General features: G+C 68.6%; 54 protein-coding genes (1 of these 54 running past the window's edge). 32 read left to right on the top strand and 22 right to left on the bottom strand.

The window, feature by feature from the left end; all coding sequences use genetic code 11:
- The 11 genes from atpA to ACZ5BU_RS35820 all read left to right on the top strand — a co-directional run.
- On the top strand, positions 1 to 1,524 hold the 3' portion of the coding sequence (gene atpA, locus ACZ5BU_RS35870; RefSeq protein ID WP_465705352.1) for a F0F1 ATP synthase subunit alpha. 114 nt of this gene lie to the left of the window's left edge; 1,524 of the gene's 1,638 nt are visible here — the last part of the coding sequence; the start codon falls outside the window, past its left edge; its stop codon occupies positions 1,522 to 1,524.
- 5 nt (positions 1,525 to 1,529) lie between these two features.
- Positions 1,530 to 2,441 carry a F0F1 ATP synthase subunit gamma gene (locus tag ACZ5BU_RS35865; protein ID WP_465705349.1) on the top strand — a complete coding sequence of 304 codons (912 nt, stop codon included), beginning with the start codon at positions 1,530 to 1,532 and terminating at the stop codon, positions 2,439 to 2,441.
- Positions 2,442 to 2,446: 5 nt separating this feature from the next.
- On the top strand, positions 2,447 to 3,901 hold the full coding sequence (gene atpD, locus ACZ5BU_RS35860) for a F0F1 ATP synthase subunit beta (protein WP_465705347.1): 1,455 nt from the start codon (positions 2,447 to 2,449) through the stop codon (positions 3,899 to 3,901).
- 1 nt (position 3,902) lies between these two features.
- Positions 3,903 to 4,307 carry a F0F1 ATP synthase subunit epsilon gene (locus ACZ5BU_RS35855; protein ID WP_465705345.1) on the top strand — a complete coding sequence of 135 codons (405 nt, stop codon included), beginning with the start codon at positions 3,903 to 3,905 and terminating at the stop codon, positions 4,305 to 4,307.
- Between the two features lie 110 nt (positions 4,308 to 4,417).
- Positions 4,418 to 4,849 (top strand): DUF2550 domain-containing protein, encoded by a 432-nt coding sequence (locus ACZ5BU_RS35850; RefSeq protein ID WP_141852773.1) that lies wholly within the window; start codon positions 4,418 to 4,420, stop codon positions 4,847 to 4,849.
- Positions 4,850 to 4,929: 80 nt separating this feature from the next.
- The gene (locus ACZ5BU_RS35845) at positions 4,930 to 5,952 is read left to right on the top strand and encodes a LacI family DNA-binding transcriptional regulator (RefSeq protein ID WP_465705343.1); all 1,023 of its coding nucleotides are present in this window, start codon (positions 4,930 to 4,932) and stop codon (positions 5,950 to 5,952) included.
- Between the two features lie 5 nt (positions 5,953 to 5,957).
- Positions 5,958 to 7,511 carry an FAD-dependent oxidoreductase gene (locus ACZ5BU_RS35840; RefSeq protein WP_465705341.1) on the top strand — a complete coding sequence of 518 codons (1,554 nt, stop codon included), beginning with the start codon at positions 5,958 to 5,960 and terminating at the stop codon, positions 7,509 to 7,511.
- A gap of 159 nt (positions 7,512 to 7,670) precedes the next feature.
- On the top strand, positions 7,671 to 8,654 hold the full coding sequence (locus ACZ5BU_RS35835) for an ABC transporter permease (RefSeq protein WP_465705339.1): 984 nt from the start codon (positions 7,671 to 7,673) through the stop codon (positions 8,652 to 8,654).
- Entirely contained in the window at positions 8,651 to 9,550 is a 900-nt protein-coding gene (locus ACZ5BU_RS35830; RefSeq protein WP_465705337.1) for a carbohydrate ABC transporter permease, read from the top strand. Before ACZ5BU_RS35835 ends, ACZ5BU_RS35830 begins: the two co-directional genes overlap by 4 nt.
- Positions 9,551 to 9,618: 68 nt before the next feature.
- Entirely contained in the window at positions 9,619 to 11,154 is a 1,536-nt protein-coding gene (locus ACZ5BU_RS35825) for a type 2 periplasmic-binding domain-containing protein (protein WP_465705335.1), read from the top strand.
- A gap of 220 nt (positions 11,155 to 11,374) precedes the next feature.
- Complete coding sequence (locus ACZ5BU_RS35820; protein WP_465705333.1) at positions 11,375 to 13,876, top strand: DEAD/DEAH box helicase; 2,502 nt, start codon at positions 11,375 to 11,377, stop codon at positions 13,874 to 13,876.
- Here ACZ5BU_RS35820 and fabV read toward each other — a convergent pair.
- A complete protein-coding gene (fabV, locus tag ACZ5BU_RS35815; RefSeq protein ID WP_465705331.1) occupies positions 13,863 to 15,038 on the bottom strand; it encodes an enoyl-[acyl-carrier-protein] reductase FabV in 1,176 nt (391 codons plus the stop codon). The genes ACZ5BU_RS35820 and fabV overlap by 14 nt on opposite strands.
- Before the next feature lie 70 nt (positions 15,039 to 15,108).
- Positions 15,109 to 16,395 carry a UDP-N-acetylglucosamine 1-carboxyvinyltransferase gene (gene murA / locus ACZ5BU_RS35810; protein WP_465705329.1) on the bottom strand — a complete coding sequence of 429 codons (1,287 nt, stop codon included), beginning with the start codon at positions 16,393 to 16,395 and terminating at the stop codon, positions 15,109 to 15,111.
- A 49-nt stretch (positions 16,396 to 16,444) separates the two neighbouring features.
- Between murA and ACZ5BU_RS35805 the strand changes: the two genes are divergently transcribed.
- A complete protein-coding gene (locus ACZ5BU_RS35805; RefSeq protein ID WP_387667065.1) occupies positions 16,445 to 17,026 on the top strand; it encodes a cob(I)yrinic acid a,c-diamide adenosyltransferase in 582 nt (193 codons plus the stop codon).
- Here ACZ5BU_RS35805 and sppA read toward each other — a convergent pair.
- Both sppA and ACZ5BU_RS35795 read right to left on the bottom strand, forming a co-directional pair.
- On the bottom strand, positions 17,023 to 18,675 hold the full coding sequence (gene sppA / locus ACZ5BU_RS35800) for a signal peptide peptidase SppA (RefSeq protein ID WP_465705327.1): 1,653 nt from the start codon (positions 18,673 to 18,675) through the stop codon (positions 17,023 to 17,025). The two genes, ACZ5BU_RS35805 and sppA, sit on opposite strands and share 4 nt — an antisense overlap.
- 32 nt (positions 18,676 to 18,707) lie before the next feature.
- Positions 18,708 to 19,040 (bottom strand): hypothetical protein, encoded by a 333-nt coding sequence (locus tag ACZ5BU_RS35795; RefSeq protein ID WP_465705325.1) that lies wholly within the window; start codon positions 19,038 to 19,040, stop codon positions 18,708 to 18,710.
- A gap of 139 nt (positions 19,041 to 19,179) precedes the next feature.
- Between ACZ5BU_RS35795 and ACZ5BU_RS35790 the strand changes: the two genes are divergently transcribed.
- From ACZ5BU_RS35790 to ACZ5BU_RS35770, 5 genes are read left to right on the top strand one after another with little or no spacing between them, the layout of a single operon-like run.
- A complete protein-coding gene (locus ACZ5BU_RS35790; RefSeq protein ID WP_465705323.1) occupies positions 19,180 to 19,488 on the top strand; it encodes an STAS domain-containing protein in 309 nt (102 codons plus the stop codon).
- Between the two features lie 18 nt (positions 19,489 to 19,506).
- Positions 19,507 to 21,531 carry a methylmalonyl-CoA mutase family protein gene (locus ACZ5BU_RS35785; protein ID WP_465705321.1) on the top strand — a complete coding sequence of 675 codons (2,025 nt, stop codon included), beginning with the start codon at positions 19,507 to 19,509 and terminating at the stop codon, positions 21,529 to 21,531.
- A gap of 20 nt (positions 21,532 to 21,551) precedes the next feature.
- Positions 21,552 to 22,364: an aldo/keto reductase gene (locus ACZ5BU_RS35780; RefSeq protein ID WP_465705319.1), complete on the top strand. Its 813-nt coding sequence runs from the start codon at positions 21,552 to 21,554 to the stop codon at positions 22,362 to 22,364.
- Positions 22,365 to 22,368: 4 nt separating this feature from the next.
- Complete coding sequence (locus ACZ5BU_RS35775) at positions 22,369 to 23,343, top strand: Dyp-type peroxidase (RefSeq protein ID WP_465705317.1); 975 nt, start codon at positions 22,369 to 22,371, stop codon at positions 23,341 to 23,343.
- Positions 23,340 to 24,143 (top strand): family 1 encapsulin nanocompartment shell protein, encoded by an 804-nt coding sequence (locus tag ACZ5BU_RS35770; RefSeq protein ID WP_465705315.1) that lies wholly within the window; start codon positions 23,340 to 23,342, stop codon positions 24,141 to 24,143. The genes ACZ5BU_RS35775 and ACZ5BU_RS35770 overlap by 4 nt, the downstream gene beginning before the upstream one ends.
- A gap of 12 nt (positions 24,144 to 24,155) precedes the next feature.
- Here ACZ5BU_RS35770 and ACZ5BU_RS35765 read toward each other — a convergent pair whose 3' ends face one another.
- Positions 24,156 to 24,644, bottom strand: a complete 489-nt coding sequence (locus tag ACZ5BU_RS35765) for a pyridoxamine 5'-phosphate oxidase family protein (RefSeq protein ID WP_465705313.1) — start codon at positions 24,642 to 24,644, stop codon at positions 24,156 to 24,158.
- Positions 24,645 to 24,730: 86 nt separating this feature from the next.
- Between ACZ5BU_RS35765 and ACZ5BU_RS35760 the strand changes: the two genes are divergently transcribed.
- Complete coding sequence (locus ACZ5BU_RS35760) at positions 24,731 to 26,596, top strand: hypothetical protein (RefSeq protein WP_465705311.1); 1,866 nt, start codon at positions 24,731 to 24,733, stop codon at positions 26,594 to 26,596.
- Here the strand turns inward: ACZ5BU_RS35760 and ACZ5BU_RS35755 are convergent, their stop codons facing one another.
- A complete protein-coding gene (locus ACZ5BU_RS35755) occupies positions 26,597 to 27,295 on the bottom strand; it encodes an SDR family NAD(P)-dependent oxidoreductase (RefSeq protein WP_465705309.1) in 699 nt (232 codons plus the stop codon).
- A gap of 143 nt (positions 27,296 to 27,438) precedes the next feature.
- Between ACZ5BU_RS35755 and ACZ5BU_RS35750 the strand changes: the two genes are divergently transcribed.
- On the top strand, positions 27,439 to 28,434 hold the full coding sequence (locus tag ACZ5BU_RS35750) for a sigma-70 family RNA polymerase sigma factor (protein ID WP_465705308.1): 996 nt from the start codon (positions 27,439 to 27,441) through the stop codon (positions 28,432 to 28,434).
- On the opposite strand, the gene ACZ5BU_RS35745 is transcribed toward ACZ5BU_RS35750, so the two are convergent.
- Positions 28,417 to 29,121 (bottom strand): isocitrate lyase/PEP mutase family protein, encoded by a 705-nt coding sequence (locus ACZ5BU_RS35745; RefSeq protein ID WP_465705306.1) that lies wholly within the window; start codon positions 29,119 to 29,121, stop codon positions 28,417 to 28,419. The genes ACZ5BU_RS35750 and ACZ5BU_RS35745 overlap by 18 nt on opposite strands.
- Positions 29,118 to 29,579 carry a carboxymuconolactone decarboxylase family protein gene (locus tag ACZ5BU_RS35740; RefSeq protein WP_465705305.1) on the bottom strand — a complete coding sequence of 154 codons (462 nt, stop codon included), beginning with the start codon at positions 29,577 to 29,579 and terminating at the stop codon, positions 29,118 to 29,120. Before ACZ5BU_RS35740 ends, ACZ5BU_RS35745 begins: the two co-directional genes overlap by 4 nt.
- 46 nt (positions 29,580 to 29,625) lie before the next feature.
- Between ACZ5BU_RS35740 and pdxR the strand changes: the two genes are divergently transcribed.
- Complete coding sequence (gene pdxR, locus ACZ5BU_RS35735; protein ID WP_465705303.1) at positions 29,626 to 31,008, top strand: MocR-like pyridoxine biosynthesis transcription factor PdxR; 1,383 nt, start codon at positions 29,626 to 29,628, stop codon at positions 31,006 to 31,008.
- Here pdxR and mmuM read toward each other — a convergent pair.
- The 8 genes from mmuM to ACZ5BU_RS35695 all read right to left on the bottom strand — a co-directional run bounded on the left by mmuM (position 31,005) and on the right by ACZ5BU_RS35695 (position 38,904).
- Positions 31,005 to 31,964 (bottom strand): homocysteine S-methyltransferase, encoded by a 960-nt coding sequence (mmuM, locus tag ACZ5BU_RS35730; protein WP_465705301.1) that lies wholly within the window; start codon positions 31,962 to 31,964, stop codon positions 31,005 to 31,007. The genes pdxR and mmuM overlap by 4 nt on opposite strands.
- Positions 31,948 to 32,874 (bottom strand): FAD-dependent oxidoreductase, encoded by a 927-nt coding sequence (locus tag ACZ5BU_RS35725; RefSeq protein ID WP_465705299.1) that lies wholly within the window; start codon positions 32,872 to 32,874, stop codon positions 31,948 to 31,950. The genes mmuM and ACZ5BU_RS35725 overlap by 17 nt, the downstream gene beginning before the upstream one ends.
- 263 nt (positions 32,875 to 33,137) lie before the next feature.
- Positions 33,138 to 33,962 carry a M55 family metallopeptidase gene (locus ACZ5BU_RS35720; RefSeq protein WP_465705297.1) on the bottom strand — a complete coding sequence of 275 codons (825 nt, stop codon included), beginning with the start codon at positions 33,960 to 33,962 and terminating at the stop codon, positions 33,138 to 33,140.
- Positions 33,963 to 35,282 (bottom strand): enolase C-terminal domain-like protein, encoded by a 1,320-nt coding sequence (locus ACZ5BU_RS35715; RefSeq protein WP_465705296.1) that lies wholly within the window; start codon positions 35,280 to 35,282, stop codon positions 33,963 to 33,965.
- Entirely contained in the window at positions 35,279 to 36,193 is a 915-nt protein-coding gene (gene kdgD / locus ACZ5BU_RS35710) for a 5-dehydro-4-deoxyglucarate dehydratase (RefSeq protein ID WP_465705294.1), read from the bottom strand. The genes ACZ5BU_RS35715 and kdgD overlap by 4 nt, the downstream gene beginning before the upstream one ends.
- Positions 36,194 to 36,245: 52 nt before the next feature.
- On the bottom strand, positions 36,246 to 37,124 hold the full coding sequence (locus tag ACZ5BU_RS35705; RefSeq protein WP_465705292.1) for a LysR substrate-binding domain-containing protein: 879 nt from the start codon (positions 37,122 to 37,124) through the stop codon (positions 36,246 to 36,248).
- Positions 37,124 to 37,804, bottom strand: a complete 681-nt coding sequence (locus ACZ5BU_RS35700; protein ID WP_465705290.1) for a FadR/GntR family transcriptional regulator — start codon at positions 37,802 to 37,804, stop codon at positions 37,124 to 37,126. The genes ACZ5BU_RS35705 and ACZ5BU_RS35700 overlap by 1 nt, the downstream gene beginning before the upstream one ends.
- Positions 37,789 to 38,904 (bottom strand): L-talarate/galactarate dehydratase, encoded by a 1,116-nt coding sequence (locus ACZ5BU_RS35695; protein ID WP_465705288.1) that lies wholly within the window; start codon positions 38,902 to 38,904, stop codon positions 37,789 to 37,791. The genes ACZ5BU_RS35700 and ACZ5BU_RS35695 overlap by 16 nt, the downstream gene beginning before the upstream one ends.
- A gap of 163 nt (positions 38,905 to 39,067) precedes the next feature.
- Between ACZ5BU_RS35695 and glsA the strand changes: the two genes are divergently transcribed.
- A complete protein-coding gene (glsA, locus tag ACZ5BU_RS35690; protein ID WP_465705286.1) occupies positions 39,068 to 40,507 on the top strand; it encodes a glutaminase A in 1,440 nt (479 codons plus the stop codon).
- Between the two features lie 98 nt (positions 40,508 to 40,605).
- Here glsA and glmS read toward each other — a convergent pair whose 3' ends face one another.
- From glmS to nucS, 3 genes are all read right to left on the bottom strand, one after another.
- The gene (glmS, locus tag ACZ5BU_RS35685) at positions 40,606 to 42,426 is read right to left on the bottom strand and encodes a glutamine--fructose-6-phosphate transaminase (isomerizing) (RefSeq protein WP_465705284.1); all 1,821 of its coding nucleotides are present in this window, start codon (positions 42,424 to 42,426) and stop codon (positions 40,606 to 40,608) included.
- 39 nt (positions 42,427 to 42,465) lie between these two features.
- Entirely contained in the window at positions 42,466 to 42,747 is a 282-nt protein-coding gene (locus tag ACZ5BU_RS35680; RefSeq protein ID WP_465705282.1) for a hypothetical protein, read from the bottom strand.
- Between the two features lie 78 nt (positions 42,748 to 42,825).
- Positions 42,826 to 43,485: an endonuclease NucS gene (gene nucS / locus ACZ5BU_RS35675; protein ID WP_465705280.1), complete on the bottom strand. Its 660-nt coding sequence runs from the start codon at positions 43,483 to 43,485 to the stop codon at positions 42,826 to 42,828.
- A 78-nt stretch (positions 43,486 to 43,563) separates the two neighbouring features.
- On the opposite strand from nucS, the gene ACZ5BU_RS35670 reads away from it, so the two are divergent.
- The 6 genes from ACZ5BU_RS35670 to ACZ5BU_RS35645 all read left to right on the top strand — a co-directional run bounded on the left by ACZ5BU_RS35670 (position 43,564) and on the right by ACZ5BU_RS35645 (position 48,406).
- A complete protein-coding gene (locus ACZ5BU_RS35670; RefSeq protein WP_465705279.1) occupies positions 43,564 to 43,887 on the top strand; it encodes a hypothetical protein in 324 nt (107 codons plus the stop codon).
- Positions 43,884 to 44,777, top strand: a complete 894-nt coding sequence (locus ACZ5BU_RS35665; RefSeq protein ID WP_465705277.1) for a class I SAM-dependent methyltransferase — start codon at positions 43,884 to 43,886, stop codon at positions 44,775 to 44,777. Before ACZ5BU_RS35670 ends, ACZ5BU_RS35665 begins: the two co-directional genes overlap by 4 nt.
- On the top strand, positions 44,777 to 45,211 hold the full coding sequence (locus ACZ5BU_RS35660; RefSeq protein ID WP_465705567.1) for an NUDIX hydrolase: 435 nt from the start codon (positions 44,777 to 44,779) through the stop codon (positions 45,209 to 45,211). The genes ACZ5BU_RS35665 and ACZ5BU_RS35660 overlap by 1 nt, the downstream gene beginning before the upstream one ends.
- 64 nt (positions 45,212 to 45,275) lie before the next feature.
- Positions 45,276 to 47,054 carry a 3-hydroxyacyl-CoA dehydrogenase family protein gene (locus tag ACZ5BU_RS35655; RefSeq protein WP_465705275.1) on the top strand — a complete coding sequence of 593 codons (1,779 nt, stop codon included), beginning with the start codon at positions 45,276 to 45,278 and terminating at the stop codon, positions 47,052 to 47,054.
- Between the two features lie 27 nt (positions 47,055 to 47,081).
- Positions 47,082 to 47,387, top strand: a complete 306-nt coding sequence (locus ACZ5BU_RS35650) for a hypothetical protein (RefSeq protein ID WP_465705273.1) — start codon at positions 47,082 to 47,084, stop codon at positions 47,385 to 47,387.
- Positions 47,384 to 48,406, top strand: coding sequence for a zeta toxin family protein (locus ACZ5BU_RS35645; RefSeq protein WP_465705271.1), 1,023 nt, complete (start codon positions 47,384 to 47,386; stop codon positions 48,404 to 48,406). The genes ACZ5BU_RS35650 and ACZ5BU_RS35645 overlap by 4 nt, the downstream gene beginning before the upstream one ends.
- On the opposite strand, the gene ACZ5BU_RS35640 is transcribed toward ACZ5BU_RS35645, so the two are convergent.
- Entirely contained in the window at positions 48,403 to 49,185 is a 783-nt protein-coding gene (locus ACZ5BU_RS35640; RefSeq protein WP_465705269.1) for a phytanoyl-CoA dioxygenase family protein, read from the bottom strand. The two genes, ACZ5BU_RS35645 and ACZ5BU_RS35640, sit on opposite strands and share 4 nt — an antisense overlap.
- Before the next feature lie 50 nt (positions 49,186 to 49,235).
- Here ACZ5BU_RS35640 and ACZ5BU_RS35635 point away from each other — a divergent pair, with 50 nt between their 5' ends.
- The 4 genes from ACZ5BU_RS35635 (at position 49,236) to ACZ5BU_RS35620 (ending at position 52,492) form a co-directional block, all read left to right on the top strand.
- Positions 49,236 to 50,033, top strand: coding sequence for a helix-turn-helix domain-containing protein (locus ACZ5BU_RS35635; protein WP_465705268.1), 798 nt, complete (start codon positions 49,236 to 49,238; stop codon positions 50,031 to 50,033).
- Between the two features lie 10 nt (positions 50,034 to 50,043).
- A complete protein-coding gene (locus ACZ5BU_RS35630) occupies positions 50,044 to 50,904 on the top strand; it encodes an ABC transporter substrate-binding protein (RefSeq protein WP_465705266.1) in 861 nt (286 codons plus the stop codon).
- 116 nt (positions 50,905 to 51,020) lie between these two features.
- Positions 51,021 to 51,752, top strand: a complete 732-nt coding sequence (locus tag ACZ5BU_RS35625) for an amino acid ABC transporter permease (protein WP_465705264.1) — start codon at positions 51,021 to 51,023, stop codon at positions 51,750 to 51,752.
- Positions 51,749 to 52,492: an amino acid ABC transporter ATP-binding protein gene (locus ACZ5BU_RS35620; protein WP_465705262.1), complete on the top strand. Its 744-nt coding sequence runs from the start codon at positions 51,749 to 51,751 to the stop codon at positions 52,490 to 52,492. Before ACZ5BU_RS35625 ends, ACZ5BU_RS35620 begins: the two co-directional genes overlap by 4 nt.
- On the opposite strand, the gene ACZ5BU_RS35615 is transcribed toward ACZ5BU_RS35620, so the two are convergent.
- Positions 52,470 to 53,117 carry a response regulator gene (locus ACZ5BU_RS35615; protein WP_465705260.1) on the bottom strand — a complete coding sequence of 216 codons (648 nt, stop codon included), beginning with the start codon at positions 53,115 to 53,117 and terminating at the stop codon, positions 52,470 to 52,472. The genes ACZ5BU_RS35620 and ACZ5BU_RS35615 overlap by 23 nt on opposite strands.
- A complete protein-coding gene (locus ACZ5BU_RS35610; protein WP_465705258.1) occupies positions 53,069 to 54,367 on the bottom strand; it encodes a sensor histidine kinase in 1,299 nt (432 codons plus the stop codon). The genes ACZ5BU_RS35615 and ACZ5BU_RS35610 overlap by 49 nt, the downstream gene beginning before the upstream one ends.
- A 190-nt stretch (positions 54,368 to 54,557) precedes the next feature.
- Here ACZ5BU_RS35610 and ACZ5BU_RS35605 point away from each other — a divergent pair, with 190 nt between their 5' ends.
- Positions 54,558 to 55,577 (top strand): fatty acid desaturase family protein, encoded by a 1,020-nt coding sequence (locus tag ACZ5BU_RS35605; RefSeq protein WP_465705257.1) that lies wholly within the window; start codon positions 54,558 to 54,560, stop codon positions 55,575 to 55,577.
- Positions 55,578 to 55,743: the final 166 nt, after the last annotated feature.

The raw sequence follows: 55,743 nt of genomic DNA, 5'->3' as shown, positions 1-55,743 counted from the left end.
GGTGACGGTATCGCGCACGTCGAGGGCCTGCCCTCGGCGATGACCAACGAACTGCTCGAGTTCGAGGACGGCACCCGGGGTATCGCGCTGAACCTCGACGTCCGTGACATCGGTGTCGTCGTCCTCGGTGAGTTCGACGGGATCGAGGAGGGCCAGCAGGTCCGCCGGACCGGCGAGATCCTGTCGGTGCCGGTCGGCGAGGGCTACCTCGGCCGCGTCGTGGACCCGCTGGGCAAGCCGATCGACGGCCTCGGCGAGATCCAGGGCATCGAGGGCCAGCGCGCGCTCGAGATCCAGGCGGCCGGTGTGATGGACCGCCAGGAGGTCCGCGAGCCGCTGCAGACCGGGATCAAGGCGATCGACGGCATGATCCCGATCGGCCGCGGCCAGCGCGAGCTGATCATCGGTGACCGCAAGACCGGCAAGACGGCGATCGCGGTCGACACGATCATCAACCAGAAGGCGAACTGGGAGTCCGGCGACCCGAAGAAGCAGGTCCGCTGCATCTACGTCGCGATCGGTCAGAAGGGCTCGACGATCGCCGCCGTCCGCGGCGCGCTCGAAGAGGCCGGCGCGATGGAGTACACCACCATCGTCGCCTCCCCGGCGTCCGACCCGGCCGGCTTCAAGTACGTCGCGCCGTACACCGGCTCCTCGATCGGCCAGCACTGGATGTACCAGGGCAAGCACGTGCTGATCGTCTTCGACGACCTGACCAAGCAGGCCGAGGCGTACCGCGCGATGTCGCTGCTGCTGCGCCGCCCACCGGGCCGCGAGGCCTACCCGGGTGACGTCTTCTACCTGCACAGCCGGCTGCTCGAGCGTTGCGCGAAGCTGTCCGACGAGCTCGGCGGCGGCTCGATGACCGGTCTGCCGGTGATCGAGACCAAGGCGAACGACGTCTCGGCGTTCATCCCGACCAACGTCATCTCGATCACCGACGGTCAGATCTTCCTGCAGTCCGACCTGTTCAACGCGAACATCCGGCCGGCCATCGACGTCGGTATCTCGGTGTCCCGGGTCGGCGGTGCCGCACAGGTCAAGGGCATGAAGAACGTGTCCGGCACGCTGAAGATCGACCTGGCGCAGTTCCGCGCGATGGAGGCCTTCGCGATGTTCGCGTCCGACCTGGACGCCACCTCGCGCCGGCAGCTGGACCGTGGTCAGCGGCTCGTGCAGCTGCTCCGCCAGCCGCAGTACTCGCCGTACCCGGTCGAGGACCAGATCGTCTCGATCTGGGCCGGTACCAACGGGCACTTCGACGACGTGCCGGTGACCGACGTGCTGCGCTTCGAGCGGGACTTCCTGGACTACCTGCGCCGGGAGAGCAAGGTGCTCGACGCGATCCGTGAGTCCGGGCTGTTCGGCGACGACGAGGCGCAGGCCGTGACCGACGCGCTGAAGTCCTTCAAGCCGACCTTCCAAACCTCCGAGGGCAACCTGCTCGGGACCGAGGCCGAGGTCGAGGCGATGGACGAGGCGGACGTCGACCAGGAGCAGATCGTCAAGCAGAAGCGGGGCTGATCGACGTGCCAGCCAACCTGCGGGAGCTACGCGATCGGAAGGCCTCGGTCACGACGATCAAGAAGCTCACCCGCGCGATGGAGCTGATCGCGGCGTCCCGGATCGTCAAGGCGCAGCAGCGCGCCCAGGCGGCCGGTCCGTACGCGCGTGAGCTCACCCGTGCCGTGTCGGCGGTGGCGACGTTCTCGAACGTCGACCACCCGCTGACCACCGAGAAGGAGAACCCGCGCCGCGCCGCGGTGCTGCTGATCACCTCGGACCGCGGTCAGGCCGGGGCGTACTCGTCCAACGTGATCCGTGAGGGCGAGCGGCTCAACCAGTTGCTGCGTGCGGACGAGAAGCAGGTCGTCCCGTTCCTCAGCGGCCGCAAGGGCATCGCGTACTACACCTTCCGCCAGCGCGAGGTCGCGCAGTCGTGGTCCGGTGACTCCGACAACCCGAGCTTCGCCCGGGCCCGGGAGATCGCCGACGCGCTGATCGAGGCCTTCCTGACCCCGACCGAGGAAGGCGGCGTGGACGAGATCCACATCGTCTTCACCCGGTTCGTGTCGATGCTCACCCAGCGCGCCGACGTCATCCGGCTGCTGCCGCTGGAGGTCGTCGAGGGCGAGGAAGCGCCGGCGCCGGACGAGGTACTGCCGCTGTACGAGTTCGAGCCCTCCGCGGAGGAGGTCCTCGACGGGCTGCTGCCGAAGTACGTCGCCAGCCGGATCCACTGGTGCATGCTGCAGGCGGCTGCCTCCGAGCTGGCCAACCGGCAACGCGCGATGAAGTCCGCGACCGACAACGCGCAGGACCTGATCGAGAAGCTGACGCGAGACCTGAACCAGGCCCGCCAGGCGCAAATTACCCAGGAAATCAGCGAGATCGTCGGTGGCGCCAGCGCGCTGGCCGACGCGAACGCCGGGAGCGAGTGAGAGAGATGACTGCCACGGTTACCGAGAAGAACAACGAGGCCGGCGCTGCTGCCGTCGGTCACGTCGCCCGGGTGATCGGCCCGGTCGTCGACGTCGAGTTCCCTGCGGACGCGATGCCCGACATGTACAACGCGCTCGAGGTGGACATCACCCTGGGCGACGTGACCCAGACGATCACCCTCGAGGTCGCGCTGCACGTCGGCGACAACATCGTCCGGGCGATCTCGATGAAGCCGACCGACGGCCTGGTCCGTGGCGCCGAGGTGCGCGACACGGGTGCGGCGATCTCCGTCCCGGTCGGTGACGTCACCAAGGGCCGGGTCTGGTCCGTGACCGGCAAGTGCCTGAACCAGGACGAGTCCGAGTTCGAGATCACCGAGCGCTGGCCGATCCACCGCAAGGCGCCGGCCTTCGACCAGCTCGAGTCCAAGACCGAGATGCTGGAAACCGGCATCAAGGTGCTCGACCTGCTCACGCCGTACGTGCAGGGCGGCAAGATCGGTCTGTTCGGCGGTGCGGGCGTCGGCAAGACCGTTCTGATCCAGGAGATGATCTACCGGATCGCCCACAACTTCGGTGGTACGTCGGTGTTCGCCGGCGTCGGCGAGCGCACCCGTGAGGGCAACGACCTCATCAACGAGATGGAAGAGGCCGGCGTCTTCAAGGACACCGCGCTGGTGTTCGGCCAGATGGACGAGCCGCCGGGCACCCGGCTGCGGGTGGCGCTGTCGGCGCTGACGATGGCGGAGTACTTCCGCGACGTCAAGCAGCAGGACGTACTGCTGTTCATCGACAACATCTTCCGGTTCACGCAGGCCGGTTCCGAGGTCTCCACGCTGCTCGGCCGGATGCCGAGCGCCGTCGGTTACCAGCCGAACCTGGCCGACGAGATGGGCGTGCTGCAGGAGCGGATCACGTCGACCCGTGGTCACTCGATCACCTCGATGCAGGCGATCTACGTACCCGCCGACGACTACACCGACCCGGCGCCGGCCACCACGTTCGCGCACCTGGACGCGACCACCGAGCTCTCCCGTGACATCGCGTCGCGTGGTCTGTACCCGGCCGTCGACCCGCTGACCTCGACGTCGCGGATCCTCGACCCGCAGTACATCGGCCAGGAGCACTACGACGTGGCTGTCCGGGTGAAGCAGATCCTGCAGAAGAACAAGGAACTGCAGGACATCATCGCGATCCTCGGTGTGGACGAGCTCTCCGAAGAGGACAAGATCACCGTCGCGCGGGCGCGCCGGATCGAGCAGTTCCTCTCGCAGAACACCTACATGGCGGAGAAGTTCACCAACGTCCCGGGTTCCACGGTGCCGCTGAAGGACACCATCGAGTCTTTCAAGAAGATCACCGAGGGCGAGTGCGACCACATCGCCGAGCAGGCGTTCTTCAATGTCGGTTCGCTCGAGGACGTCGAGCGCAAGTGGGCCGAGCTGCAGAAGGAAAACTGAGATGGCCGACGATTCTGCCAAGCACCTCGAGGTCGCGCTGGTCGCGGCCGAGCGGACCGTGTGGCAGGGCCAGGCCAAGATCGTGATCGCCCGGACCACGGACGGTGACGTCGGCATCCTGCCCGGCCACGCACCGCTGCTGGGCCTGCTGCAAGGCGGCACCGTCCAGGTGCGGACCGTCGACGACGAGTACTTCGTCGCGGCCGCGCCGGACGGCTTCATCTCGGTGGCCAACGACCGGGTATCGATCCTGGCCGAGAACGCCGAGATGGGTCACGACATCGACCTCGAAGAGGCCCGCCGGGAGCTCGAGCAGGCGCTGGCCGCCGGTCTCGACACCGACGACGCCACCGACGAGGTCCGGCTCGCCGAGGCCAGGGTCCGGGCCGCCGAGCAGACGTCCTGACCCGACCTGCCATAATCGGCACAATCGAATATCGTCACTGACAGTACGGTTCTCCGGGGTGCCCGGGGCAAGTACCCGAACGTAGGCACCGGAAATGGGGTCGGCAAGGTATGAGGACAGTCCTCGATGTCGTCGGGGTCTGTCTGCTTGCCGCCGTGCTGTTCATCGTGCTCGTCGCGTTCCGCCGTCGCTGGTTGTCCAGGGACGGCGGAACTTTTGATTGCAGCCTGCAGCTCGCCGAGAAGGAACACGGCCGCGGCTGGGCCCTCGGCCTGGCCCGCTACGTCGGCGACGACCTGCAGTGGTTCCGGGTCTTCAGCCTCGCCTGGTGGCCCAAGCTGACCGTGAACCGCCGCCAGCTCGAGGGCGTCACCACCCGCCGCCCGATGGGCAACGAGCCCCTGGTCACGTACGCCGGCCACGTCATCGTGGACGCGAAGCTCACCGACCGTACCGTCCACTTCGCGATGACCGAAGAAGCCCTCACCGGCGTCCTCGCCTGGATGGAATCGGCGCCTCCGAGCACCCAGACCTACCTCTGACCCGCGCCCGGTCTTGACCTCCGCGGCACAGTGTTCGTACCTTTGTAGCCGCCTGCTCATACGTATGAACAGGAGAGATCATGAAGGCGCCAAGACAATCCGACGTCGCTCGGCTTGCGGGTGTGTCCCAGTCCGCGGTGTCCCGGGTGGTGAGCGGGGACGTGGATCGGATTCCTGTGGAGACGCGGGAGCGGATCATGGCCGCGGTGCAGGAGCTCGGGTACGTCCCGAACGCGGCCGCGCGGAACCTGCGGAACAAGCGCAACCGGCTGCTCGGCGTCCATACCTTCGAGGCCGTGTTCCCGCACGCCCGCGAGGACTTCTACTTCGAGTTCCTGCTCGGGATCGAGGAGCGTGCCGAGGAGCTCGGGTACGACCTGGTCCTGTTCACCTCGACCGGGACCAGCGACGGTCGCCGGCGGATCTACCGGGACGGGACGAACCGGCTCAACCTCGCCGACGGCACCGTCCTGCTCGGTGCCGCGACCGATCGGGAGGAGCTGGCCCGGCTGTGGCACGACGGGTACCTGTTCGTCCACATCGGCCGCCGGGAGGTACCCGGCGCGGAGATCCCGTGCATCGTCCCGGACTACGTGACCGCCGTCGATCGGCTGGTGTCGTCGCTCGCCGACCGCGGTCACCGGCACTTCGCGTACCTGCGGGAAGGCATCGAGCAGGAGGCGTACTTCGACCGCCGCGCGGGCTACCGCGCCGCGGTCGAGCGGCTCGGACTGCAGGATCGGTCACCCGGTTTCCGCGGCGAGCCGGGGCTGTCCGAGGAGTGGCTGGACGAACTGGCGGCCGGGCCGGAGACCGCGGTAGTTGCCGAGGGCATCCGATTGGCCGAGGAGCTGCGGACGGGGTTGGCCGCTCGCGGGCGGAGCATCCCGGCGGACGTCTCGGTCGTGGTGCTGGAGGGCTCGGGGGACGAGCCCGGGCACCGCTGGGACTGCCTGGTGGTCCCGCGCAAGAAGATCGGCCGGATCGCGATCGACGCGCTGGTCGCGCGGGTCGAGGATCCGGAGGCCGAACCGGTCAGCCAACTGGTGGCCTGTGACCTGGTGGCCGGCGAAACCGTCGCCATGCCTCGTACTAAGGAGTGAAGCGGGTGGAACTCGAGACTGAAGTCCTGGTCGTCGGTGGCGGACTCGGTGGGGTCGCCGTCGCGTTGACCGCAGTACGCCTCGGCCGCACCGTTGTACTGACCGAGCAGACCGACTGGCTGGGCGGGCAGCTGACCAGCCAGCTCGTACCGCCGGACGAGCATCCGTGGATCGAGCAGTACGCCGCCACCGGATACGCCGAACTCCGCCGCCGGATCCGCGAGTACTACCGGCGCAACTACCCGCTGACGCCCGAGGCCGCCGCGGATCCGCTGCTCGATCCGGGACTTGGCGTCGTCAGCCGGTTCTGCCACGAGCCGCGCGTCGCGGCCGCCGTACTGGAGGAGATGCTCGCGCCGTGGCGGGCATCCGGGCGGTTGACCGTGTTGATGGAGCACGAGCCGGTCGCGGTGTCCACGAACGGCGACGAGATCGAGGCGGTGACGCTCCGCGGCGCTTCGGCCGAGCTCACCGTGTCGGCTACGTACGTCGTCGATGCAACCGAGCTCGGCGACCTGCTGGAGCTGGGCGGGATCGAGCACGTGATCGGCGCCGAGGGCCGCGACCAGACCGGCGAACTGCACGCGCCGGAGGTCGCGAATCCCCTTGATCAGCAGGCGTTCTCGTGGTGCTTCGCGCTCGAACACCGGCCGGGGGAGGACCACACGATCGACCGTCCGGCCGGCTACGAGTACTGGCGGGGCACGGTTGCGCCGTTCTGGCCGGGATCGCAGTTGTCCTGGACGGATGTCGTACCGGTGACGCTGGAGCAGCGGGAGTGGAAGCTGCTCGAGGCCAACCCGTCGAAGCGGGCGCCGTTCTCGCTCTGGCGGTACCGGCAGATCCTTGCCAGCAGCAACTTTGTCGACAAGGCGATCCCGGACGTCACGGTGGTGAACTGGCCGCAGCTCGACTACTGGGAACAGCCTCTCGTCGGCGGCCCCGACCCACAGAAGGCCTTGGCGGCGAGCCGTGACCTCTCGTTGTCGTTCCTGTACTGGATGCAGACCGAGGGCGGGTACCCCGGGCTGCGGCTGCGCCCGGACGTCACCGGTACGGCGGACGGCCTCGCGAAGACGCCGTACATCCGGGAGGCGCGCCGGATCCAGGCCGAGTTCACCGTGCTGGAGCAGCACGTCGGCGTCGAAGCGCGGCCCGACGGCGCCGGCAGCGAGGTGTTCGCGGACACCGTCGGGCTCGGGCGGTACCGGATCGACCTGCACCCGAGTACGGCCGGCCGCAGCTACGTCGACATCGAGGCGTACCCGTTCCAGATCCCGCTCGGCGCGCTGATCCCGGTCCGCGTCGACAACCTGCTCCCGGCGAACAAGAACATCGGGACCACGCACATCACCAACGGCTGCTACCGCCTCCACCCGGTCGAATGGAGTATCGGCGAGGCGGTCGGCGCGCTGGTCGGGTTCTGCCTGGCCGAAGGCCTGTCACCACGCAAGGTCCGCAACGATCCCACCCACCTGGCCGACTACCAGCGGCTGCTGGCCGACAACCTGAAGATCCCGCTCGCCTGGCCGGAAGAGATCCGCACGTACCGCGACTGACCGGATTCTGCCCGACACACCGGGTGAAGCTGCGCGAGTCCTCAAGACGCGACACAGTCGGACACGGGAGCACGGAAAACGTTCTCCCGTCCGTCCGTGGGGGGACGACCCTGGGAGTGTCGCGTGGCTCAAACAGACCGAATCCCCAGCCGACAGACGATGGCCGGAAAGCCGACCGGCTCCGGACCGCCGGGCGCCGTCACGGGGAATGTGGAAACCACGGCGGCCAAACCGTTGTCGTGGTGGGCGCGGGCCCGGCGGGACAAGGTCCTGCTGCTGATGGCGTTGCCCGGGCTCGTGCTGCTGCTGGCGTTCCACTACCTGCCGCTGCTCGGGAACCTGATCGCGTTCCAGGAGTACCTGCCGTTCGTACCGCTCGGGCGCAGCGCCTGGGTCGGGCTGGACAACTTCGCGGTGATCTTCAACGGCGACGCGGAGTTCCTGAACGCACTCAAGAACACGCTGCTGATCACGATCGTCCAGGTGATCTTCGTGTTCCCGGCGCCGATCGCGCTGGCGCTGCTGCTGAACAGCCTGCTGTCCGAGCGGATCAAACGCGTCGTGCAGTCGGTGCTGTACCTGCCGCACTTCCTGTCCTGGGTGATCGTGATCGCGATCTTCCAGCAGATCCTCGGCGGCAGCGGGCTGATCAACAACTTCCTCCGCTCGCACGGGATGGGCACGATCGACTTCCTCGGCAACCCCGACGGGTTCATCGCGCTGCTCACCAGCCAGGTGATCTGGAAGGACACCGGCTGGGGGACGATCCTGTTCCTGGCCGCGCTGACCCAGATCGATCCCGGGCTGTACGAGGCGGCGCGGGTCGACGGCGCGTCCCGCTGGCGGCAACTGTGGCACGTGACGGTGCCCGGGATCCGCGGGCTGATCATCCTGCTGCTGATCCTGCGCCTCGGTGACTCGCTGAGCGTCGGGTTCGAGCAGATCATCCTGCAGCAGAACCTGGTCGGACGGCCCGCGAGCGAAGTACTCGACACGTACGTCTACAACAACGGTGTACTGGCCGGCCAGTGGGGCGTTTCCGCCGCGGTCGGGTTGGTCAAGGGTCTGGTCGGCGTCGCCCTGGTGATCGGCGCCAACAAGATCGCCCACATCTTCGGTGAGGCGGGGGTGTACCAGAAATGAGTGTCGTGGAGCAGAAAGGAATCGAGGACGGTCCCGCGATGTCGTCACGGGTCGTCAAAGGCGTCGTACTGGTGATCTGCTGCGCGGTCGTCGTCGTACCGTTCCTCGGCGTGATCTCGACGAGTATCGCCAGCCAGCACCACGTGACGAACTCCGGCGGGTTCGTGCTGTGGCCGGACGGGCTGAACTGGGACGCGTACAAGGCGATCTTCAGCGGCGGCGTCGTCCAGCGCGCGCTCGGGGTCAGCGTACTGATCGCGGTCGGCGGCACGCTGGTCAGCCTGGCCGGGTCGACCATGCTCGCGTACGCCCTCAGCCGGCGCGGCTCGTTCGGGCAGCGGCCGATCCTGCTGATCGTGTTGTTCAGCCTGCTGTTCAGCCCGGGGCTGATCCCGAACTACCTGGTGGTGAAGGAGTTCGGGCTGCTCGACTCGCTGCTCGCACTGATCCTGCCGACCGCGATCAGCGGTTTCAACGTGATCGTGCTGCGCTCGTTCTTCATGGGCATCCCGGACTCGGTCCTCGACTCCGCGCGCGTCGACGGCGCCGGCGACTTCCGGATCTTCTGGTCGATCGTGCTGCCGCTGTCCAAGGCGGTGCTCGCGGTGGTCGGGCTGTTCTACGCGGTCGGGTACTGGAACGCGTTCTTCAACGCGATGCTCTACATCAACGACACCGCGAAATGGCCGCTGCAGCTGGTACTTCGTACGTACGTCATCAACAACACCGAGCTGAGCAGCGGAGACCTCGGTGGCGCGGCGGCCGACCAGCTACCGCCGCAGGAGTCGATCCAGATGGCGATCCTGGTGGTGTCGCTGGTACCGATCCTGATCGTGTACCCGTTCCTGCAGCGGCACTTCGCCAAGGGCATGATGACCGGGGCGGTGAAGGGATGACTCTTCGTCGAAGGACCTTTCTCGCCGGATCGATGGCTGCTGTCGGTGGGCTGACCGGGTGCTCCACGGTGACTCGGTCGACCGATATCGCGGCCCTGAACAAGCCGGTCGCGTTGCCGACGTACAAGCGGTTCGACGGGCCGAAGCCGGACCTGCCGCGGAGCCATCCGTTGATGCCGGACTGCTTCTACCGGTTCCCCGAGCATCCGGCGAAGGTGACCGACGGAGCGCCGGGGGACGGGCAGGTCGTGACGGGGACGACGCTCACGTCGAACCCGATCCCGCCGACCGCGGACCGGAACCCGTACTGGCAGGAGCTGAACCGGCGGCTCGGGGCGCCGCTCGAGCTGAACATCACCGCGGCCGCGGACTACCCGAACAAGTTCGCCACGTCGGTCGCCGGCGACACGTTGGGGGACCTGTTCAACGTGGACGGCGGGTTCGCGTACCTGCCGCAGTTCCTGGAGGCACGGGCGCAGGACCTGACCGAGTACCTGTCCGGGGACGCGATCCTCGAGTACCCGTTCCTGGCGAACGCGCCGCAGGCGTCATGGCGCGGCTGCGTGTTCTCCGGCGGCATCCGTGCCGTACCGATCCAGCGCGGGATCATGTCGTCGAACACCCTGCTTGCTCGGCAGGATCTGTTGGACAAGCTCGGCGTGGAGCTCGGGTCGCCGACCGTCGACGAGCTGCAGAAGGTGGCGAAAGCGGTCACCGACGGGAAGAAGAACCGCTGGGGGTTCGCCGTACCGCCGACCGCGGCGGTCAGCGCGATGCTTGGTCTGCCCAACGGTTGGGAAGTGCGCGACGGGAAGCTCGTGCACAGCCGGGAACTGCCGGAGCACAAGGAGATGCTGGCGATCACCCGGCAGATGGTGAAGGACGGCACGATCCACCCGGACGGGGTCGCGAAGCCGAACCAGAAGGTGTGGTTCACGCAGGGGTCGGCGGTGATGACGCAGGACACGTACTCGTCGATCCAGAGCTTCTACCGGCGGGCGACGGACGATTCCTTCAGCATCTCGATCCCGGTACCGCGGGCCGCGGACGGCAAGGTGGGCCGCGTGTTACTCGGCTCTCCGAACAACTCGATCGCCGCGATCCGGCCGGGTCCGCCCGCGCGGATCAAGACGCTCCTGCGGGTGCTGAACTGGTTCGCCGCGCCGTTCGGTACGGAGGAATACCTGTTCCGCAAGTTCGGTCTGCCTGGACGGCACTACACGCTCAACGGCACCGATCCCGTCCTCACCAAGGACGGCGGCAGCGAGGTCTGCCTGGGCGAGTTCCCCATCCAGTACCTGGCCGACGGCCCGTACCCGGCGTACTTCCCCGGCCACCCCGAGGCGGTCGACACGGCGTACAACCACTTCAAGGCGGTGCTTCCGACCGCCGTCACGCCGCCGACGTACGGCCTCTACTCACCCACCCAGTCCACCAAGGGCAAGATCCTCGACACCCGGATGGACTCCCTCACCAAAGACATCCAACTGGGCCGAGCCGACCTGAACTCCTGGGACGAAGCCGTAACCAACTACCGCAAGTCAGGCGCCGACGCCATCCGCAACGAACTGGAACAGGCCATGACCATCAAAGGCGAAAAGTAGAACCAGACCCGCGGTGCGTCTGCATGTCGACAGGACGTATACGCCCACCACAACCACTCGCCCGGCTCACACGCAGGGGCGGCGAGGGGCCGTGGACGTATACGTCCTGTCGACCCGCAGGCTCTGCGACCATCGACGCCATGCTGCTCGTACCGGACTGGCCGGTGGGGCGGGACCCGGGGGAGTTGGTGGATTGTCTGTTCAGGGACAATGGGTAGTGATGACGCTTACTGAGCAACTTCCGGGGACTGCCGAGCCTGATGCGCTGTTCGATGCCTTCCAGAGCTGGGTGGGGGAGCAGGGGATCTCGTTGTACCCGGCTCAGGAAGAGGCGTTGATCGAGGTGATGACGGGGTCGAACGTGATCCTGTCGACGCCGACCGGGTCCGGGAAGAGTCTGGTGGCGACGGGCGCGCACTTCGCGGCGCTCGCGAACGGGCAGCGGACGTTCTACACGGCGCCGATCAAGGCGCTCGTCTCGGAGAAGTTCTTCGCGCTCTGCGACATCTTCGGGGCGGACAAGGTCGGCATGCTGACCGGGGACGCCTCGGTGAACGCGGGTGCGCCGATCATCTGCTGTACGGCCGAGGTGCTCGCCAACATCGCGCTCCGCGAGGGATCGGACGCGGACGCCGGCCAGGTCGTGATGGACGAGTTCCACTTCTATTCCGAGCCGGACCGCGGCTGGGCGTGGCAGGTGCCGCTGCTGGAGTTGCCGAAGGCGCAGTTCGTCCTGATGTCCGCGACCCTCGGCGACGTCGAGCGGTTCAAGATCGACCTGTCGCGCCGTACGGGCCGCCCGACGGCGATCGTCGCGTCCGGCGAGCGCCCGGTCCCGCTGATCTACAAGTACGTCACGACCGCCCTGCACGAGACCCTCGAAGAGCTGCTCACCACGCACCAGGCCCCGGTGTACGTCGTCCACTTCACCCAGGCGGCCGCGCTCGAACGCGCGCAGGCGCTGATGAGCATCAACGTCTCCTCGAAGGAGGAGAAGGAGAAGATCAACGAGCTGATCGGGAACTTCCGGTTCAGCAAGGGCTTCGGGCGGACGCTGCAGCGGCTCGTGAAGCACGGCATCGGCGTACACCACGCCGGCATGCTCCCGAAGTACCGGCGGCTCGTCGAGCAGCTCGCGCAGGCCGGTCTGCTCAAGGTGATCTGCGGCACCGACACGCTCGGCGTCGGCATCAACGTCCCGATCCGGACCGTCGTACTCACGGCGCTCAGCAAGTACGACGGACGCCGCCAGCGGATCCTGAAGGCGCGCGAGTTCCACCAGATCGCGGGCCGCGCGGGCCGGGCCGGGTACGACACGTCCGGCACGGTTGTCGTCCAGGCCCCGGACCACGTGGTCGAGAACGTGAAGGCCCTGGCGAAGGCCGGCGACGATCCGAAGAAGCAGCGCAAGGTGCAGCGGAAGAAGCCGCCGGAGGGGTTCGTCACCTGGGGCGAGGACACCTTCGACCGGCTGGTCGCGGCCGAGCCGGAGGCGCTGCAGTCCCGGATGCGGGTCAGCCACGCGATGCTGCTGAACGTGATCGCCCGCGACGGCAACGCGTTCGAGAGCATGCGGCAGCTGCTCCGCGACAACCACGAGGACTCCCGCGCGCAGGTCCGGCTGATCCGCCGGGCGATCCAGATCTACCGCACGCTCGTCACGGCCGGCGTCGTCGAACGCCTCGACGAGCCGGACGAGAACGGCCGCATCCTCCGCCTGACCGTCGACCTGCAGAAGGACTTCAGCCTCAACCAGCCGCTGTCGACGTTCGCCCTGGCCGCGCTGGACCTGCTCGACCCCGCCGATCCGTCGTACGCGCTCGACGTGGTCTCGATCATCGAGGCCACACTGGAGGATCCGCGCGCGGTGCTGTGGGCGCAGGAGCATCACGCCCGCGGCGAGGCCGTGAACGCGATGAAGGCCCAGGGCATCGAGTACGACGAACGCATGGAGCTGCTCGAGGACGTCAGCTGGCCGAAGCCGCTCCAGGAGTTGCTCGAGGCAACGTTCGAGATGTACCGGCAGACGCATCCGTGGATCGCCGACACCGGCCTGTCCCCGAAGGCGGTCGTCCGGGACATGTTCGAGCGGGCGATGACGTTCGGCGAGTTCATCGGGTATTACGGGCTCGCGCGGTCCGAGGGCGTCGTCCTGCGTTACCTGAGCGACGCGTACAAGGCGCTGCGGCAGACCGTACCGCCGGACAAGGTGGACGAGGACCTCGCGGACCTGATCGAGTGGCTCGGCGAGGTGGTACGCCAGACCGACTCCAGCCTGCTCGACGAGTGGGAGGAGCTGACGAACCCGGCGGACGAGACGCAGGTCGAGGTCGTACCGGCCGGTCCGCGCCGGATCACCTTGAACACAAGGGCTTTCCGGGTCCTCGTCCGCAACGCGATGTTCCGCCGAGTCGAGCTACTCGCTCTCCACCGCTGGGCCGAGCTCGGCCAGCTGGACAGCGACGCGGGTTGGGACGCCGGCCGCTGGGCCGAGGCCGGTACGGCGTACTACGAGGAGCACGAGGTCGTCGGCACCGGCCCGGAGGCCCGCGGTCCCGCACTGTTCCTGGTCGAGGAACACCCGGGCTATTGGGAGGTCCAACAAATCATCGACGACCCCGAGGGCAACCACGACTGGCGCATCACCGCGTCCGTCGACCTGGCCGCCTCCGACGAAGCGGCCGAACTCGTCCTCGAGATGGTGTCGTTCAAACCCCTGTAGGCCAGTTCACGTCGACCTCGGTTTCGGCTTCGTAGTTCACGCCCGGTACGTCGAAGCCGTACAGGCGGCGGACCTCGGACAGGAACCACGCGGCGTCCGCGACCTCGGCGATGTTGTCCTGGGTTGCGGACTGCCACTGCGCCCGTACGGCATCCTGCACGTCATCGGACAGCTCCCACCGGTCGAGGCGGATGCGGCCTTCGTCGTCGAGGTCGAGCGGTGCTTCTCCGGTGAGCTGTTCCCACAAGGCGGTGGACTGCTGAACGGGCGACTGCAACGAGGTCACGTTGTGCAGGATGCTCACGTAGAGGCCGATGCCGGGGATCGCGGACGACGACTGTGTGACGGCGGCGCCGTTCACGGAGGTCATCGCGGTCACACCGTCCGCGGCCAGCTTCAGGGCGGTCTGTTCGAGGTCGGCCTTCGCGGCGCCGATCGAGCCCTGGCGGTACAGCGGGCCGGTCAGCTCGGAGCCGATGTAGGTGAGCGCGACGGTGTTGAACTCCGGCTTGAGCAGGTCGCGTTCCTGCAGCGCGGCGACCCAGCGGGTCCAGTCCTCGCCGCCCATCACCTTCACGGTCTGGGCGATCTCGTCGTCGTTCGCGACGTCGATCGGGACCGCTTCCTGCAGGACGGGCGCGCCGTCGTCGAAGGTCAGGCTCTTCGTGCTGTGCGGGGCGCCGATCGCCTTCAGCACCGACTGGTACGTCTCGCCGGTGCGCGGGTCCGTCCGGCGCGGAGCGGCGACGCTGTAGATCAGGTGGTCGATCTTGCCGAGCTTGTCCGCGACCAGGTCGAGCACCTCGTCCTTGGTGGTGTCCGCGAAGGCGTCCGCGTTCACGAACGTCCACGAACGGCCGAGCTCGGTCGCCAGTGCGGCGGTCTCGGCGGTGCGGTACCAGCCGGCGGTCGCCGTACGACGAGCCGTGGCCGCCTTCTCGAAGCAGACCCCGATCCCGTCGATCCCGAACCGCGCGAGGCCGGCGATCGTGGTCGCGAGCCCGTACCCGGAACTCGACCCGATCACCAGCGCCGTACGCCGCTCCGGCGCCCGCGCCTCGACCTCGGCAGCCATGTCCCGCACCACCCGCGCACACCCCGCCGGATGCGAATCGAGAAACAGGAACCCCCGCCCGACCGGCTTCACCACACGCTCACTCATGCAGAGACCCTAACCCGCCGGATCCGCCGATCCGGCCGGAGTTCCGGAAGAGTGCGGGGAGAATGCCGGTTCAGTTCCAGTACAGTTCCGCATCGTCCGGTTCGACCACGACGTCCCCGCCAAGCCGGCGGAGGTTACCGGCGAAGTCGGTGTAGCCGCGGTGCACGTGGTGGGCGGCCGAGACCAACGTCTCACCCTCCGCGGCGAGACCGGCCAGTACGAGTGCAGCGCCCGCGCGGATGTCGGACGCGACCACCGGCGCGCCGGACAGCCGCGGTACGCCGCGGACGACCGCGTGGTGCCCGTCGGTCTGGATCTGCGCACCGAGCCGGGTGAGCTCTTGTGCGAACGTGAACCGGCCCTCGAAAAGGTTCTCCGTCACCATCGCGGCACCGTCACTCAAAGCATTCAAAGCGATCACGAACGCCTGCAGGTCGGTCGCGAACCCCGGGTACGGCAGCGTCACCACGTCGACGGGCTTCGGCCGGTCGTGCATCCGGACCCGGAAGCCCGGGTTCAGTACGGTGATCTCGGCGCCGGCCTTGTGCAGCTTGTCGAGCGGCAGCTCCAGGTGCTCGGCGTGCCCGTTGCTGACCGTGATGTCACCCTTGGTGATCGCGGCCGCGAACGCCCAGCTGCCGGACACGATCCGGTCCGGGACCACCACGTGGTCGACCGGGCTGAGCAGGCCGTCGACGCCGGTGATCTCGATCCGCGGCGACCCGGCGCCGTCGATCATCGCGCCCATCTCGACCAGCATCGCGGCGATGTCCTGGATCTCCGGCTCGCGGGCGGCGTTCTCGATGATCGTCGTACCCTTCGCGAGCACGGCGGCCATCATGATCGTCTCGGTCGCGCCGACGCTCGGGAAGTCCAGCCAGACCTCGGCGCCGTGCAGGCCCTGCGGGGCCTCGGCGATCACGAAGCCGTGCTCGATGTGCACCTTCGCGCCCATCGCCTCCAGCCCGGCGACGTGCATGTTCAGCCCGCGGGAGCCGATGTTGTCGCCGCCCGGCAGCGCCACCTCCGCCTGACCGCAGCGCCCCAGCAGCGGCCCGAGCACCGAGATCGACGCCCGCAGCTTGCGGACCAGTTCGTAGTCGCACTGGTGCCCGACGGTTCCGGGGACCGCGATCGTCGCGATTCCCAGCTCGCCGTCCACCTTGACCTCGCAGCCGAGCGTGTCCAGCAGTTGCGCCATGAACGTGACGTCGAGGATGCCCGGCACCTGCCGCAGCGTCGTCGTGCCCTCCGCCAGCAGCGCTGCCGCCATCAGCTTGAGCACACTGTTCTTCGCTCCGGCCACCTCGACAGCGCCGTCGAGCCGTGCCTCACCCGCGATCCGAAACCGTTCCACCGGTCGACTGTAGCGTTTGAGCGGATCCGGCTTTGCGTAGAGTCCTGGCATGGCTGTGAACTTGACGCGGATCTACACCCGCACCGGTGACGCGGGCGAGACCCGCCTCGGCGACAACTCCACGACGTCGAAGACCGATCCGCGGCTGGCCGCGTACGGCGAGGTCGACGAGGCGAACTCGGCGATCGGGGTGGCGATCGCCGCCGGGCACCTGAACAGCGCCATCGCGGTGCTGCTCACCCGGATCCAGAACGATCTGTTCGACGTCGGCGCGGATCTGTGCAACCCGATCACGCCCGACCCGGAGTACCCGCCGCTGCGGATCACCCAGGAGTACGTCGACCGGCTCGAAGGCTGGTGCGACGAGTACAACAATCGTTTGACCAAGCTCCGCTCGTTCATCCTGCCCGGCGGTACCGAGGGCGCCGCCTACCTGAACGTCGCCCGCGCGGTCGTCCGGCGGGCCGAGCGGGCCGGCTGGGCCGCGGTCGAGGCGCACGGCCCGTCGGTCAACCTGCTCGCGATCACGTACCTGAACCGCCTGTCCGACCTGCTCTTCATCCTCGGCCGCGTCGCCAACCTCTCCTCCGGCGGCGACGTCCTCTGGGTCCCAGGCGGCGAACGCGACTAGCTGATCTCCCACGAGAACGGCATCCGCAGTACGCCCGCGGGCGGTAGCCCGAGTGCGCTGTAGAGACCGGCGGTCAGGCCGTCGAGCGTCAACGGCGCCGCGCTGACTGCCAGATCATCGGTCGTTGTGGGCGCCTTGAGCTGGCTGAGCAGGTTGCGGTGCGGTACTGAGGTCACGGCGATCTCGTCGCGGTCCAGACCGGCGCGGTTGCATGCCAGCGTGAGCGCGTGCTGGAAACCGCCCAGCTCGTCGATCAGCTTGTGCCTGTGCGCGTCCGCACCGGTCCAGACCCGTCCGCGCGCCAGCGACTCCAGCTGTTCCTCAGGCAGGCCCCTGTCCTGGGCGGCCTTCGCAACGAAGTCCTTGTAGATGCGGTCGAGTATTTCCTCCAGCCGCGCCCACTGATCGTCGGTGAACTCCTCCTGCGCCGAGAACATCTCCGCGTTCGCTCCCTCGGACACGGCCTCGCGGGAGATCCCTATCCGGCCCAGTGCATCGCGTACGACGCCCTTGCCGGTCAGCACGCCGATAGAGCCGGTGATGGTGCCGGGCTGCGCCACGATGACGTCAGCGGGCATCGCCACGAAGTACCCACCGGAAGCGGCGACCCCACCCATCGAAGCGATCACAGGGCGTCCAGTAGAGCGCAGCCGCAGTACCTCGTTGCGGATGGCGTCTGAGGCGACGTACGACCCGCCCGGGCTGTCTACGCGGAGTACTACCGCCTTCACGTGGTCGTTGTCAGCCACAGCACGCAAGGCGGCGCCCACAGTGTCAGAGCCGGAACCAGGTCCGCCCATAGGGCTGTTGGAGTTGCGGCCGACCGAGATGCCACCTGTCACGCGCACTACCGCCACCAGCGGCTTCTGCGGCCAAGGGAGCGTCTTGCGTACCTCCTCCAGCGTCCGCGGACCACGGCGGATGTACCGCTCGGCCAGCAGCCTGTCGTCGTACTGCAGCTGCTTCTCGAGCTCGTCGTACACGTCCGACCGGTAGCCGAGCCGATCCACCAGACCGGCATCAAGACTCGCCTCCGCGGACAGGGGCGCGCTGTCGACAAGCTCCCGCACCCGTGCGGTGTCCAGCCGGCGCCGTACGGCGACGCCCTCGACGATCTGCTCGTACGCCGACTCCGCCAGCCGCGACGCCATCTCGCGGGCCGGCGGGGTCATCTCCCGCTCGGTGAACGTGTCGGCCGCCGTCTTGTACTCACGCCGCTTGCCGAACTGCGGGATCACCCCGGCCTTGTCGAGCGCACCGCGGATGAAGACCGCCTGTACGGTCACACCGGTGATCGCGAGGTCGCCGGACGGCTGCACCCAGATCTCGTCGAAAGCCGTCGCCAGGTAGTACGGGACCGTGCCCTGAGCGGTCTCCCCGAACGACTCGGTCCACGCCACCGCCGGCTTCCCCGACGTACGGAAGTCCGCCACCGCCTCACGCAGCTCCTGCACCTGCGCGAGCGACAACCGGTGACCGCCGAGGTGCGCGACCACCCCGACGACGCCGTCGTCGCGGGCGCCTTTCCGCAGCGCGCCCACCAGCTCCCGCAACGTCGGCAGGTGACGCGCACGGAACGCAGCGATGGGTGAAGCGGGCGGCGTCTCGAGTACGCCGCGGGTCAGGTCCAGCTCAAGCAGAGTCCCCATACCCCGACCCTAGACGCTCCCCAAAACCTTGGTCAGGGGGCGTCGAGGAGGCCTCGGGCGGCGGGTTCGTCGTGGGGCCAGACGTAGACGGTCCAGCCGTCGGTGGTGCGGGCGGCGGTCGCCTTGATGCCGAACGTCTTCAGGCGGGCGACCAGGACGCGGGCCTCGTTGTACGAGGGCACCGTACGGATGTCGGTGAGCAGGCCGAACGAGTCGCGCTCTGCGGGGGTGTGGTCGACCCGGCGGACCAGCGACCCGCCCTTCGCCTTCGAGAACGCCCAGCGGCACAGCAGCACCATCACGCCGGCCAGGGCGATGGCCACCACCGGGAACAGGAAGTACTCCTCGGCGAACACAGCCACCATTGTCTCGCGAATCAAAAAGATCGTGAGGGGTTGGCAACCTTCCGTGTCTTCGGGGAGTCTTTACGATCACAAGCCATGACAAACGCTGTCACGCGGCCGATGGAACTCGGGGGCCGCCGGAAGAGCGGAGGGCACGCACATGCTCGAGCCTGACAACGTGGTGCATCTGACCGGAATCCTGGACGTCCGATCCGTAGGTGACGTCCGTCAAACCCTCAACCATCTGATCGACACCTCCACCGGCGACGTGATCGTCGACCTCGAGGAGGTCGATGCGGTCGACGCTACCGGCCTCGGCCTGCTGGTCGCCACCCACCGCCGCACCCAACTCCTCGGCCGCCAACTGGTCCTCTGGCACCCGGTGCCCTCGGTGATCAGAATCCTCGCCGTCACCCGCCTGCACCGAGTCCTGAACGTCGAACGAACCCCACTCCCGATCAGCGCCTGAGTGTGATCCACACCCCTGGTGACACCAGTCACGAGGGGCAGACTCACAAGGGAACACAGTCCTACTCTCGGGTACATGGATCGACCCTGGGTGATGCGGACGTACGCGGGCCACTCCTCCGCGGCCGAGTCCAACGCGCTGTTCCGGCGGAACCTCGCGAAGGGCCAGACCGGGCTGTCGGTCGCCTTCGACCTGCCGACGCAGACCGGGTACGACGCGGACCACCCGCTCGCGAAGGGTGAGGTCGGGAAGGTCGGCGTACCGGTCGCGCACCTGGGCGACGTCCGCGCGCTGTTCGACCAGATCCCGCTGGCGCAGATGAACACGTCGATGACGATCAATGCGACCGCGATGTGGTTGCTCGCGCTGTACCAGGTCGCCGCGCAGGAGCAGGGCGCACTGCCGGAGGAGCTGACCGGTACGACGCAGAACGACATCGTCAAGGAGTACCTGTCCCGCGGCACGTACGCGTTCCCGCCGGACGCGTCGCTCCGGCTGACCACCGACGTGATCGCGTACACCGTCGCGAACATGCCGAAGTGGAACCCGATCAACATCTGCAGCTACCACCTGCAGGAGGCCGGCGCGACGCCCGTACAGGAGCTGGCGTTCGCGCTGTCGACCGCGATCGCCGTACTGGACCGGGTCCGCGACGGTGGGCAGGTGCCGCCGGAGCGCTTCGGGGACGTCGTACAGCGGATCTCGTTCTTCGTGAACGCCGGTGTGCGGTTCATCGAGGAGACGTGCAAGATGCGCGCATTCGTCCGGCTGTGGGACACGTTGACGCTCGAGCGGTACGGCGTGACCGACGCGAAGGCGCGTCGGCTGCGGTACGGCGTACAGGTGAACTCGCTCGGGCTGACGGAGGCGCAGCCGGAGAACAACGTGCAGCGGATCGTGCTGGAGATGCTCGGCGTGACGCTGTCGAAGAACGCGCGGGCGCGGGCGGTTCAGCTGCCGGCCTGGAACGAGGCACTCGGGCTGCCGCGGCCGTGGGACCAGCAGTGGTCGCTGCGGATGCAGCAGGTCCTGGCGTACGAGTCCGACCTGCTGGAGTACGACGACATCTTCGACGGCTCGCACGTGATCGAGGCGAAGGTCGACGAGCTGGTCGCCGGTGCGCAGGAGGAGATCGATCGCGTCCAGGCGATGGGCGGTGCGGTCGCCGCGGTCGAGAGCGGCTACCTGAAGCAGGCGCTGGTCGCCTCGCACGCCGAGCGGCGCCAGCGGATCGAGTCCGGCGAGCAGATCGTCGTCGGCGTGAACAAGTTCGAGAACACCGAGCCGTCGCCGCTGACCGCCGACCTGGACACCGCGATCCAGACCGTCGACCCGGCCGCGGAGTCCGCCGCGCTCGAGTCGCTGCGGAGGTGGCGCGCCGAGCGCGACGCCGATGCGGTCGAGGCCGCGCTGGCCAGGCTCCGGACGGCCGCGAAGACGACCGACAACCTGATGCCGGTCACCCTCGACTGCGCTCGCGCCGGCGTGACGACGGGGGAGTGGGCCGGAGTACTGCGGGAGATGTACGGCGAGTACCGCGCTCCGACCGGCGTCTCGGGATCGGTCGGGGTGTCCGGCGGCGGTGCGGCGATCGCCGCGGTCCGGGAGAAGGTCGGCGCGACGTCGGCCGAGCTCGGCGGCCGGCTCCGGTTCCTGGTCGGCAAGCCCGGCCTGGACGGTCACTCGAACGGCGCCGAGCAGGTCGCGGTCCGGGCGCGGGACGTCGGCTTCGAGGTCGTCTACCAGGGCATCCGCCTGACGCCCGAGCAGATCGTCGCCGCCGCGGTCGCCGAGGACGTGCACTGCGTCGGCCTCTCGATCCTGTCCGGCTCGCACATGGAACTGGTCCCGCAGGTCGTCGAAGGCCTCCGCGAAGCCGGCCTCGAAGATGTCCCGGTCGTCGTCGGCGGCATCGTCCCCGAGGCCGACGCCGCCGCCCTGCGCGCCGCCGGCGTGGCCGCGATCTACACCCCGAAGGACTACGACCTGACCGGCATGATGTCCGACGTCGTCGACGTGATCAGGCACGCCAACAAGTTGTAGGGCGTGGTAGAACCGAGTCCATGACCACGCGCACGCTTTCGAATGGGACCGAGTTGCCGGTGCTGGGCCTCGGTGTTTGGCAGGCCCGGGACGGTGTGGAGACCGAGCGGGCGGTGAGCTGGGCGCTCGAGGCCGGGTACCGGCTGATCGACACCGCGCAGGGGTACCGCAACGAGGCCAGCGTCGGGAAGGCGATCCGGGAGAGCGGGATCCCGCGCGAGGAGATCTTCCTGACCACGAAGTTCTACCCGGGCGCGAAGGACGCGCGGGTCGAGGCGGAGAAGAGCCTCGAACGGCTCGGTACCGGCTATCTCGACCTGTACCTGATCCACTGGCCGCAGGGCGGCCCGACCTGGGCCTGGCCGGCGATGGAGGCCGCGGTCGACGGCGGGCTCACCAAGGGCATCGGCATCTCGAACTTCAGCGCCACCGAACTGGCCGAGCTGGGCAAGGTCGCCCGGATCCAGCCGGTCGTGAATCAGGTCCAGTTCAGCCCGTTCGAGTACCGCGCGGGGCTGGTCGACGCCTGCGAGGCGGCCGGCGTCGTCGTCCAGGCGTACAGCCCGCTCGGCACCGGCCGGCACCTCGACGACCGGGTCGTCAGCCGGATCGCGCAGTCCACCGGTCACACGCCGGCCCAGGTGCTGATCCGCTGGGCGGTGCAGAAGGGCCTGTCGGTGATCCCGAAGTCGATCCACCAGGACCGGATCGTGGAGAACTTCGACGTCTCCGGCTTCGAGCTGGACGGCGCCGCGATGGCGGACCTGGACGGCCTCGACACCACCGGCCGCACCGCCGAGGCCCTTTCGGCGAGCGGCAAGTGGTGGTCCTGACCGGATGGTTCAAGACGTACTGAGGGAGCCCGCGAAGGCGGCGATCTTCCTGGTTGTCGACGTACGTCCGGGCTCCGAGGACGTCGCGCGCGACCTGCTGGCGGATCTCGCCGGGCTGACCCGCGCGGTCGGCTTCCGGGCGCCGGACGACCAGCTCAGCTGTGTCGTCGGCATCGGCTCATCGATGTGGCGGCGGCTGTACCAGCTCCAGCCGCCGCGTGACCTGCACCCGTTCCGCGGGCTGTCTGGCGCGCGGCACACCGCCCCGGCGACGCACGGCGACCTGCTGTTCCACCTCCGCGCCCGCCGCCTCGACCTGTGCTTCGAGCTCGAACGTCAGGTGATGCGACGGCTCGCCGGTCACGTGAAGGTGCTCGACGAGGTACAAGGCTTCAAGTACTTCGACGAGCGCGACCTGCTCGGCTTCGTCGACGGCACGGAGAACCCCGACGGTCCGGCAGCGACAGCAGCGATCACGATCGGCGCCGAGGATCCGGCGTACGCCGGAGGCAGCTACGTGATCGTCCAGAAGTACCTGCACGACCTCGACGCCTGGCAGGCACTGCCGGTCGCCGAGCAGGAACGAGTGATCGGCCGGCAGAAGCTCAGCGACATCGAGTTGACCGACCAGCCCGTGAACTCGCACGTCGCGGTGAACACGATCGTCGACGCGGACGGCACCGAGCGGCAGATCGTCCGCGACAACATGGCCTTCGGCTCACCCGGCGCGGCCGAGTTCGGAACCTACTTCATCGGGTACGCCGCGACGCCGGCGGTGATCGAGCGGATGCTGCAGCGGATGTTCGTCGGCGAGCCGCCCGGTAACCACGACCGGATCCTTGACTTCTCGACCGCGGTCACGGGCAGTCTGTTCTTCGTGCCGACCGCGGAGTTCCTCGAAGCACCCACCACCCGCGGGCCGGCGAGCAGTCCGGACGGCTCGCTCGGGATCGGCAGTCTCAGAAGGAGTCCCAGATGACGAACAACCTGCACCGCGAGCTGGCCCCGGTCTCGGACGCCGCGTGGGGTGAGATCGAGGAGGAGGCCCGCCGGACCTTCACCCGCGACATCGCCGGCCGCCGCGTGGTCGACCTGGTCGGTCCGGCCGGACCGGGACTGTCCTCGGTCGGTACCGGACACACCGAGCCGGTCGAGGCACCGGGCGACGGTGTGCAGGCGCTCCGGCGGCAGTCGCAGCCGATCATCGAGCTGCGCGTGCCGTTCACCGTGACTCGACAGGCGGTCGACGACGTGGAGCGCGGTGCGAAGGACTCCGACTGGCAGCCGGTGAAGGATGCCGCGAAGCAGATCGCGTACGCCGAGGACCACCTGGTCTTCCACGGCTCCGACGCGGCAGGCATCCTCGGGCTCGCCCCGAGTACGTCGAACGACGTACTGACGCTGCCTGGTGAGGCGAAGGACCTCCCGGACACTGTGGCCAAGGCGCTGCAGGCACTGCGGCTGGCTGGGGTCAACGGGCCGTACAGCTTGCTGCTGTCCGCGGACGCGTATACGGCCGTTGCTGAGACCACTGACCACGGCTACCCGATCCGCGACCACCTGTCCCGGCTGATCGGTGACGGCGAGATCATCTGGGCTCCTGCGCTCGAGGGCGCGCTGCTGGTGTCCACCCGTGGTGGTGACTACGAGCTGCACCTCGGCCAGGACCTGTCCATCGGGTACCTGTCACACGACGCCGACAGCGTCACGCTGTACCTGCAGGAGTCGCTGACGTTCCTGGCCCTCACTGCGGAGTCCAGCGTCGTACTACGGTCCTGAGCAGGGCAGTACCTATTTGGCCGACTTCTCCTTGATCAGGTCCTCGACGGCCTTGGGGATCGTGGTCTCGAAGTCGAGCAGTTTCGCCCAGGTCAGCGTGACGCGGATGACGACCATCTCGTCGTACAGCGCCTTCACACCCTCGGCCCAGGCCGGGTACTGCTCGTCGGTCATCACCTTGTGCCCGGCGGTCAGGTAGCCCTCGGGGACGCCGGGCACCAGCTCGACCGCGGCGGTGCCGCGCAGCAGCAGCACCTTGGGCGGGAACGCGCCGGTGTCGATGGTGAGCGCGACCTTCGGGTTCTTCCGCAGTGCCGCGACCTTGGCCGCCTTCGGCACGGTCGCGATCAGGATGTCGTCACCCTCGACCCAGAACCCGATCGGGACCACCCGCGGGTCGCCGTCCAGGCCGTCGTAGGCGAACCGGGCCGGCTCGGAACCGTTCAGGAGCTGCTGGGCGTACGGCTTGGCGAGGATCTCGGCGATCTGCTGCTGGTTCATGTCTGTTCCCATCTCTGAAGGAGGTTGCTTCTCATCAGGGGGACGGAGCCGCCGAGGGGTTCTCGACATCGATAGGTTGGCGAATCGTGGAAAGTTTTGCCTTCGGTCCGGGGACAGTCCAGCTGTTCGACGACGGCGCGGTAGCCCAGGTCTTGCACCCGGGCGGCCGCCGAATGTTGTTGGATGACGGTGCGCTGCACGACAGCCTGCATGCCTGGGGCAAGGGATTCGTGATCACCGACCGCGGGTCGTACCGCTTCGACAACCCGGCGTACACGCGCTGGCGGAGCAGCGGCATCGACCTGATGTACCAGCTCGGCGACCTCGAACTGCGGGCCGGCCGCCGCTTCGGGGAACAGTGGACCGAGACGTACGAGCTTCGCAACGCCGGCGCCACCCCGATCGAGGTCGGATCGGTCGCGGTGAGTACGCCGTACCGCGACGTGTACACGTCCAGCCGGGAGAGCCTGACCGGATCGGTGCACGCGCACGTGTGGACGGGCGGCGCCGACGCCTGGGTCTGGGCAGTGCCGATGGACGGCAGCGGTCCGGGGCTGGGGCTGCAGCTTAAGGAGGGCGAGCTCTGGGCGTACTCCGTGGAGTCCCGCGAGCCGGGTACGAGCAGCAATGTCCGCGGGCACATCTATCTGCATGTCACCGATCACGCGCGGTCGCCGCACGCGATGGGCGGTCAGCCGGTCATCACGCTCGCGCCTGGGGCGACGTACCGCTGGACCTGGCAGCTGCAGTGGTACGACGACCTGACAGCGTTCGACCGGAACCCGCGGGTCGATGCGGACCGGCTGGCGGCCGAGGTGGGGGAGACCATCGAGCTCACCGGCAGCGCCGCTCCGGGCGAGGTGACCAGCGACGTTCCCGGCATCAAGTACGTCGACTCCACCGACGGCAGGTCCCGGATCGCGGTCCTCTTCCACGAGCCGTTGCGCGTCATCGCCGAGCGCCGGGTGCGGTTCGTCCTCGATCACCAGCGGCGGCCCGAGCTCGCCGGGAGCCGCAAGTACGCGTTCGTCCCGTACGACAACGACAGCGGTCTGACCGTACTGGCGAGCGCCTGGCGCGACTGGTCCGACGCCCGCGAGCGGGTCGGCATGGCCCTGCTGCTGCAGGAGGTCCGCGCCCGCGGCTGGGGCGATCGCGCCGAGCTGGGCGAGGCGCTGGCCGGGTACGAGTGGTTCGTTCGTGAGTACCTGCTCGACGCCGAGGGCACGATCCACGACGACAGCATCCACCAGAACGCCGTACGGCTGTACAACTTCCCGTGGTTCGCGCGCTTCCTGCTCGGTCAGGGCGACCGCGACGGAGCCACTCGCATCCTCGACCGGTACTACGAACTCGGCGGCGACCACTTCCTCGCCTTCGACCTCGGCCCGTTGCTCAGCGAACTCGGTCTGCACGAGCACCTGGTCCGGCACGCGAAGACCTTCATCCAGTACGGCGACGAGCTGCCGCCGCACGAGGTGAACTACGAGCAGTCGATGGTCGCGCCGCTGCTCGAACTGCTGGCCGCTGCCTACCGGACAGGGGAGATCGACGGAGCTGAGCTGACCCGCCGCCTCCCGTGGCTGACCGCGTTCGCCGGCGACCAGCCCGACGTACGGCTCCGGCACGTCCCGATCCGGCACTGGGACGGCTACTGGTTCGGCCGGCTGCGGCTGTGGGGCGACGTCTTCCCGCACTACTGGTCGGCGTTGAGCGCGGTCGTGTACGGAGCTTGGCCGCGCGAACTGGTCTCGCCGTCGCAGGCCGCCTGGCTGGACCGCGCCGAGGAGGCAATCCTGAAGGCGAATCTCGTGAGCTTCGCGCCGGACGGATCGGCGACGTGTGCGTTCGTCTACCCGAGTTGCGTGAACGGTCAGCCCGCCCACCTCGCCGATCCGATAGCCAACGACCAGGACTGGGCCCTGGTCTACGCGTTGCGCCGGCTCAGCTGATCAGCCGTTGACCAGCCCCGCGTTCTGCCGTTCGAGCGCCTTGACCGCGCCGTCCGCCCAGGCCGGCGCGAGCATCGCGGACATCGCGTCCGGGAAGATCTCCTCGGCACCGGCCGCGACCCCGTCGAAGATCGCCCGCGCGACCGACTCCGGCGACGCCTTCGGTACGTCGAGGTCCCGCGACATGTCCGTGTCGGTCGGACCAGTGAGTACGGCATGTACGCGGACACCCTGCGGTGCGAGCAACGCCCGCTGCGCCTGGGTCAGCGAGAACGCCGCCGCCTTGGAGATCGAGTACGCCGGAATGATCGGTAGCGACGCGAGCGCCGCCACCGACAGCACGTTCACGATCGCGCCACGCGACTCGATCAGGTGGGGCAGGAACGCCGTGGTGACGGCGAGTGGTCCGAAGAGGTTCACGGCCAGGTGCTGTTCGAGGAGTGCCCGGTCGCTGAGGTTGTCGTACGCCGCGAGGCCGGCGTTGTTGACCAGGACATCGAGCGACTCGACGGTCTTCGCCGCCGCCTCGATCTGCGCCTGATCGGTGACGTCCAGGTCGAGGTACGTCACCCGGGAGTCCTTGTGGGTGAGGGGCGTCCGCGTACCGGCGTACACGTGCTCCGCGCCTTGGCGCAGGGCTTCCTCGACGAGTGCTTTCCCGATGCCGCGGTTGGTTCCCGTGATCAGGACGGTGTGCATGGTGGTCTCCGTTCGAGCTGTCGCAGTGCTTGCACAGTGGACAGACCGTCCGGGCCGGGTGAACTGGTCGGACCAGTACCGATCAGTTCGGGTGCGTGCCGGTGTCAGCAACGGTGTGAGAAGAATGGAGACGGAGGTGGCTGATGGCAGACGAATTGCTGCAGCGGGCACGTGCGGGTGACCGGGACGCGTTCGCGGCGCTGGTCGAGCCGCATCGCGCGGAGCTGCAACTGCACTGCTACCGGATGCTCGGGTCGCTGCAGGACGCGGAGGACGCGCTGCAGGAGTCGTTGCTGTCGGCATGGATCGGGCTGAGCGGGTTCGAGGGCCGGTCGTCGGTGCGGACCTGGCTGTACCGCATCACCACGAATCGGTGCCTGAACGTGCTGCGGTCCTCATCACGCCGGCCACAGAACGCCGTACCGTTGCCGGTTCCGGCGCCCGAGCCGTCGCGGTCGGGGGAGGTGCTGTGGCTGCAGCCCTATCCCGACAACCTGCTCGACGGGTTGCCGGACCGGGTGCCGGGGCCGGAGGCGCGGTACGAGTCGCGCGAGGCGATCTCGTTGGCGTTCGTGACGGCGGTGCAGTTGCTGCCGCCGAATCAGCGCGCGGTGTTGTTGCTGCGCGACGTACTCGGGTATCGGGCCAGTGAGACCGCCGAGCTGCTCGGGTTGACCGAGGCCGCGGTCAACAGTGCGCTCGCTCGTGCTCGGGTGACGGTGGATCAGAAGGCTGTTGCGCGGCCGGTGGCTACTGCGGACGAGCAGGCGTTGACCGAGCAGTTCGTGGCCGCGTTCACCGCGCAGGACGTCGATGCGTTGGTCGCGTTGATGACCAGCGACGCGTGGGTGCGGATGCCGCCGCTGCCGTTCGAGTACCAGGGCCGCGAGGCCGCTCACCGGTTCTTCACCGCGCTGGCCGAGCATCAGCGGCAGATCGTGGCGATGGTGCCGGTCCGCGCGAACGGGCAGCCGGCCTGGGGTGAGTACATCCGCGATCCGGTCACCGGTGGCCTGCACCTGATCGGGGTTCTGGTGATCGGCCTGTCCGGTGACCGGATCGACGAGATCGTGCACTTCGAGACCACGGTCGCCCCGTACTTCGGGCTGCCGCGGACCCTGTCAGAGCCGGGGGAGTAGCTCGCGCAACTGGTCCATCAGGTAGTCGTGCAGGCTGGTCCCGTACGAGATCCGGGTCGCGCCCGCTGCGGCGAGCTCGGCCGGCCCGGGTCCACCGATCTTCGCGTGCCCGTTGATCGGCCCGCCGACCGCTTCGGCCACCTGAGCCAGCTGGTCGAGCGGCGCGAGGATCGGGTACACGCAGTCGGCCCCGGCGCGGCGGTACTCGCGGCCCCGCCGTACCGCTTCGCCGACCGGGTCGTCGACCGGCCGGATGAACGTGTCGACTCGGGCGTTGATCACCAGCTCGGCGCCGGCCGCGGCCCGTACTTCGGCCAGGTAGTCGGCCTGCTTCACGACATCGACCAACGTACCGTCGACCGAATCCTCGAGGTTGCAGCCGACCGCGCCGGTCTCCAGCAACCGCTCCGCGAACTCCTTCGGCGGCAGGCCGTACCCGGCCTCCATGTCGGCCGTCACCGGTACGTCGACCGCGCGGGCGATCCGCGCGACCGCGGCGAACATCGTCTCCGCTGGGGTCAGCTGGCCGTCGTCGTACCCGAGGACGCGGGCGACCGCCCCGCTGCTGGTGGCAACAGCGGGGAAGCCGGCCTCGGCGACGAGGCGTGCGCTCACCGGGTTCCAGGCGTTCGGGAGGACGAGGGGAGTGCCGCCGTGATGCAGCGCCCGGAAGATTTCAGCCGTCATGGCTTGTAGTGGCCGGGCTCCATCTTCCCGGTGATGCCGACGCGGGTCCACATGTTGATCGTGATGATCAGCGCGATCAGCTGCGCCAGGTCCTTCTCGTCGAACGCCTGCGCCGCGACCTCATACACGTCGTCCGGGACCTGGCCGACACTGATCAGCGTGATCGCCTCGGTCAGCTCCAGCGCCGCCCGCTCCTGCTCGGTGTAGAACTTCTTCGCCTCCCGCCACACCGGCAGCAGGGTGATCCGCTGCTGCTGGTCCTCGCCGAGCTGCAGGAGGTCGAGGGAGTGCATGTCGGTGCAGTACGCGCACCCGTTGAGCTGCGAGGCCTTGATCCGTACCAGGTGTGCCAGCTTCGGGTCGAGCCCGTTGTCGGACACCGCGTCCAGCTCGATCATCGCCTTGTAGAAGTCCGGTACCAGAGTGGCGAGCTTGACCCGCCGCGTCGTCGTTGTCATGGCTTCAACCTATGCCGTGATCGGCCCAGGTGTATGGTCCACTTCTATGGCGGAACCAGGGGCCAATTCGGCGGGAGCGGACCTGCACCTCGAGCTCGGCACGACCCGCGGCCGGGGTGATCTGGTGCGGGCGTTGCACGCGTCGATCCGGAGTGGCCGGCTGGCGGCCGGGACCCGGTTGCCGTCGTCGCGATCGCTGGCGAAGGATCTCGGGATCGCCCGGAACACGGTCGCGGACGCGTACGGGCAGCTGGTCGCGGAGGGGTGGCTGACCGCGCGGCAGGGATCCGGGACGGTCGTCGCCAATCGGGCCGCGGTGCCGCCGACGCCGTCGGTTTCGTTGCCGGAGGCCCGTAGTTTCCGGTACGACCTGACGCCCGGCGCGCCGGACGTGGCGACGTTCCCGCGGACCGAATGGCTGGCCGCGGCGCGGAAGGCGCTGACCGCGGCGCCGAACGAGGCGTTCGGGCTGGGCGATCCACGCGGCCGGATCGAGCTGCGGCGGATGCTCGCCGACTACCTCGCCCGGGCCCGCGGCGTCCGGGCCGACCCGGAGCGGATCCTGATCTGCTCCGGGTGGGTCCAGGCGCTGAGCCTGCTGAGCGAGGCGATCAAGAACCTCGGCGGTACGACGATCGCGGTCGAGGAGTTCGGGTACGGCCTGCACCGGGACGTGATCCGGGCGCGCGGGCTGTCCGTGGCCGCCGTACCGGTCGACGCGCTGGGCGCCGAGACGTCGGGCCTGAGCGGGGAGGGGGTGTTGCTGACGCCGGCGCACCAGATGCCGACGGGCGTACCGCTCGCACCGGAGCGCCGTACCGCCGCCGTCGAGTGGGCGCGGGCGACCGGGGCGGTGCTGATCGAGGACGACTACGACGGCGAGTTCCGGTACGACCGGCAGGCGGTCGGCGCGCTGCAGGCTCTCGATCCGGAGCGCGTCGTGTACACAGGTACGGCGAGCAAGAGCCTGGCGCCCGGTCTACGGCTGGCGTGGATGGTGCTGCCCCAACGCCTGATCGAACCGGTCGTCGCCGCGAAACGTACCGCCGACTTCCAGACCGCCACCCTCGAGCAACTGGTCCTCGCCGAATTCATTGCCTCCGGCCACTACGACCGCCACGTCCGCCGCTCCCGCTTGCACTACCGCCGCCGCCGCGACCGGCTGGTGGAACTCCTCGCCGTCCGCGCCCCCGAAGTCGAGGTCGCAGGCATCTCCGCCGGCCTGCACGTCCTCCTGGACGTCCCCGCCGACGCCGAAGACATCGTCACCAGAGCCGCCCGCCAAGGCCTCGGCCTGGCCACCCTCACCACCTACCACTTCAACCCGACCCCAGCCACCCGCCAAGCAGTAATCGTCGGCTACGGCACCCCACCGGACCACGCCTACCCCGGCGCCCTAGACCTCCTCTGCCAAGTCCTCGGCGTCTAGCCTGTGGAAAACCCGGGGCTGGTGTCGTCAGAGTCGATAGACTTAAGCAGGAAGGACAGGGCGCGGATGTCGTCCGGTCCGACCCGGCAGCAACCACCGACGTATGCCGCTCCCGCCTCGACCCAGGCGCGCGCGAACTCGGCTGGCCCCTCGCCCGAACCGACCCAGGTGCGTGCTACCGCGTCCCACGACTCGCCGCGGTTGGGGTAGGCGATGGCGGGTTTGCCGGTGGTGGCGACCGCGGTTTGCACCGCGGGTTGCACGTCTTCGGGTTTGCAGCAGTTGATGCCGACGGCAACTACCTGGGGGATGTCCGGGATGGCGAAGGCGTCTGCCAGGGGTTGGCCGGCCCGGGTGTGCAGACCTTCGATCGAGTAGGAGAACCAGGCGGGTAGGTCGAGTTCGGCGAGGAGGGCGACCAGGACCTCGGCCTCGTCGGTGTCGGGGATTGTCTCGACGGCCAGTAGGTCCGGGCCTGCCGACGCGAGCAGCTCGAGGCGCGGGGCGTGGAAGTCGCGGAGTACCTTGCGGCTCACGCCGTACCTCCCCCGGTACTCCGAACCGTCGGCGAGCATTGCGCCGTACGGCCCGACGGAGGCCGCAACCAGCCGACGCCCGGGCACCAGCAACCGCCCGGGCACCAGTAGCTGCCCGGGAACCTCGAACTCGTCGCGGACCTCGCGGGCGAGGTGGACGCTGCTGGTGATGAGGCGTTCGGCCTCGGTGCGTGAGACACCTGCGCGTTCGAAGCCGGGGACGCTGGCCTGGTAGCTCGCCGTGGTGGCGACCATCGCGCCGGCTTCGTAGTACGCGCGGTGTACGGCGGCGATCTCCGCGGGAGCGTCGCGTAGCAGGCGGGCGGACCAGAGGGCGTCGGACAGGTCGTGGCCGCGGTCCTCCAGGGCGTTCGACAGGCCGCCGTCGAGGATGACCAGCTGGTCAGACGGTGCGGGCAAGGTCCAGGACCTCGTCGGCACAGCCCCACGACAGGGTGACACCGGAGCCGCCGTGGCCGTAGCAGTGGATGATGGGCTCGCCGGAGCGGGTGCGGACGAGTTCGCAGCGGATCGCCGGGCGCGCCGGGCGGAGGCCGACGCGCCGGCGGATGATCTTCGCCTTGCGGAGCTGGGGGATCAGTTCGGCGGCGCGGTCGAGGATCTGCGTGGTGGTCTCTGGGTCGACCGTGAGGTTCCAGTCGCCGGGCTGGCTGGTACCGCCGACGACGACGTCGTTCGTCCGTGGGATGACGTACGTCAGTTCGCCGGGCGACCGGTCCGCGAGCAGCCAGTCGGTGAGGCCGCACGGCTCGACCGTCAGCACCTGGCCGCGGACCGGCGTCACGGTCGGGTCGCTCGCGGTCAGGCGGGCGCCGAGGCCGGTGCAGTTCACGACCAGGTCGGCGCCGGTCGGCAGCGCGGACAGTGCCGCGCGGGTCAGCGTCCCGCCCGCGGCCTCGAGGCGTTTCACCAGCGCGGGCAGGTACGCAGGCATGTCGATCACCGGCGCCGTGAACGACCACCCGTCGACGAACCCCTGCGGCGGCCACCCGATCCGGGTGAGATCCGGCAGTACGTCGGCCCAGCGCGGGTCGGGCGTACGTTCGGTCAGGAACTCGCGTCCGTGACGCAGCGCGACCGACGGCTCGACCTCGGCCAGCTTGGCGAACTCCACGTACGTCGTCCGCGACCAGGCGGTCACCCGGTCCTCCGGCGCTGACAGGTACGGGTACCAGAGCGCGGCCGCCACCGACGACGTCGTCTCCAACGGCAGGTCCCGGGCGAACACCGCGACCTCATACCCACCCTCGGCGAGCCGAATGGCGCAGCTCAGCCCGATGACGCCCGCACCCACCACGATCACGCGCATTCACAGATTGTTACGCGTAGACGGCAATCACGCCACCGCAGACCACCCACGGCACAACCGGCCGACCACCCATGCGCGACCCGCAGAGCCCCCGGCGCAACCCGCCGCCGGGCGGTGCACCGCCCGGCCGGACCTGCACCACTCACTAACCCCGGCGAACGGCCGGCTGACCGCCGAACCCGAGCGTGCCGTCGCCGGCATCGCGCCGCTTGGTGAGTGGCTCAGGTCCGCCCGCGGCGGATCCCGCCGGGCGTGCCAGTGACTTACTCGCTGACCCCGCGGCTCAGGAAGACGATCGCGATGAACATCCGGTAGAGCTGCAGCGGATCGTCGTTGCGTAGGGCAACAACTCGGTCCTCGCGACGCTCGACCCCGCGCACCTCACACGCCAGCTCGGCGAACGCCCGGCTGTGGAACCGTACGGTCAACTCGGCCGGCAGTGTGATGCTCGGCAACCGGATGTCGCTCGACCGGGCGAGGGCGCGACGCGCGCCGTCGTGGATCAGCTCGCGGGCCCGCTCCGGGTGTACCGACAGCGCCGCGTTGTGCGACACCGACTCCTTCACCACCACCGACTCGATGTCCGGGCAGAACGGTTGCGCCTCTTCGATCGTGGTCCGGTCACCGGAGATCAGTACTACGGGCACTCCAAGGGCGAGCGCCACCAGCGCGTTGATCCCGGCCTCGCCGGTGATGTGGCCGTTCAGCCGGACCTCGGCGATCGCCCGCGGGTTGTACGTGTGCGGCAGCACGGACCCGGTTGCGCCGGCGGAGCCGTGGTACGAGACGAAGAACGCGGCGTCGAACGAGCTGTCCAGGCCCTGCATCATGTACAGCGGCTTGTGCTTGCCGGACAGGTAGCTCGCCCGGCCGTGCAGCTCGTCCGGGAGCAGGTTCTGCATGGTCGAGTGCGAGTCGTTCACCAGGAACTCGGTGCCGCCCGCGGCCAGCGCGCCGTCGATCGCGGCGTTCACCTCCGCCTGCAGCTGGCGGCGGTAGTACTCGTACTCGGTGGTGGGTCCGCGGGCCTGACCCCAGTCGACGACGCCCGCCGTACCTTCCATGTCCGTTGACAGGAACACCTTCATTCAACGCACCATACAAGGCCGCTTTGGGTCGAACTTCCAGTCCTCGATCAAGTACTGCATCGCGATCGCGTCGTCGCGGGCGCCGAGACCGTGCTCCAGGTAGAGCTCGTGTGCGGCAGCCAGGGCGTCCCGGTCGAGCTCGACGCCGAGCCCGGGTGCCGTGGGTACGGCGATCTCGCCGCCGGTGATCCGCAGCGGGTTCTTCGTCAGCGCCTGGCCGTCCTGCCAGATCCAGTGCGTGTCGAGCGCGGTGATCTCGCCGGGTGCCGCGGCGCCGACGTGGGTGAACATGGCGAGCGAGATGTCGAAGTGGTTGTTCGAGTGCGAACCCCAGGTGAGGCCGAAGGCGTTGCACAGCTGGGCGACCCGTAACGATCCCGCCATCGTCCAGAAGTGTGGGTCGGCGAGCGGGATGTCGACGGCGTCGGTGCGGATCGCGTGCGCGAGCTCCCGCCAGTCCGTGGCGATCATGTTGGTCGCGGTGCGGAGTCCGGTACGGCGCTTGAACTCGGCCATCACCTCCCGCCCGGAGAACACGCCTTCCGCTCCGCACGGGTCCTCCACGTACGCGAGTACGTCGTCGAGCCCCGCGCAGACGGCAACAGCCTCCCGCAACAACCAGGCTCCGTTCGGGTCCACCGTGATCCGCGCATCCGGGAACCGCTCGTGCAGCGCCCGCACCGCATCGATCTCCACATGCGGGTCGAACACACCGCCCTTTAACTTGAAGTCGACAAACCCATACCGCTCCTGCGCCGCAACCGCCAGCTCCACCACGGCGTCAGCCGTCAACGCAGGCTGCCGCCGAAGTCGCTCCCACGCATCATCACCCGCATCGGTCCGGTAGGGCAGATCCGTTTGTGTCGCATCACCTACGTAGAACACGTAACCCAGTACTGGGACCGCGGCGCGTTGCTGTCCTTCGCCGAGTAATTCGGCCACCGGTACGCCGAGGTGTTGTCCGAGCAGATCGAGCAGCGCCGATTCGAGCCCCGTGACCGCATGCACCGTCGTACGGAGGTCGAACGTCTGTAGCCCGCGGCCCCCGCTGTCGAGTCCTTCGAATGTCCGGGAGATGGTGTGCAGCAAGCTTCTGTACCGGGCGAGCGGCTGGCCCACCAGGAGGTCTGCTGCGGCGCGGATCGTGTTCGCGATCTTCTCGCCGCCAGGAACCTCGCCCAGACCGACGTTTCCGGAGTTGTCGGTGACGATCACGATGTTGCGGGTGAAGAACGGGCCGTGCGCCCCGCTGAGGTTCAGCAGCATGCTGTCGTGGCCGGCGACCGGTACGACCTCGACCGACGCGACCGTCGGCGTCATGACACCTTCCCGATCAGGTCGGTCAGCAACGACACCTCGTCGGCGGTCAGGTCCTGCAACGGCGGACGCACCGGCCCGGCAGCACGCCCGATCGCATTCACCCCGGCCTTGACGATCGAAACGGCGTACCCCTTGGTCCGATCGCGGATGTCCAGATAGGGCAGCACGAACTCGTTCAGCTTCCGGTAGACCGCCGTACGGTCCTGCGCCAGCACGTCCGCGTAGAACCCGAGCGCGAACTCCGGCACGAAGTTGAAGATCGCCGACGAGTACGTGCTGTACCCGAGCTGCAGCAGCGGCAGCGCGAACGTCTCCGCCGTCGGCAGCCCGCCGATGTACGTCAGCCGTTCGCCGACCCGTGCGTACGTCCGCGTCATCTGCTCGACGTTCCCGACCCCGTCCTTCAAACAGACCAGGTTCGCGTTCCGCTCGGCGAGTTCCGCGACGGTGACATCGCTGAGCACCGCGTTGGCCCGGCTGTACACCGTCACGCCCAGGCTCGTACTGCGGCACACCGCCGACACGTGCTCGATCAGACCACGCTGCCCGGCCTCCGTCAGGTACGGCGGGAACAGCAGGATGCCGTCCGCGCCCGCAGCCTCCGCGGCGCGCGCGCCCTCGATCGCGGACGCCGTACCACCGGTCGCGGGTGCGATCACCGGCACCCGGCCGTCCACCTCGGACACAGCGACCCGTACGACGGTGTCGATCTCGGCCGGTGTCAACGAGAAGCCCTCGCCGGTACCGCCCGCGGCGAACAGGCCGGCGACGTCGTACTGGCTCAGCCACGACAGGTGCTCGCGGTACGCCGTCTCGTTGAAGCTGAGGTCGTCGTGGAACGCGGTGACGGGGAACGAGAGCAGCCCGGTCTTGAGCTGCGCGGCGAGCTCGACGGGGGAGTAGTGGGTCACGTGGCTCAGCGTAGGAACCCGTGTGGATACCTGTCCAAGATCCTTTTTGGATCTATTGATGCTCGGAGAGCATCGTCAACACGCGCCGCAACACCGCGCTGGTGTTGTCCCGCCGCCAGATCGCGTGCAGCTCGACGAGCTCGTCCGACGCGTCGAGGTCGCAGTACGTCACGCCCTCGACCCCCAGGCTGCGTGCCGACGCGGGTACCAGCGCGACGCCGCGCCCGGCCGCGACCAGGAGGATCACGGTGAGGATCTGCTGTACCCGCTGCTCGATCCGCGGATGCGAGTCAGCGAGGAACCGGACGGTCAGCTCGTGGAAGTACCTGGCCTGGGCCGGCGAGTAGCTGATCACCTGCTGGCCGGCGAAGTCCGCGGTGGTCAACGGCCGGTCGAGCGACCCGAGCCGATGGTTGCCGGGGACAACGGCACACAACGGTTCCCGGAACACCACGCGGGATTCGAGTACGTCGAGGTCGAACGGCGGCCGCCCGAGCCCGAGGTCCAGCTCGCCCCGCAGCAACCCGTCGAGCTGCGCGGGCGTGACCCGTTCGTGCAGGATCACGTCGACGTCCGGCAGCTCCTCGGACAGCCGGCGCAGCAGCGGACCCAGCGTACGGATCGCCGACGTCGCGGTGAACCCGAGCCGCAACGTCCCGGCCGCGCCCTGGTCCACTCGCCGGGCGAGGTCTCCCGCGGTCTCGACCAGCGCCAGCAACCGGCGTGCCTCGACCAGGAACGCCCGGCCCGCCTCGGTCAGCTCGACCTTGCGGTTGTCGCGTTCGAGCAACTGGACGCCGACCGCGCGCTCGAGTTTCTGCACCTGCCGGCTCAACGGCGGCTGGGTCATGTTCAGCCGGTCGGCGGCCCGGCCGAAGTGCAGCTCCTCGGCGACCGCGACGAACGCGCTCAGCTGCTCGAGGGTGAACATCAGCGCAGCCGGTCCCGGGTGTTCGCGAGGTGCACTCGCATCGCCGCACGGGCCGCTTCGGAGTCGGCGCGGTCGATCGCGGCGTGGATGTTCTCGTGCTCGTGCACGACCCGGGTCAGGTGGTCCGGGTCGGAGATCTCGTACGCCGGGTCCAGCCGGGTCCGCGGCAGCATGATCATCATCGGACCGAGCTCACCGATCAGGTCGCCGTAGAACCGGTTGCCCGAAGCAACGGCAACCTTGAGGTGGAACGCGAAGTCCGCGTCCACCGACCGACCCGGGTCGTCACCCACGCGCCGGAAGTCGTGCAGTGCCCGCTCGATCCCCTTCAGCTGATGGGCGGTACGACGACCCGCCGCCAGCCCGGCCGCCTCGCTCTCGACGCCGATCCGGAAGTCCATCAGGTCGAGGACGTCACGGTGCGACCGGACCGCGCGCAGTCCCGGCGTACGCTCCGGAACCTCGAGCACGAACGACCCGCGGCCCTGGAACGTCTCCACCAGCCCGGCCGCCTGCAACCGCGACACCGCCTCGCGGACCACGGTCCGGCTGACCCCGAACTCCTCGACCAGGCTGTTCTCACCCGGCAGCTTCTGGCCGGGCGCGATCTCGCCGCTGAGGATCCGCTGCTTCAGATCCTCGTCCACCTGGTACGCCAACCCACTCACGTGAACTCGCACCGATCGACCGTCCAGCGCGCACACTGCTCGCTGGTGGTGAAGCCGAGGCCGGGACGGTCCGGGACGAGCATCCGGCCGTCGACCGTCTCCAGACGCTCGTTGAACAAGGGATTCAGCCACTCGAAGTGCTCCACCCACGGCTCCCGCGGGTACGCCGCCGCGAGGTGCAGGTGGATCTCCATCGCGAAGTGCGGCGCCAGCTGCAGACCGTTGTGGTCGGCAAGCGTCGCCAGCTTCAGGAACGGGGTGATGCCGCCGATCCGCGGCGCGTCCGGCTGGATGATGTCGGCCGCCCGCGCCTCGATCAGCCGGACGTGTTCGCCGACGCTGGACAGCATCTCGCCGGTCGCGATCGGCGTGTCCAGTGCGGCGGCGAGTTCCGCGTGCCCGAGCGCGTCGTACGCGTCCAGGGGCTCCTCGATCCACACCAGGCCGAACTGCTCCAGCACCCGGCCGATCCGCAACGCCGTCGGCCGGTCCCACTGCTGGTTCGCGTCCACCATCAGCGGTACGTCGTCACCGAGATGCTCGCGTACCGCCCGTACGCGCTCGAGGTCGATCCGCGTGTCCGGCTGGCCGACCTTGATCTTGATCCCACCGATGCCGTCGGCAAGCGATTTCGATGCCCGTTCCTTGACCTCGGAGATCGGCGCGTGCAGGAAGCCGCCGGACGTGTTGTACGCGCGGACCGAGTCGCGATGCGCGCCGAGCAGCTTGGCCAGCGGGAGACCCGCGCGTTTCGCCTTCAGGTCCCACAGCGCGATGTCGATCGCCGCGATCGCCTGCGTCGCGACCCCGGACCGCCCGACGGACGCGCCGGCCCAGAGCAGTTTGTCGTACACCTTCGCGATGTCCGACGGGTCCTCGCCGAGCAACCCTGCCGCCACTTCCTTGGCATGCGCGTACTGTGCCGGGCCGCCCGCGCGCTTCGAGTAGCTGAACCCGATCCCGTGATGATCGTCAGCGGTCCAGATTTCCGCGAACAGGAACACCACCTCGGTCATCGGCCGCTGCCGCCCGGTCAGCACCTTGGCGTCACTGATCGGCTGGTCGAGCGGGAGCACGACGGACGAGAGCTGCACACGGCGGATGCGGTCCATGCCAAGTGATCGTACAAGTACTCCACTTGTCCAACAAGATGTTCGATTGACGTGGCCGTAACACCAGGTGACCGAGCCGGAAACAATAAACCGAGAAGCTGCTGGGCGCCCGACAGCGTCGTCGTGCGTCTGTCTGCCGCCAACCTGGGGAAGGAAGCAGCCAATGGACGCGTCGGAGAAGCTGCTCCGGTCATTCGAGAGTCTCGACAACGATGGTGACGGCAGGATCTGGGCCTGGGAACTGCTCAGCCGCTTGGGCCAGGTGGGGATCGATCCGCTCGATCCGCGGGTACGGTCGGCGCTGGCCGGTGCCCGCGACGCCGACGGCCGGCCGATGCAGTTGGGGATCGACCAGCAGCCGGTCCAGATCGACTACCCGGAGTTCACCCGGATCGCGGAGCACGGCGACAGGATCATCGGACGGGCTCTGAACGACGAGCTGGCCATGTCACGTGCCGAGTTCGCGGAGCTCAGCCGGGGAATCGAGCAGATCTACGCCGACCTGTTGCCGAACCGGGACGGCGCGGTCGCCGACTACATACCGACGCTGGCCGGCGCCGATCCGGAGAAGTTCGGTATCGCGATCTGCACCGTGGACGGACAGGTCATCCAGATCGGTGACTCCGCCGATCCGTTCAGCGTCCAGTCCACGTCGAAGCCGTTCACCTACGCGATGGCGCTCGAGGAGTTGGGCGCCGACGAGGTGGACCGATGGGTCGGAACGGAGCAGAGCGGCGGGGTCTTCAACGATCCGACCCTGTCGTTCGATCTGGACCGCAAGCCGCGCAACCCGATGATCAACGCCGGCGCGATCGCGACACTGGCCCTGGTCGGTTCGGGAAAGCCCCACAGCGAACGGTTCCACACAGTCAAGGAGACGTGGACGGCGATGATGGGGCAGCCGCCGGGATCCGACACCGAGACTTTCTACGCCGAGGACGAGACCGGCGACGGGAACCGTCAGCTGGCCTTCGCGATGGCGGCGAAGGGCCGACTGAAGGGCGGCGGCGGGCTGGCGAGTACGGCGGCGACGGCGCAGTTCTACTTCCAGGTCTGCTCGCTCCAGGTCGACGCGGCACGGTTGGCGGCAGCCGCTGCCACGCTCGCGAACGGCGGCGTCGCGCCGTACTCCGGCCAACAGGTGTTCTCCCCGGAGACGACCGCGCGGGTGCTGTCGGTGATGGCCCACAGCGGCATGTACGACGGTTCCGGGGAATTCGCCCACAAGGTCGGCCTGCCGGGTAAGAGTGGGGTGGCCGGGAGCGTGTTGGCGGTCAAACAGGGGAAGTTCGCTGTGGTCTCGTACTCGCCGCGCCTCGACGGGGCCGGGAACTCGGTCCGCGGTGTCGAGGTGTGCAAGCGCCTGGTGAGTGACTTCAACCTCCACCCGTACGGCGTCTCCGAGCCGCAGCGCGCCCGCGGTACCGAAGCGGCCCGTCCCCTCAGCGAAGCCGACCGCAAGGCCGACATGGCTCGGCAGATCGCCACGGCCCTCGACGGAATGGCGAGAGTGGGCTCCGGCACGCCCGCGTCGCACGGCGGCGTGTCGCCTGCCCCAGCGGTGAAGGCGAAGGCACCTCAGCAGCCCGGCCAGCAACTCTGAGCTGCGGATCTGCAGGCCATCGTAATGCGACGGCCCCCGTCACGCTGAGCGTGGCGGGGGGCGTCGTGCTGCGATTGTGATGGCCTGGCGGCCCGCCGCTACTCGACGGTGACGGACTTGGCCAGGTTGCGGGGCTTGTCGACGTCGTGGCCGAGGGCAACGGCCGCGTAGTACGCGATGATCTGCAGCGGGATGGTGAGCAGGATCGGGTCGAGCTCCGGCTCGTTCTTCGGGACCACGATCTTCGCCGCGACCCCGTCCGGTACCTCGACGCCCGGGTGCGTGACGACGTACAGCGGGCCGGACCGCGCGCCGATCTCGTGCAGCGCACCGATGTTCCGGTCCAGCAGCTCGTCGTCCGGGACGATCGCGACGGTCGGGACGTCCGGCGAGATCAGCGCCAGCGGACCGTGCTTCAGCTCCGAGGTCTGGTACGCCTCGGCGTGCCGGTACGAGATCTCCTTGAGCTTCTGCGCACCCTCCCGGGCCACCGGGTAACCGCGGGTACGACCAACGAAGAAGAGCGATTCGTGCTGGGCGAGCCGGCCGGCGATCTTGGCCAGCTCCTCTTCCTGCGCGACGATCGCGGCGATGTGCTCGGGGAGCTTCTTCAGCCCCTCGATCAGCCGCCGGCCGTCCGCGGGCGAGACGTCCCGGATCCGGCCGAGGTGGATACCGAGCATCGCGAACCCGACCGCCATGTTGGTCAGCGCCTTGGTCGACGCGACCGAGACCTCCGGGCCGGCGTGCAGGTACACACCGCCGTCGACCTCGCGGGCGATGCTGGATCCGACCGCGTTCACCAGACCGATGACGCGGCCGCCCTTGCGCTTCAGTTCCTGGACGGCGACCAGCGTGTCCAGCGTCTCGCCGGACTGCGACACGGCGACGTACAGCGTGTCCCGCTCGACGACCGGGTTGCGGTACCGGAACTCCGAGGCCGGCTCCGCGTCGGCAGGGATCCGCGCGACCTCCTCGATGAACTGCGCGCCCATCTGGCCCGCGTAGTACGCCGAACCGCAGCCGAGGATCTTGACCCGCTTGATCTCCCGGGCCTCGCGGGCGTCCATGTTCAGGCCGCCGAGGTGCACGGTGTGGAAGCGCTCGTCCAGCCGGCCCCGGATCACCCGGCCGACCGCGTCCGGCTGCTCGTGGATCTCCTTCATCATGAAGTGCTCGTGCAGGCCGCGCTCGAACTCCTCGGCCTCCCACTCGACCGTCTTCGCGGTCTTCGTGGTCGGGGCGGCGTCCTGGGTGAACGTGCGGTACCCGTCGGCGCGCACGGTGGCGAGCTCGCCGTCGTCCAGGTAGACGACCTGGCGGGTGTAGCGGATCAGCGCGGCCGCGTCGGAGGCGACGTGCATCTCGCCGTCGCCGATGCCGAGGATCAGCGGGCTGCCGTTCCGGGCGACCACGATCCGGTCCGGGAAGTCCAGGTCGATGACGGCGATGCCGTACGTGCCCTCGATCCGGCGCAGGGCTGCCATCACCTTCTCCTCGAGGGTGGCGCCGTCGGCCTGCTCGATCAGGTGCGCGAGGACCTCGGTGTCGGTCTCGGAACGCAGCTTGACGCCCGCGTCCTCGAGCTGGGTGCGCAGCGCGCCGGCGTTGTCGAAGATGCCGTTGTGGACGACGGCGATCCGCTCGTTGCCGCTGGCGTGCGGGTGCGCGTTGTCCTTGCTGGGGCCGCCGTGGGTGGCCCACCGGGTGTGGCCGATGCCGAGCTTGCCGCCGAACCGCTTCGGCAGTGACGCCTCCAGTTCACGGACCCGGCCGGCGTCCTTGTGCACCTTGAGTTCGCTGGACCCGAGTACGGCGACGCCCGCCGAGTCGTAGCCCCGGTACTCGAGCCGGGCCAGGCCGTCCACAAGGATGGGCGCGGCCGGCTTGGTGCCGACGTACCCGACGATTCCGCACATGTAGTGGTGCCCCTTCGTAGGTTCGGTTGAGCGGGCCCGTCAGCCGTAGACGATCCGTCGCAGCTGCCGGGCCGAGAGTTCGGGTGAGCGGACCGGCCAGTGCCGGAGCTCGGTGCCGAGCCGGGCGAAGATCTCGTCGTTGCGGGCACCGTAGGTCTGCAGCTCACGGTGCCGGCGCCGGACGTACTCCTCGGTCGTCTCGGTGAAATAGGCCAGTACGTCGGCGACCACGCGCCGCGCGACATCCGCCGGCAGTCCTGTCGTCCGGCTGACCTGATCGGCCAGCTCACCGACCGGCTCCACGGCCGCCTCACTGATCACCTGTCAACCATGCAGTGTTTCCGGGGCGATGGCAAAGCTTCTGCCCGAAATCGGGCAAATTTCCTGCTTTGTCAGTAGTTAGAAGAGCCGAAGTACGTCGGACTCCATGCCGCGGAGGGCGTCGTAGTCGACGGTCAGGCACTCCAGGCCGCGGTCGGTGGCCAGGAACTGGGCCTGCGGCTTGATCAGCTGGGCGGCGAAGATACCGCGCACCGGAGCCAGCAGCGGGTCGCGGTTGAGCAGTTCGACGTACCGGGTGAGCTGCTCGACGCCGTCGATCTCGCCGCGGCGTTTGATCTCCACCGCGACGTGCCGGCCGTCGGCGTCGCGGAGCAGCAGGTCGACCGGGCCGATCGCGGTCGGGTACTCCCGCCGTACCAGCGTCCAGCCGTCGCCGAAGGTGTGCACGTGCTCGGCGAGCAGCTCCTGCAGGTGCGCCTCGACCCCGTCCTTGATCAGCCCCGGGTCCTGGCCGAGCTCGTACGAGGTGTCGCTGTGCACCTCCTCGAGCGTGATCCGGAGCTCCTCACCGGCCTTGTTGGTGACGCTCCAGACGTTGTCCTCCTCGACCAGCTTGCACGGCGGAGACATCCAGTTCAGCGGCTTGTACGACCCGCCGTCGGCGTGGATCAGTACCGACCCGTCCGCCTTCACCATCAGCAACCGCGGCGCCATCGGCAGATGAGCCGTCAGCCGCCCCGAGTAGTCCACAGAACACGTAGCAATCACCAAGCGCACGAGAAAGCACCGTAGTGCACGAAGCGCACGAGAAAGCACCGTAGTGCACGCGGGGTACGGAGTGGGAAGGTGGTGAGCATGATGCCGAAGGTGAGTGCCGAGGCGGTTGCGGCGTACGACGCGGTGGCGGCCGGGCTGGAGCCGGCCGGGGTGGTGCGGGGGAGCATGTTCGGGATGCCCTGCCTCAAGATCGGCAAGAAGGTGGTCGCGGGGATGTTCGGGGACGCGATGACGTTCAAGCTGCCGCCGGAAACGCTGGTCAAGGCGCTCGCACTGGACGGTGTGGAGCAGTTCGATCCGGGTATGGGTAGGCCGATGAAGGAGTGGGTGAAGATCCCGCTCGCCCGGTCCGACGTCTGGCCGGAGTACGCCGCCGACGCCTTGGAGTATGTCGCTCGATGAACCTCATGTGTCCCGCGCGGATCCTGCTGCTGCCCGGTGACGTCCAGGACGCCGACCTGGTCGGTGGGGTCGGCGAGCGGGTCGTCCAGGTGTACGCCGGCCCGTTCGAGGCGGCGGCCGGTTCGCAGTTGGCGGAGCGCCTCGGGGTGCGGCTGACCGTCGTACCGGAGCTGACCCAGCGGCCAGAGGCGGAGCTGCAGGCGATCGCGGACCTGCACCGCGGCGAGGCCATCGTCGTTCTCGGTCTGGATCTCGGCCTCAAGCTCCCTGCGGTCGTCGAACACACCGGTGACGGATGGACCCGGGTCGCATCGGACAACGAGCTCACGCTGGCCGCGTACGAGCAGGCTCCGGACAAGTTCCGCGACACGATCCCGAAGGACCCGAGCAACGCCCTGATCGAGCTGCTCGCCGGGCGGGTCGCGCCTCAAGCACGCCTGCTGGAGCTCGGCAGCGGTGCCGGGCGGGACGCGCTCGAGCTGGAGCGCCGCGGCTACCGGGTCCGCCGTACCGACGCGACCCAGGCGTTCGTCGACATGATGCGGGCCGACGGGTATGCCGCCGACCGGCTGAACGCGATCACCGACGAGTACGGCGGTCCGTACGACGCGGTGTACGCGAGCGCGGTGTTCCTGCACTTCGATCGCGCCGAGCTGAACGCCGTACTGCGGAAGTCGGCCCGTTGCGCGCCCGTCCTGGCCTTCTCGACCCGCGAGGGCAAGGGGGAGGAGTGGTCGAACCGGCACCTCGACCTCCCGCGACACTTCGTGCTCTGGCAGGAGGAACCGTTGCGCGAGTTGCTGACGGCGACCGGGTGGACCGTCGACGGCCTGATCCGGACCGAGTCGAAGATCGGGTCCTGGTTCCAGATCCTGGCGAAGCGGTCGTGATGCGGGCCGGCGTCGTACTGATCACTCCGGAGGGGCTCGCGGCGATCGAGCGAGTCCGGGACAGGCGGACGTACCACGTCCTGCCGGGCGGTCAGGTGGAGGACGGCGAGAGCCCGGCGGAGGCGGCGCGGCGGGAGGCGTACGAGGAACTCGGCCTGCTGGTGAAGATCCGGCATGCGGTCGCGGTCGTGCATTTCGGCGACAGTACGCAGCACTACTTCACGGCGGACGTGATCGGCGGCGAGTTCGGTACGGGTGACGGGCCGGAGCTCGCGGCCGGTGGTTACCGACCTGTGTGGTTGTCCTTGTCCGAGCTCACCGCTCGGGACCTGCGACCGCGGCCGATCGCGGCCGCGCTCCAGGGCGCACCGGATCCGTCGTGGCTGCTCGACGGCTGGACTGTGACCCCGGTGGTGCTAGACGAACCCGTGTGAGGTTGACCTCGCCGGTGACGCAACTCATGGGCGGACCAGTGTCCGGACTGGCATAGTGCACAGCATGGCTCGGGAACTGACGACAGTGGGTGTGGTAGGGCTCGGCACGATGGGCGCCGGGATCGCCGAGGTGTTCGCGCGCCACGGCCTGACCGTGGTCGGCGTCGAGCGCGACGAGGAAGCCGCCGAGCGCGGCCGCGGCCACATCCAGCACTCGACCGACCGGGCCGTGAAGCGCGGCAAGCTGTCGGTCGAGGACCAGCAGGCGCTGTTCGACCGGGTCACGTTCGCCACCTCGATGGAGGCGCTCGCCGACTGTGACCTGGTGATCGAGGCGGTCGTCGAGCGGCTCGAACTGAAGCGCGAGATCTTCGCCACGCTGGACAAGATCGTCCGCGAGGACGCGATCCTCGCGACCAACACCTCGTCGTTGTCGGTCACCGAGATCTCGGTCGCCACCCAGCGGCCGCGGCGCGTGGTCGGCATGCACTTCTTCAACCCGGCCCCGGTGCAGGAGTTCGTCGAGGTGATCAAGACCGTCGTCACCGAGCCGGACGTGGTGGACGACGTACAGGCGCTGGCCCGCCGGCTCGACAAGGTCCCGGTGGTCGCGGCCGACCGGGCCGGGTTCATCGCGAACGCGCTGCTGTTCGGGTACCTGAACCACGCGGTGTCGATGGTCGAGTCCAGGTACGCCACGCGTGAGGACGTCGACGCTGCGATGCGGCTCGGCTGCGGGTACCCGATGGGGCCGCTCGCGCTGCTCGACCTGATCGGCCTCGACACGGCGTACGAGATCCTTGACACGATGTACAAGCAGGGCCGGAACCGGCTGCACGCGCCGGCCCCGATCCTCAAGCAGATGGTCACCGCCGGGCTGCTCGGCCGGAAGACCGGTCGCGGCTTCTACACCTACGAGTCGGCCGATTCGCCGGTCGTGGTGGACGACGAGCACACGCCTTCCATGGCCGGGGACGAGATCGCCGTACGTCCGGTCAAGCAGGTCGGCGTGGTCGGCTCCGGGACGATGGCGGTCGGCATCGTCGAGGTGCTCGCGAAGGCCGGGTACGACGTGCTGTACGTCGCCCGCGGTACCGAGAAGGTCGAGCGGGTCCGGGGTGTCCTGGAACGTTCGCTGGAGAAGGGCGTGCAGCGCGGCAAGCTGTCGTCGGACGAGCGGGACGCGGCGCTGCGCCGGGTGACCGGTACGGCGAAGCTCGACGACCTTGCGTCCGTCGACCTGGTGATCGAGGCCGTGGTCGAGGAGCTGAGCGTCAAGCAGGCGCTGTTCGAGACGTTCGACGAGATCTGCAAGCCGGGCGCGATCCTGGCCACCACGACCTCGTCGCTGCCGGTCATCGACCTGGCGATGGCGACGAGGCGGCCGGCCGACGTGGTCGGGCTGCACTTCTTCAACCCGGCACCGGTGATGCAGCTGGTCGAGGTGGTCAGCACCGTGAGCACCGCGCCGGACGTCGCCGACACGGTCGCCGCCGTAGCCGTTGCCGCCGGCAAGCACCCGGTCCGCTGCGGCGACCGCGCCGGTTTCATCGTCAACGCCCTGCTGTTCCCGTACCTGAACGACGCGGTCCGGATGCTCGAGGCGCACTACGCGGGTGTCGACGACATCGACGCCGCGATGAAACTGGGCTGCCGCCTCCCGATGGGCCCGTTCGCCCTGCTCGACGTGGTCGGCCTGGACGTCTCCCTCGCCATCCAGCGCACCCTCTACCTCGAATTCCGCGAACCCGGCTTCGCTCCCGCCCCCTTGCTGGAACACCTCGTCACCGCCGGCTACCTGGGCCGCAAAACCGGCCGCGGCTTCCGCGACTACAGCAATTGATCGACCCGCCGGGGCTACGCTGCGTACGTGCCCGAAGAGCGGAAGAAACACATCACCGAGGCCCTCGGAGGGCGGCCACTGGCGCCACTGACCGATGCCGAACGGATCGAGGCCGAGCGTGTTCGCGTCCTGATCCGGGCCGTCCTGGCGAGCTACAACGCGCTGATCGCCAAGGAGACCGAGGGTTCGCGGCGCGCTGAGTTGGAGGTGCAGCGAACCGCCCACACCGAGGTGTTCCGGCGGCGGGTCGGTCTCTCGGCGGAGGAGCGGGCCGAGATCCTGCGGACCTATCCCGGCCTGCTGGCCGGCCTGCGAGCCGATCTCGGCGAATGACCGACCTTGCGCTCACGCCGGCCGAGTCCGCGGCGCTCCTGGCCCAGCGAATCGACGAGATCACCCCGACGGGACGCCCCGTGCGGGCCCCCGGTGTACCGGCGCTCGCCGTGGCCGTCGGCGGGCAGCCGGGTGCCGCGAAGTCGACGATCCAGGACCGGGTGCAGGCGGCGCTCGGCTTCGGGACGACGGCGTCGTACGACGCGGATGACGACCCGGAAGCCCATCCGCGCTATCGCGAAGCGACCCGCGAGGGTGGTGCGACGGCACATGACGACGTGGTCAGGAGCCTGCCGCCCGAATTGAGCGAGCAGTGCCTGAACAGTGTGCTGTCGGCGGATCCGCCGTACGACGTCCTGACGAGTGCCTGGATGGGGAACCCGGATCAGGCGAAGCAGGTTCTGGACCAGCTCCGAGGTTCCGGTCACCGGGTGGTGGCCGTGTACGTCGCGACGAACGAGGCCGACAGTCTGCTCGCGATCGCCGAGCGGTACCAGTTGGCGAAGGACAACGCCGGCGCCGGACGGCTGGTGGATCCGCGGGCGCACAACGCGGTCTACCGGGGAGTTCCGGACGCGGCCCACGCGGTGGAGACGCTGGGGTACGCCGACGACATCTACGTGGTGGACCGTTCGGGGCACGTGCTGTTCGAGAACCACCGGCTGGCCGACGGCACACTGGAGCGGGAACCCGGAGCCCGGGACGCGCTCGTTGCCGGACGCAACCGTCCGCCGACGCCTTTCGAGCAGCGACGGTTCGTCGGCACCGTGCGCTCCCTGCGGGCACGCGGCGACGAGCTGGAGGAGCCAGTGGACGAGCTGGTCCGGGAGGCGATGCGAAAACAGGTCGAGCGCCCGGAGCCGCAGCCTGCCCCGGTTCGCGGGCCACGTCTCGACGATCGCCTGGCAGCGCTTCGGCACGTCACCGGCGCGGGTCTCGCGCCGCCCGGTCCCAGCCGAACGCAGCCCCCTACCGGACGCCCGCCGCAGCGTCCATCCCCGCCCGGCCGCGAACTCTAGGGCTCCATCTCGGCGTAGTCGCCGCAGGGGCCGCCGCCGATGGCTTCGGGGAGGACTGTTTCGCGGCGGTCGAGCTTGATGAGCGGGTTGTAGAAGGCAGCGATCTCGACGCTGTCCTCGGGGATGTAGTGGAAGATCAGCGAACGGCGGAAGCGGTCGTCGGTGCTGTTCGGGCGCGAGCCGTGCACGACGCTGCCGTGGAAGAACAGGACGTCCCCGGCCTTCATCTTCGTCTGCACCTTGCTGAGGCCGTCCGGGATCGGGACCTCGACGCTGGTGAAGGACTCGGTGAGGTCGGCAGGCTCCGGGCAGGCCAGTTCGGTCTTGTGTGAGCCCGGTACGACGGCCAGCCCGCCGTTGTCCGCGTCCACGTCGTCGACCGCGATCCAGGCCGCCAGACAGGTCTCCGGATCGGCGCGCAGGAACGTGTTGTCCTGGTGCATCGCCTGCCCGCGCGCACCCGGCGGCTTGAAGTAGAACATCGACTGCGCGCCCAGCGCCGGACCGATCAGCGCCTGCACGACATCGAGGATCCGGCTGTCCAGCATCAGCTCGAGCGAGAGCCGTCCGGCCTCCACGTCGGTCCGCCGGTGCGGATGCACGAACCGCGGGTACTTCGCCAGCGGGTCGTCCTCGGGTACGCCGTCATCGATCGCGAGCGAATGGTCGACGGCGACCTGCTGCATGAATACGGTCCTGATCCGCTCGACCTCGGCGGAATCGAACAACTGGGGGACCTGGACGATGCCGTCCCGCTGGTAGATGTCCACGACTGTCATATCTCAAGGATCTGTTCGCCACAGGCCGCCGGACGATAGCGTATCTGGCTGTGAACCTTCGAGATCCTGCTGAAGCGCCGCATCCGGTGGTCCGCCGGCTGGTGACCGGCGAGTTCGACGAAGGGCCTGAGTACGCGACGTACCGGCGGCGCGGGACCACCGACTGGCTGCTGGTCCAGACCCTCGACGGACAGGGACGATTCGGCCAGGTCAGCGCGCAGCCCGGAAGCGTGACTCTGGTCCGCCCGGGGACGCTGCACGACTACGCGACGGTCGGCCACCGGTGGCACTTCCTGTACGCGCATGTGAACCCGAAACCCGACTGGCTGCCGCTGCTCGACTGGCCGGAAGTTGCCCCCGGCATCGTCCAGCTGCACCCGGCGGAACCCACCTTCCACCGGATCGCGGACCATCTGAAGGACGCCGTACGCCATCAGCACGGCGTCGTGCCCCAGGCCGAGCAGCTGAGCGCGAACTCGCTCGAGGCCGCGCTGCTGTGGTGCGACACCCAGAACCCGAAGGCAGTCCAGATCGACGACCGCCTGCTGCGCGCGATCGAGCTGATCGACCAGGACCTGACCGCGAACCTCGACGTACCGCGGCTGGCCAAGGCGGTGAACCTGAGCGTGTCCCGCTTCGCACACCTGTTCCGCGAGCAACTCGGCGTCACCCCGCAGCAGTTCGTCGAACGCCGCCGCCTCGACGCCGCCGCCCGCCTCCTCGAACTCACCAGCCGCCCGGTCGCCTCGGTCGCCGCCCAGGTCGGGTACGCCGACCCGCTCTACTTCTCCACCCGCTTCCGCCTACATACCGGATCCAGCCCCACCGCGTACAGGAAGAGGCCTTAAGGTTCTGCGCATGAGAACGCGTGCTGCTGTGGTGGGGCTGGCCGTACTGGCGGTCGTGGGGCTGGGAGCGTGTGCACCGGCGGACAACAACTCGTCCGGTACGTCGACGCCGTCGGGGTCGGATGCGTGCGCCAAGGACAAGCTGGAGGTGAAGACGGCCGGGACGTTGACGGTCGGCACCGACAAGCCGGCGTACGAGCCGTGGTTCAGCAACAACGACCCGAACAACGGCAAGGGGTACGAGTCGGCGGTCACCTACGCGCTGGCGAAGAAGCTCGGATTCGTGCAGGCCGAGGTGAAGTGGCGGACCGTGCAGTTCAACACCGCCTTCGCGCCCGGTCCGAAGGCCTTCGACCTGGACGTCAACCAGGTGTCGATCTCCGACGAGCGCCGCAAGGCCGTCGACTTCTCCTCCGGGTACTACGACGTACGGCAGACCGTGATCACCACCGCGGGCAGCAAGATCGCGAACGCGAAGTCGGTCGCGGACCTGGCGGACGCGAAGCTCGGCGCCCAGGTCGGTACGACGAGCTACACCGAGCTGCGCGACATCGTGAAGCCGAAGCAGCCACCGGCCGTGTTCGACTCGAACGACCTCGCGGTGCAGGCGCTGAAGAACAAGCAGCTCGACGGGATCGTCGTCGACCTGCCGACCGCGTTCTACATGACCGCGGCGCAGCTCGACAACGGCAAGATCGTCGGGCAGCTCCCGGCCGGCGGGAAGGCCGAGCAGTTCGGCTACGTACTCGAGAAGAACTCGAAGCTGACCGCGTGCGTCACGCAGGCAGTCGACGCGCTGAAGGCGGACGGCACGCTGGCCAACCTGCAGAAGCAGTACCTGACCGAGTCAGGCGCTCCCGAGCTCTCGTGAGTACTTGGCAACCGTCCGAGTTACAGCGTGAGCGGATCGCGTACCGGAGCAGGCAGGCGCGGCGATCGACCCTGATCGCCGTTGTCAGCACGGTGATCCTTCTTGTCCTGGTTGTCGTGGGCATCGGTTCCACACCGGGCTGGCCGCGGGTCCGGGCGACGTTCTTCGACGTCCACCGCGGCTGGCAGGCACTGCCGATCGTTGCCCAGGGCCTCTGGCTGAACGTCCGTGTGATGCTGGTCTGCGCGGTCCTGATCGTCGTGTTCGGGATGACGCTGGCGATCATGCGCACGTTGCGCGGGCCGATCTTCTTCCCGTTGCGGGTGTTCGCGGCGGCGTACACGGACGTGTTCCGCGGGCTGCCGTTGCTGCTGGTGATCTTCCTGCTCGGCTTCGGCGTACCGGCGTTGCAGTTGCGCGGGCTGCCGAATCAGGCGGTGATCTGGGGCGGCGCCGCGCTCGTACTGACCTATTCGTCGTACGTCGCCGAGGTGTTCCGCGCCGGGATCGAGTCGGTGCATCCGTCGCAGCGGGCGGCCGCCCGTTCGCTCGGGCTTACGTACCGGCAGACGCTGCGGTTCGTCGTACTCCCACAGGCGGTACGCCGGGTGCTGCCGCCGCTGCTGAACGACTTCGTCAGCCTGCAGAAGGACTCCGGGCTGATCGCCGTCCTCGGCGTCATCGACGCGATCCGGGCTGCGCAGCTGGAGACGGCCGAGGACTTCAACTTCACGCCGTACGTCGTGGCCGGGCTGCTGTTCGTCGCACTGACGATCCCGTTGACGCGACTGACCGACTACGTCGCGCGGAGACAGGGCTGGTATGGCGGGGGAGGCGGACCGGTATGAGCCTGCTGACACTGCGTGGAGTGCGGAAGGCGTACGGCGAGAACGTCGTACTGGACGGGTTCGATCTGGACGTCGCGGCGGGGGAGTGCGTCGTGCTGATCGGGGCCTCCGGCTCCGGGAAGTCGACGTTGCTGCACTGTGTGAACCTGCTGGAGACCGTGGACGACGGCGTGATCGAGCTGGCCGGTTCCGATATCACGGACCCTCGGGTCGATGCGGACAAGGTACGATCCGGGATCGGGATCGTGTTCCAGTCGTACAACCTGTTCCCGCATCTGACCGTACTGGACAACATCACGCTCGCACCGATCCGCGTGCACCGGGTGCCGCGGGAGGTCGCGCGGGCGCGGGCTTTGCAGATGCTGGAGCGCGTCGGTCTCGCGGACAAAGCGGCGGCGAAGCCGGACGAGTTGTCGGGCGGTCAGCAGCAGCGTGCCGCGATCGCCCGCGCGATGGTCAACTCGCCGCGGCTGATGCTGCTGGACGAGGTGACGTCCGCGCTCGATCCCGAACTCGTCGGCGAGGTCCTCGACCTGCTCCGCGAACTGAAGTCCGAGGGCATGACGATGCTCGTCTCCACCCACGAGATGGCTTTCGCCCGCGAGGTAGCCGACCAGATCTGCTTCCTCCACCACGGCCGCCCTCTCGAGGTCGGCCCACCACGGCAGGTGATCGACAGCCCGCGGGAACCCCGCACCCGCGAGTTCCTCAGCAGGATCAGCGCGACGAGAGGTACGTGAGCACCGCCATCACGCGGCGGTTGTCGTCCTCGGACGGGGGGAGGTCGAGTTTGGCGAAGATGTTGTTGGTGTGTTTGCTGACGGCCTTTTCGGTGACGAAGAGGGCGGCGGCGATGGCGGCGTTCGAGCGGCCTTCGGCCATCAGGCCGAGGACTTCGGACTCGCGTGGCGTGAGCCGGCTGACGGGGGAGTCCCTGGTGTTGCGGGCCAGCAGCTGACCGATCACGTCCGGGTCCATCGCGGTACCGCCGCCGGCGACCCGCCGGACCGCGTCCAGGAAGTCGGCGACGTTCGACACCCGGTCCTTGAGCAGGTAGCCGACACCGCCTCCGCCGCCGGTCAGCAGCTCGCGGGCGTAGAGCTGTTCGACGTACTGCGAGAGCACCAGGATCGGCAGGCCGGGCACCTGGGTACGGGCCTCGATCGCGGCCTTCAGGCCCTCGTCGGTGAACGTCGGTGGCAGCCGGACGTCGACCACCGCGACATCCGGCCGGTGCTCGACGAGCGCGGGCACCAGCCGGGGTCCGTTGTCGACCGCCTCCACGACCTCGAAGTCGTGCGCCTCCAGCAGGCGGATCAGGCCGTCCCGGAGGAGGGCGTGGTCTTCAGCGATGAGGACTCGCAAGGCAGCTCCATGATCACAGTGGTCGGCCCGGCGCTCGGGCTCACCACGGTCAACGTACCGTCGAAGGCGGCCAGCCGCCGCTCGATACCGTACAGACCTCCGCCAGGCGTGACGGCAGCGCCTCCGACGCCGTCGTCGCCGACGATCATGTGCAGCTTCTCGTCCTCGTGCGTGATCTGGATCCAGGCGTTCGTGGCGGCGGAGTACTTGACCGCGTTCGCGAGGCATTCGGCGACCGCGAAGTACGCCGCGGACTCGACCGGCGCGGGCGGGCGGCCGGGGACGTCGAAGGTGGTGTCGACCTTGAACGGGCAGGTCAGCGCGAGCGCCTTGACCGCACCTTCGAGGCCGCGGTCGGCCAGCACCGGCGGGTGGATCCCGCGGACCAGGTCGCGGAGTTCGGACAGCGCCGTACTCGCGGACTCCCGGGCCTCGGTCAGCAGCGCGGCAGCCTGGGCCGGGTCGCGGGCGACCATCTCCTCGGCCATGCCGAGGTTCATGCTGAGCGCGGCCAGCCGGGCCTGCGCACCGTCGTGCAGGTCGCGCTCGATCCGGCGCAGCTCGGCCGCCTGGGTGTCGACGGTCTCGGCGCGGGACTCGGACAGTTCGCGGACCCGCATCGCCAGCTTTGCGCTCTCGGTCGGGCCGAGCAGCGAACGGGCCAGGAACGCGTTCGCCCGCAGCAGCCGCTCGCCGGCGGCGTTCCAGATCAGGAACGCGATCAGTGCGACCGGCATCACCAGGAAGCTGGTCCAGAAGTTGACGTGGAACAGCCCGCCGAACGGCTCGGTGAAGACACCCTCCGGCGTGACGCCGACGAGCAGCGGGTAGACGAGATAGAACAGCCCGGCCAGGAACAGTACGGCGCTCAGCAGGCACAGCGTGAAGCCGACGACCGCGTTCACCAGCAGCCAGGCGACGTCGCGCCAGGTCTGCGGATCGGTCAGGATCGTCCGCAGCCGCATCAGCATGCCCGGGAGCGGCGGCTGCTTGTACGGCCGCGGGATCCGTTCGCCGAGGAAGCCGGCCAGGATCGTGCGGTGGCAGTTCGCGAACCAGCGTGCGGTTGGTACGACCACAAGCAGCAGCGGGATGCCGACCCAGACCGCGATCAGCGGCACGGACACCACACTGAGCACGAACAGGGCGATCCCCAGCTCGGCCAGGATCGCCAGGAACAGCGCGATCCACGGCTGGGCGACCTTGGGATACCGCATCGGCGGTGCGTCAGTGGTGGCGACAGTGCTCATGTCTCCCATCATGACTCAGCGTGTGCTCAGGCGCGGTGGGGTTAACTCCCCTCTGGCCGGAGGCCTGTCACCCCCAGCCATTTGGGTAGTAGCTCTCATGTTTTCAGCCGTTAGGGCGCAGAGGGTTGATGCCGTACGCTGGCCGCGGCTGTACGCCTAGGCCTCCCACCGCACCCGAGACGAGGACCTGATGGCTCAGCCAACCGTGTTAGTTCCCCCTACCCGCGGCAGTGATTTCTCCCCGCTGCTACGTGAGATCAAGTCCGCCGGTCTGCTCGAGCGACGGACGGCCGCGTACGCGATGGCGATCGGGATCAACGTGGTGCTGATGGGCCTGACCTGGGCGGGGATGGCCGTGATCGGCGCCTCGTGGTGGGTGCTGCTGCTCGCGCTGCCGCTGGGAATCCTGACCACGCGGGCCGCCTTCTTCGGGCACGACGCCGGGCATCAGCAGATCGCCGGCTCGCGCAAGCTGCACGACTGGATCGGGATGCTGCACGGCAACCTCGTGCTCGGGATGAGCTACGCCTGGTGGGTCGACAAGCACAACCGCCACCACGCGAACCCGAACCACACTGACAAGGACCCGGACGTCGGCGAGGGCGTGTTCGTCTGGACCCTGCAGCAGGCCGAGGGCCGCAGTGGCTTCGAGGGCTGGCTGACCCGCAACCAGGCGCGGATCTTCTTCCCGCTGCTCACCCTGGAGGGCTTCAACCTCAAGGTGTCGAGTATCCGCTTCCTGCTAGCGCGCCGTCGTACGGAGAAGCTGGAGATCGGCCTGATGGCCGCGCACCTCGTGCTGTACTTCAGCGCTCTGTTCCTGATCATGTCGCCCGGCCAGGCGGTGCTGTTCGCGCTGATCCACCACATGGTCTTCGGACTGCACCTCGGCAGCGTGTTCGCGCCGAACCACAAGGGCATGGAGATGCCCGACGACGACAGCAACTGGGGCCACCTGGAGAAGCAGGTGCTGACGTCGCGGAACGTGAACGGCGGTCTGGTGACCGACTGGATGATGGGCGGGCTCAACTACCAGATCGAGCACCACCTGTTCCCGAGCATGCCGCGGGCCAATCTCCGGTTCGCCCAGCCGATCGTCCGGGAGTACTGCGAGCGCATCGGAATGCCCTACGTTTCAACGGGTCTGATCGATTCGTACCGAATGGGATTGCGTCACATGCACGCCGTCGGCGAGGAACTTCGTAGGTGAGCTAGGTCATACGACTAGCCTTGAGGGGCTATGTCGCGCAGAAAGCCTTCCAAGTGGCAGCGGGGGGGGGGGGGGCGGGCGTTTTTTTGTTGTTCCCCCCCCCGTTAGGTTGAGGCGGACGGTAGAGTGGGAGTTCTGTGGGTTTCCGGGTTCTCGTTGGTGCCGG

Source organism: Kribbella sp. NPDC031520 (assembly GCF_055580825.1).
The sequence above is the reverse complement of the archived record's forward strand: the minus strand, read 5'-3'. Positions and strand labels throughout refer to the sequence as shown.

Bases quoted from the DNA above. Each gene is read 5' to 3' on its own strand.
- atpD (WP_465705347.1), top strand. From the start codon at position 2,447: ATGACTGCCACGGTTACCGAGAAGAACAACGAGGCCGGCGCTGCTGCC.
- ACZ5BU_RS35855 (WP_465705345.1), top strand. From the start codon at position 3,903: ATGGCCGACGATTCTGCCAAGCACCTCGAGGTCGCGCTGGTCGCGGCC.
- ACZ5BU_RS35850 (WP_141852773.1), top strand. From the start codon at position 4,418: ATGAGGACAGTCCTCGATGTCGTCGGGGTCTGTCTGCTTGCCGCCGTG.
- ACZ5BU_RS35845 (WP_465705343.1), top strand. From the start codon at position 4,930: ATGAAGGCGCCAAGACAATCCGACGTCGCTCGGCTTGCGGGTGTGTCC.
- ACZ5BU_RS35835 (WP_465705339.1), top strand. From the start codon at position 7,671: ATGGCCGGAAAGCCGACCGGCTCCGGACCGCCGGGCGCCGTCACGGGG.
- ACZ5BU_RS35830 (WP_465705337.1), top strand. From the start codon at position 8,651: ATGAGTGTCGTGGAGCAGAAAGGAATCGAGGACGGTCCCGCGATGTCG.
- ACZ5BU_RS35820 (WP_465705333.1), top strand. From the start codon at position 11,375: ATGACGCTTACTGAGCAACTTCCGGGGACTGCCGAGCCTGATGCGCTG.
- fabV (WP_465705331.1), bottom strand. From the start codon at position 15,038: ATGAGTGAGCGTGTGGTGAAGCCGGTCGGGCGGGGGTTCCTGTTTCTC.
- ACZ5BU_RS35805 (WP_387667065.1), top strand. From the start codon at position 16,445: ATGGCTGTGAACTTGACGCGGATCTACACCCGCACCGGTGACGCGGGC.
- sppA (WP_465705327.1), bottom strand. From the start codon at position 18,675: ATGGGGACTCTGCTTGAGCTGGACCTGACCCGCGGCGTACTCGAGACG.
- ACZ5BU_RS35795 (WP_465705325.1), bottom strand. From the start codon at position 19,040: ATGGTGGCTGTGTTCGCCGAGGAGTACTTCCTGTTCCCGGTGGTGGCC.
- ACZ5BU_RS35790 (WP_465705323.1), top strand. From the start codon at position 19,180: ATGCTCGAGCCTGACAACGTGGTGCATCTGACCGGAATCCTGGACGTC.
- ACZ5BU_RS35780 (WP_465705319.1), top strand. From the start codon at position 21,552: ATGACCACGCGCACGCTTTCGAATGGGACCGAGTTGCCGGTGCTGGGC.
- ACZ5BU_RS35775 (WP_465705317.1), top strand. From the start codon at position 22,369: ATGGTTCAAGACGTACTGAGGGAGCCCGCGAAGGCGGCGATCTTCCTG.
- ACZ5BU_RS35770 (WP_465705315.1), top strand. From the start codon at position 23,340: ATGACGAACAACCTGCACCGCGAGCTGGCCCCGGTCTCGGACGCCGCG.
- ACZ5BU_RS35765 (WP_465705313.1), bottom strand. From the start codon at position 24,644: ATGAACCAGCAGCAGATCGCCGAGATCCTCGCCAAGCCGTACGCCCAG.
- ACZ5BU_RS35755 (WP_465705309.1), bottom strand. From the start codon at position 27,295: ATGCACACCGTCCTGATCACGGGAACCAACCGCGGCATCGGGAAAGCA.
- ACZ5BU_RS35750 (WP_465705308.1), top strand. From the start codon at position 27,439: ATGGCAGACGAATTGCTGCAGCGGGCACGTGCGGGTGACCGGGACGCG.
- ACZ5BU_RS35745 (WP_465705306.1), bottom strand. From the start codon at position 29,121: ATGACGGCTGAAATCTTCCGGGCGCTGCATCACGGCGGCACTCCCCTC.
- ACZ5BU_RS35740 (WP_465705305.1), bottom strand. From the start codon at position 29,579: ATGACAACGACGACGCGGCGGGTCAAGCTCGCCACTCTGGTACCGGAC.
- pdxR (WP_465705303.1), top strand. From the start codon at position 29,626: ATGGCGGAACCAGGGGCCAATTCGGCGGGAGCGGACCTGCACCTCGAG.
- ACZ5BU_RS35725 (WP_465705299.1), bottom strand. From the start codon at position 32,874: ATGCGCGTGATCGTGGTGGGTGCGGGCGTCATCGGGCTGAGCTGCGCC.
- ACZ5BU_RS35720 (WP_465705297.1), bottom strand. From the start codon at position 33,962: ATGAAGGTGTTCCTGTCAACGGACATGGAAGGTACGGCGGGCGTCGTC.
- ACZ5BU_RS35715 (WP_465705296.1), bottom strand. From the start codon at position 35,282: ATGACGCCGACGGTCGCGTCGGTCGAGGTCGTACCGGTCGCCGGCCAC.
- ACZ5BU_RS35705 (WP_465705292.1), bottom strand. From the start codon at position 37,124: ATGTTCACCCTCGAGCAGCTGAGCGCGTTCGTCGCGGTCGCCGAGGAG.
- ACZ5BU_RS35695 (WP_465705288.1), bottom strand. From the start codon at position 38,904: ATGGACCGCATCCGCCGTGTGCAGCTCTCGTCCGTCGTGCTCCCGCTC.
- glsA (WP_465705286.1), top strand. From the start codon at position 39,068: ATGGACGCGTCGGAGAAGCTGCTCCGGTCATTCGAGAGTCTCGACAAC.
- glmS (WP_465705284.1), bottom strand. From the start codon at position 42,426: ATGTGCGGAATCGTCGGGTACGTCGGCACCAAGCCGGCCGCGCCCATC.
- ACZ5BU_RS35670 (WP_465705279.1), top strand. From the start codon at position 43,564: ATGATGCCGAAGGTGAGTGCCGAGGCGGTTGCGGCGTACGACGCGGTG.
- ACZ5BU_RS35665 (WP_465705277.1), top strand. From the start codon at position 43,884: ATGAACCTCATGTGTCCCGCGCGGATCCTGCTGCTGCCCGGTGACGTC.
- ACZ5BU_RS35660 (WP_465705567.1), top strand. From the start codon at position 44,777: ATGCGGGCCGGCGTCGTACTGATCACTCCGGAGGGGCTCGCGGCGATC.
- ACZ5BU_RS35655 (WP_465705275.1), top strand. From the start codon at position 45,276: ATGGCTCGGGAACTGACGACAGTGGGTGTGGTAGGGCTCGGCACGATG.
- ACZ5BU_RS35645 (WP_465705271.1), top strand. From the start codon at position 47,384: ATGACCGACCTTGCGCTCACGCCGGCCGAGTCCGCGGCGCTCCTGGCC.
- ACZ5BU_RS35640 (WP_465705269.1), bottom strand. From the start codon at position 49,185: ATGACAGTCGTGGACATCTACCAGCGGGACGGCATCGTCCAGGTCCCC.
- ACZ5BU_RS35630 (WP_465705266.1), top strand. From the start codon at position 50,044: ATGAGAACGCGTGCTGCTGTGGTGGGGCTGGCCGTACTGGCGGTCGTG.
- ACZ5BU_RS35620 (WP_465705262.1), top strand. From the start codon at position 51,749: ATGAGCCTGCTGACACTGCGTGGAGTGCGGAAGGCGTACGGCGAGAAC.
- ACZ5BU_RS35610 (WP_465705258.1), bottom strand. From the start codon at position 54,367: ATGAGCACTGTCGCCACCACTGACGCACCGCCGATGCGGTATCCCAAG.
- ACZ5BU_RS35605 (WP_465705257.1), top strand. From the start codon at position 54,558: ATGGCTCAGCCAACCGTGTTAGTTCCCCCTACCCGCGGCAGTGATTTC.